At 61.9% G+C, this 57,671-nt stretch carries 44 protein-coding genes and 1 tRNA gene (1 of these 45 running past the window's edge); 19 read left to right on the top strand and 26 right to left on the bottom strand.

Annotation, left to right across the window (positions count from 1 at the left end; genetic code table 11):
* Positions 1-530 carry the 5' portion of a tetratricopeptide repeat protein gene (locus tag LAN70_11035; protein MBZ5511688.1) on the bottom strand. Its footprint begins 298 nt before the window's first position, so the window shows 530 of its 828 coding nt (coding positions 1-530); it begins with the start codon at positions 528-530; the stop codon falls past the left edge of the window.
* Positions 531-858: 328 nt separating this feature from the next.
* On the opposite strand from LAN70_11035, the gene LAN70_11030 reads away from it, so the two are divergent.
* Positions 859-934, top strand: a tRNA-Thr gene (locus LAN70_11030).
* Between the two features lie 473 nt (positions 935-1,407).
* Here LAN70_11030 and LAN70_11025 read toward each other — a convergent pair.
* From LAN70_11025 to LAN70_10985, 9 genes are all read right to left on the bottom strand, one after another.
* Entirely contained in the window at positions 1,408-2,490 is a 1,083-nt protein-coding gene (locus LAN70_11025) for a hypothetical protein (protein ID MBZ5511687.1), read from the bottom strand.
* 137 nt (positions 2,491-2,627) lie between these two features.
* Positions 2,628-4,715, bottom strand: a complete 2,088-nt coding sequence (locus LAN70_11020; protein MBZ5511686.1) for an N-acetylmuramoyl-L-alanine amidase — start codon at positions 4,713-4,715, stop codon at positions 2,628-2,630.
* Between the two features lie 153 nt (positions 4,716-4,868).
* Positions 4,869-5,462, bottom strand: coding sequence for a lytic transglycosylase domain-containing protein (locus LAN70_11015; protein MBZ5511685.1), 594 nt, complete (start codon positions 5,460-5,462; stop codon positions 4,869-4,871).
* Positions 5,463-6,238: 776 nt separating this feature from the next.
* On the bottom strand, positions 6,239-9,076 hold the full coding sequence (gene alaS / locus LAN70_11010) for an alanine--tRNA ligase (GenBank protein ID MBZ5511684.1): 2,838 nt from the start codon (positions 9,074-9,076) through the stop codon (positions 6,239-6,241).
* Between the two features lie 161 nt (positions 9,077-9,237).
* Positions 9,238-9,768 (bottom strand): recombination regulator RecX, encoded by a 531-nt coding sequence (locus LAN70_11005; GenBank protein MBZ5511683.1) that lies wholly within the window; start codon positions 9,766-9,768, stop codon positions 9,238-9,240.
* A 214-nt stretch (positions 9,769-9,982) separates the two neighbouring features.
* Positions 9,983-11,113: a type IV pilus twitching motility protein PilT gene (locus LAN70_11000; GenBank protein ID MBZ5511682.1), complete on the bottom strand. Its 1,131-nt coding sequence runs from the start codon at positions 11,111-11,113 to the stop codon at positions 9,983-9,985.
* A gap of 218 nt (positions 11,114-11,331) precedes the next feature.
* Complete coding sequence (locus LAN70_10995; protein ID MBZ5511681.1) at positions 11,332-11,853, bottom strand: DinB family protein; 522 nt, start codon at positions 11,851-11,853, stop codon at positions 11,332-11,334.
* 176 nt (positions 11,854-12,029) lie between these two features.
* Complete coding sequence (locus LAN70_10990; GenBank protein ID MBZ5511680.1) at positions 12,030-12,983, bottom strand: branched-chain amino acid transaminase; 954 nt, start codon at positions 12,981-12,983, stop codon at positions 12,030-12,032.
* A gap of 315 nt (positions 12,984-13,298) precedes the next feature.
* Complete coding sequence (locus LAN70_10985) at positions 13,299-14,819, bottom strand: putative glycoside hydrolase (protein ID MBZ5511679.1); 1,521 nt, start codon at positions 14,817-14,819, stop codon at positions 13,299-13,301.
* 211 nt (positions 14,820-15,030) lie between these two features.
* Here LAN70_10985 and LAN70_10980 point away from each other — a divergent pair, with 211 nt between their 5' ends.
* Complete coding sequence (locus tag LAN70_10980; protein ID MBZ5511678.1) at positions 15,031-17,697, top strand: hypothetical protein; 2,667 nt, start codon at positions 15,031-15,033, stop codon at positions 17,695-17,697.
* On the opposite strand, the gene LAN70_10975 is transcribed toward LAN70_10980, so the two are convergent.
* Positions 17,694-20,138 carry a hypothetical protein gene (locus LAN70_10975; GenBank protein ID MBZ5511677.1) on the bottom strand — a complete coding sequence of 815 codons (2,445 nt, stop codon included), beginning with the start codon at positions 20,136-20,138 and terminating at the stop codon, positions 17,694-17,696. The genes LAN70_10980 and LAN70_10975 overlap by 4 nt on opposite strands.
* A 319-nt stretch (positions 20,139-20,457) precedes the next feature.
* On the opposite strand from LAN70_10975, the gene LAN70_10970 reads away from it, so the two are divergent.
* The gene (locus LAN70_10970) at positions 20,458-21,909 is read left to right on the top strand and encodes a M48 family metalloprotease (protein ID MBZ5511676.1); all 1,452 of its coding nucleotides are present in this window, start codon (positions 20,458-20,460) and stop codon (positions 21,907-21,909) included.
* An 84-nt stretch (positions 21,910-21,993) separates the two neighbouring features.
* Here the strand turns inward: LAN70_10970 and LAN70_10965 are convergent, their stop codons facing one another.
* Together LAN70_10965 and LAN70_10960 are read right to left on the bottom strand one after the other, a co-directional pair.
* On the bottom strand, positions 21,994-22,578 hold the full coding sequence (locus tag LAN70_10965) for a gliding-motility protein MglA (GenBank protein ID MBZ5511675.1): 585 nt from the start codon (positions 22,576-22,578) through the stop codon (positions 21,994-21,996).
* 122 nt (positions 22,579-22,700) lie between these two features.
* Positions 22,701-24,005, bottom strand: a complete 1,305-nt coding sequence (locus LAN70_10960) for a VWA domain-containing protein (protein ID MBZ5511674.1) — start codon at positions 24,003-24,005, stop codon at positions 22,701-22,703.
* A gap of 55 nt (positions 24,006-24,060) precedes the next feature.
* Between LAN70_10960 and LAN70_10955 the strand changes: the two genes are divergently transcribed.
* Positions 24,061-25,089 (top strand): VWA domain-containing protein, encoded by a 1,029-nt coding sequence (locus LAN70_10955; protein MBZ5511673.1) that lies wholly within the window; start codon positions 24,061-24,063, stop codon positions 25,087-25,089.
* A gap of 139 nt (positions 25,090-25,228) precedes the next feature.
* Complete coding sequence (locus tag LAN70_10950) at positions 25,229-25,570, top strand: antibiotic biosynthesis monooxygenase (GenBank protein ID MBZ5511672.1); 342 nt, start codon at positions 25,229-25,231, stop codon at positions 25,568-25,570.
* Between the two features lie 81 nt (positions 25,571-25,651).
* On the opposite strand, the gene hutH is transcribed toward LAN70_10950, so the two are convergent.
* The 9 genes from hutH to LAN70_10905 form a co-directional block, all read right to left on the bottom strand.
* Positions 25,652-27,241, bottom strand: a complete 1,590-nt coding sequence (gene hutH, locus LAN70_10945; protein ID MBZ5511671.1) for a histidine ammonia-lyase — start codon at positions 27,239-27,241, stop codon at positions 25,652-25,654.
* A gap of 14 nt (positions 27,242-27,255) precedes the next feature.
* Entirely contained in the window at positions 27,256-29,004 is a 1,749-nt protein-coding gene (locus tag LAN70_10940; GenBank protein ID MBZ5511670.1) for an AAA family ATPase, read from the bottom strand.
* A 23-nt stretch (positions 29,005-29,027) separates the two neighbouring features.
* Positions 29,028-29,384 carry an acyl-CoA thioesterase gene (locus LAN70_10935; protein MBZ5511669.1) on the bottom strand — a complete coding sequence of 119 codons (357 nt, stop codon included), beginning with the start codon at positions 29,382-29,384 and terminating at the stop codon, positions 29,028-29,030.
* 134 nt (positions 29,385-29,518) lie between these two features.
* Positions 29,519-30,298: an enoyl-CoA hydratase/isomerase family protein gene (locus tag LAN70_10930; protein MBZ5511668.1), complete on the bottom strand. Its 780-nt coding sequence runs from the start codon at positions 30,296-30,298 to the stop codon at positions 29,519-29,521.
* Positions 30,299-30,381: 83 nt separating this feature from the next.
* Positions 30,382-31,245 carry a hydroxymethylglutaryl-CoA lyase gene (locus LAN70_10925; GenBank protein ID MBZ5511667.1) on the bottom strand — a complete coding sequence of 288 codons (864 nt, stop codon included), beginning with the start codon at positions 31,243-31,245 and terminating at the stop codon, positions 30,382-30,384.
* Positions 31,246-31,465: 220 nt separating this feature from the next.
* A complete protein-coding gene (gene tnpA, locus LAN70_10920) occupies positions 31,466-31,912 on the bottom strand; it encodes an IS200/IS605 family transposase (GenBank protein MBZ5511666.1) in 447 nt (148 codons plus the stop codon).
* A 256-nt stretch (positions 31,913-32,168) separates the two neighbouring features.
* A complete protein-coding gene (locus tag LAN70_10915; protein ID MBZ5511665.1) occupies positions 32,169-33,875 on the bottom strand; it encodes an acyl-CoA carboxylase subunit beta in 1,707 nt (568 codons plus the stop codon).
* Between the two features lie 139 nt (positions 33,876-34,014).
* Positions 34,015-34,812 carry a bacillithiol biosynthesis deacetylase BshB1 gene (gene bshB1 / locus LAN70_10910; protein ID MBZ5511664.1) on the bottom strand — a complete coding sequence of 266 codons (798 nt, stop codon included), beginning with the start codon at positions 34,810-34,812 and terminating at the stop codon, positions 34,015-34,017.
* Between the two features lie 80 nt (positions 34,813-34,892).
* Positions 34,893-35,774 carry a polyprenyl synthetase family protein gene (locus LAN70_10905; protein MBZ5511663.1) on the bottom strand — a complete coding sequence of 294 codons (882 nt, stop codon included), beginning with the start codon at positions 35,772-35,774 and terminating at the stop codon, positions 34,893-34,895.
* Between the two features lie 126 nt (positions 35,775-35,900).
* Between LAN70_10905 and LAN70_10900 the strand changes: the two genes are divergently transcribed.
* Both LAN70_10900 and LAN70_10895 read left to right on the top strand, forming a co-directional pair.
* The gene (locus tag LAN70_10900; protein MBZ5511662.1) at positions 35,901-36,362 is read left to right on the top strand and encodes a pyridoxamine 5'-phosphate oxidase family protein; all 462 of its coding nucleotides are present in this window, start codon (positions 35,901-35,903) and stop codon (positions 36,360-36,362) included.
* A gap of 276 nt (positions 36,363-36,638) precedes the next feature.
* Positions 36,639-38,873, top strand: a complete 2,235-nt coding sequence (locus LAN70_10895) for a M28 family peptidase (protein MBZ5511661.1) — start codon at positions 36,639-36,641, stop codon at positions 38,871-38,873.
* Between the two features lie 160 nt (positions 38,874-39,033).
* Here LAN70_10895 and bfr read toward each other — a convergent pair whose 3' ends face one another.
* From bfr to LAN70_10875, 4 genes are all read right to left on the bottom strand, one after another.
* Positions 39,034-39,510: a bacterioferritin gene (bfr, locus tag LAN70_10890; GenBank protein ID MBZ5511660.1), complete on the bottom strand. Its 477-nt coding sequence runs from the start codon at positions 39,508-39,510 to the stop codon at positions 39,034-39,036.
* Between the two features lie 165 nt (positions 39,511-39,675).
* Positions 39,676-41,784, bottom strand: a complete 2,109-nt coding sequence (locus LAN70_10885) for a S9 family peptidase (GenBank protein MBZ5511659.1) — start codon at positions 41,782-41,784, stop codon at positions 39,676-39,678.
* Positions 41,785-42,045: 261 nt separating this feature from the next.
* On the bottom strand, positions 42,046-42,873 hold the full coding sequence (locus tag LAN70_10880; GenBank protein MBZ5511658.1) for a hypothetical protein: 828 nt from the start codon (positions 42,871-42,873) through the stop codon (positions 42,046-42,048).
* A gap of 241 nt (positions 42,874-43,114) precedes the next feature.
* Complete coding sequence (locus LAN70_10875; protein ID MBZ5511657.1) at positions 43,115-43,603, bottom strand: SRPBCC family protein; 489 nt, start codon at positions 43,601-43,603, stop codon at positions 43,115-43,117.
* A gap of 354 nt (positions 43,604-43,957) precedes the next feature.
* On the opposite strand from LAN70_10875, the gene LAN70_10870 reads away from it, so the two are divergent.
* The 12 genes from LAN70_10870 to LAN70_10815 all read left to right on the top strand — a co-directional run.
* On the top strand, positions 43,958-44,395 hold the full coding sequence (locus LAN70_10870) for a division/cell wall cluster transcriptional repressor MraZ (protein ID MBZ5511656.1): 438 nt from the start codon (positions 43,958-43,960) through the stop codon (positions 44,393-44,395).
* A gap of 2 nt (positions 44,396-44,397) precedes the next feature.
* Positions 44,398-45,372 carry a 16S rRNA (cytosine(1402)-N(4))-methyltransferase RsmH gene (rsmH, locus tag LAN70_10865; GenBank protein ID MBZ5511655.1) on the top strand — a complete coding sequence of 325 codons (975 nt, stop codon included), beginning with the start codon at positions 44,398-44,400 and terminating at the stop codon, positions 45,370-45,372.
* A gap of 151 nt (positions 45,373-45,523) precedes the next feature.
* On the top strand, positions 45,524-45,694 hold the full coding sequence (locus LAN70_10860; protein ID MBZ5511654.1) for a hypothetical protein: 171 nt from the start codon (positions 45,524-45,526) through the stop codon (positions 45,692-45,694).
* Positions 45,694-46,149 carry a cell division protein FtsL gene (locus tag LAN70_10855; protein ID MBZ5511653.1) on the top strand — a complete coding sequence of 152 codons (456 nt, stop codon included), beginning with the start codon at positions 45,694-45,696 and terminating at the stop codon, positions 46,147-46,149. Before LAN70_10860 ends, LAN70_10855 begins: the two co-directional genes overlap by 1 nt.
* Before the next feature lie 170 nt (positions 46,150-46,319).
* Positions 46,320-48,431 carry a transpeptidase family protein gene (locus LAN70_10850; GenBank protein MBZ5511652.1) on the top strand — a complete coding sequence of 704 codons (2,112 nt, stop codon included), beginning with the start codon at positions 46,320-46,322 and terminating at the stop codon, positions 48,429-48,431.
* A 71-nt stretch (positions 48,432-48,502) separates the two neighbouring features.
* Positions 48,503-50,014, top strand: a complete 1,512-nt coding sequence (locus LAN70_10845; GenBank protein ID MBZ5511651.1) for a UDP-N-acetylmuramoyl-L-alanyl-D-glutamate--2,6-diaminopimelate ligase — start codon at positions 48,503-48,505, stop codon at positions 50,012-50,014.
* Entirely contained in the window at positions 50,011-51,402 is a 1,392-nt protein-coding gene (gene murF / locus LAN70_10840; GenBank protein ID MBZ5511650.1) for a UDP-N-acetylmuramoyl-tripeptide--D-alanyl-D-alanine ligase, read from the top strand. Before LAN70_10845 ends, murF begins: the two co-directional genes overlap by 4 nt.
* 115 nt (positions 51,403-51,517) lie before the next feature.
* Positions 51,518-52,651 (top strand): phospho-N-acetylmuramoyl-pentapeptide-transferase, encoded by a 1,134-nt coding sequence (gene mraY, locus LAN70_10835; protein ID MBZ5511649.1) that lies wholly within the window; start codon positions 51,518-51,520, stop codon positions 52,649-52,651.
* Positions 52,652-52,895: 244 nt separating this feature from the next.
* A complete protein-coding gene (gene murD / locus LAN70_10830; protein MBZ5511648.1) occupies positions 52,896-54,281 on the top strand; it encodes a UDP-N-acetylmuramoyl-L-alanine--D-glutamate ligase in 1,386 nt (461 codons plus the stop codon).
* Between the two features lie 154 nt (positions 54,282-54,435).
* Positions 54,436-55,527 (top strand): putative lipid II flippase FtsW, encoded by a 1,092-nt coding sequence (ftsW, locus tag LAN70_10825; protein ID MBZ5511647.1) that lies wholly within the window; start codon positions 54,436-54,438, stop codon positions 55,525-55,527.
* 207 nt (positions 55,528-55,734) lie between these two features.
* Positions 55,735-56,805: an undecaprenyldiphospho-muramoylpentapeptide beta-N-acetylglucosaminyltransferase gene (gene murG, locus LAN70_10820; protein ID MBZ5511646.1), complete on the top strand. Its 1,071-nt coding sequence runs from the start codon at positions 55,735-55,737 to the stop codon at positions 56,803-56,805.
* A 242-nt stretch (positions 56,806-57,047) separates the two neighbouring features.
* Positions 57,048-57,671 (top strand): IS5 family transposase (locus LAN70_10815; protein ID MBZ5511645.1); only part of this gene is annotated, 624 nt, incomplete at its 3' end.

Genomic DNA, 57,671 nt, shown 5'->3' with positions numbered 1-57,671 from the left:
CGCGGGTCCACTTCCACCGCCCTGCGATAGTGGGACTCGGCCTTGGCGTAGTCCTGGCGGTTGTAATACAGGGTCCCGAGATTGATGTAAGCGGCGGCGTGGCCGGGGTCAAGGTCGAGCACTTTCCGGTAAGCGGCGATGGCCTCGGACTGCGAGCGCGGGTCTTCCTCCAGGGCCACGCCGCGGGCGAAGTATTCGCTTGCGGTCTGCGCGGTCCGCATGCTTTTCACGTTGGCGGGCACCACGCGGTCGCTGGGACTGAAATCCATGACGAACTGTCCGCTGGTTGGCTCCAGCGCGTGGCCTTCGTGGCGGAATGCCACCCGCGTTCCGGTGGAGAAGGTGCCCGCTTCCAGCAGCGGGTTTTCCATGCCCGCCACCTGCTTCAGCATGGCCTGCAGCGATTCGCGGATCACGGCCGAGCGCACCCGCTTGGCGCGCAGGTCGCGGATTTTTTTCATTTGCAGGAGGTCGACGAAGGAATAGCTGTCAGCGGCTGCGACCAGTCCGGCTTTCTGCCACTGGACCATCTGTCGCGCCGTTATGCGCAGTATGCGAATTACATCCGCTCGACGGTAACGGTGCACGGGTTCGATTGCGCAAACGGTCTGCTTCGATCCACATTATGAAAATGGTCGCCGGCGAACGCAAGCGGAAAGTTTTCCTCAGTTGTTAATAACCTAGTGTGCCAATGCATCCGTATGCCAGTTCGTCAGTGGTACATGTCCTCTTGGTTTGCCAAGAAATCTCTTGTGTCCATCGCTGCTCCGAGCGACACGGACATACTGACAACCCGACCAACGGAAAAACCGACCAGCCCTTTACGCCCGCAGGGGCTCGCCTTTAAAATCAAATCGGGCCGACGTAGCTCAGTTGGTAGAGCAGTCGATTCGTAATCGACAGGTCATCGGTTCAAGTCCGATCGTCGGCTCCAGAAAACCAGCTCTTGGCTTTTTAGCTTTTTCCGTCGTGCACCACGATCCCTCTCCTGGCCTCGACCCCTGACTGCGGCAACTGATCTCGTACGTGTGTTGAACGCGGCGACGGACCTTCAAACTTTTGCTGGTCCAGCTAAGAGCGAAAAGCTAAGAGCTAAAAGCTGCGAGCGAGCAAAACGAAAAGGCCGCCCGGCAACTCAGGCGGCCTTTTCTTCAAGGGAGAATAGTTCCTCACGGAGGGTTAGCACCGTCAGAAACTTTTTCTGGCGAAATCTTATGAGCGGGGAAAAGGGGTGTCAAGGATTTTTTCCAAATTAAATCCCTGTGTTATCAATAACTTAACCAATGAGTAAAAATACCTCATTGGGGGGTGGAAAACGCCTCCCGCGGAGTCAAATTCCGAAGAAAAGTCTGTGAAATCAGCAGGTTAAGGGAAAGAACCAGGGCTGGAATCCCGCTTTGGGAACTCCTATCTCAGGTGCAACTCGATGATCTCCACATCCCGCGAGCGGTCGAAGAAACGGTCGGGGAAAAGCCGTTTCGCCACAATTCGGATGCCGCCGAACGCGATTCCCGCCACCAGCGCCAAGCCAAGAATGATTCCCGTCAGCAGAATCACGCCCACCAGCAGCGTGCCCACACTATCGCGCGGTGACAACCCGGTGCGCTGGTTCCAGGTGACCTCGGCATCGTAGTTGACCGAGGCGAGCAACGATTTTGCTGCCCGCGTCGAGATGGCGCCGGTCACGATTGCCACCAGCGGTCCGCTCCGCTTGCTGAGGAACAAGGGCGAGGTCGAACCGTCCTGCGATTGAGGATGGGCCCCATCCATGGCGCGCAGGCGCTCGCCCGCGATCTGCGGCGTGGGATACGAAATCAGCGTCAGCGTCGCCGTGCCCTGGCCGGAGTTGTACTGGCCTTGCGCCACCTCAGCGCCGCGTTCGAACTCCACCTGGCTCGCCGGTACGGGAGCGCCGATACTGGCCAGGCCCAGCGGACCGGCCACGTACTTGGCGGTATTCGGAACATAGCCTTGGCGCGGCAGGTAGAGCGGCAGCGTAGGCAGATTGCGCGCGCTGCCGGTGGGCAAAGGGATGTCGGCGGCAAGCTCGCGCAGCTCCGCGGCCGACATCGGCGTGACCCGGTCGAGCACCGCCTGAATCACGACATTGCCGCGATAAAACAGCACGCGTTCGTTGGCCGATGCCGCCTGGTCGCCAATCTTCTCCGTCTGCATCTCCGGAGCTTTGTAGAAGGTAAAGGCGCCGTACGCCCCGCTGGCATCGGCAAAACGGATGGCCTTGACCTCGATGTTGCGGTCGCCCTTGCGATAGGTGGCATCCTCGAAATCCGCGAACCCGTATTCCTTCAGCAAGTCCGGGTTGACCTTATCGGCATCGGCGGGATTGGCGCTGGTGCGCGCCGGCGCGCTCTTCTGCCATCCGGCAAACGCCTCAGGCAGCAGGGACTCCGGCTTGCTCTTTGGACTTGCCGTCAGTGCCGGCAGCAGCGCGGCAAGCCACAACATCAGTATTGGAAGAATGCGCTTCATGGACACACTAAGAGAAAGAGCCTGTATTCATTAGACTACCGGGGCGGCAGTAAAGTTTCCAGCGCGGGGGTTTGCTGAACTGCGGAACTGCCGAATGGCAGAACTCGCATGCCGCGGATTTCCCGATTCGGCAGTCGTCACTGGCTGCTGGCATTCGGAGCCGCCGACGCAGCCGCCGTCGGTACCGGCTTGGTGAGTCTGGATGCCACTTTCATCCCGCTCAGCCCGCTGACGTACTTGGCCGTCCCGCGGTAGAGGGATTCGGCTATCTTCTGCCGGTAATCGGGAGTTCTCAGCCGCTTGGCATCGGCCGGATTGCTGACGAACGATATCTCCGCCAGGATGGACGGCATATTGGCGCCGATCAGCACGATGAACGGAGCTTTCTTGACGCCGCGATTGCGCAGGCCACGGTTCGCCAGTCCGTTGTAGAGCGCCTGCTGCACATCCACCGCGAACTCACGCGATTCCTCGATCTTGTCTTTGAGCGCGATCTTCTTCACCAGGTCCTGCAATTCGTGGATGGATTTTTCCGACACGGCGTTTTCGCGCGCGGCCACTTCCAGCGCGTCCGCCGAGGTGGTGAAGTTCAGGTAGTAGGTCTCGATGCCGCGTGCCGCGGGATCGCTGCTGGAGTTGGCGTGAATCGAGATGAACAGGTCGGCCTCGTTCTGGTTGGCAATCGCAGTCCGCGTCTCCAGCGGGATGAAGCTGTCGTCGTCGCGGGTATAGACCACCTCGGCGCCCATGCGCGCCTCCAGCAGCTTGCCCAGACGCAGCGCCACGTCGAGCACCAGATCTTTTTCCATCAGGCCATTGGGAGCGATCGTGCCGGTGTCGTGGCCGCCGTGGCCGGCATCCACCACGATGCGCCCGATCTTCAGGCCGAGCGCCCGGACCAGGGAGCGCTCGCCCTTCGCCGTGGGCTGCGCTTCATGACCGGCCACGGGCTCGGGTGTCTTCTTCGCCGCCGCCTTCCCACGCTTGCTGGAGGTCGCGGCCGGTTCTCTGGCCGCTGTGACGGCCGGTTTCGCTTCGGGTTCCTTGTTCTTCGGCTGCGGCGCGGCCTCGGGCGGATTCAGTTTGGCAACCGTTTCCGCCAATTCGTCGAGGGTGGCATTAGGCTTCGACTTGTCTGCCGGCGCCGCGCTCGCACCCGCCGCGGTCTCGCGCTTCTTGTCCGCAACCGGCTCGGTGCGCGTCCTCTCGGCCGGAGCGGCTGGTTTCGCAGCGGGCTCCGAGGCAGGCTTGGCAGGCTCCGCCTTCGCCATTTTCTGCGGATGCTTGCCGTGAACATCAATGATCAGCCGGTAGGGATTCGGCAGCAGGAATGCGGAATAGTCGGCGACGTCGTCCAGTTCAAGCACGATGCGCGTTTCGCCCTGCTGATATTGCGCCACCCGCACCCTGTGCAGAAATCCGTCTTCCACATCGAAGGACTTGCCGTTCAGCGTCGAGGAAAGATGGGTATTGTGCAAGTCGAAGTACAGGCGGTCAGGGCCGGGTATACGGCCGGTTTCAAACTGCACTTCGTTCTCGAGATCGATGGCGACGCGCGTGTAATCGGGGGTGGACCAGTGCCGAATCCCGGTCACCAGGGTGGCGCGCTTCGGTTCCGTGGGCGGCGGTGCTTCCTGTTTCGCCGTCTTCGCCGGCGGTTTTGGCTTCTCCGCTGCCTTGGCCTGCTGATCGAGTTCCTTGATGGCGTCGCGCGCCTCCACCACCAGCTCGCTGTGCGGATAGCGCTTCAGGAACTCTTCGAAGGATTCGCGTGCCTGCGCCGCATCATTGAGGTCGTCTTTATAGATCTGCGCGATCGTGTACAGCCCCTGCATGCGGAAGCGGCTGCCGGGATACTCGCGGCGGAGGAATTCATACTGTTCGATGGCCGCGTGCAGCGCCTTCTCGTCGTGGAACTGGCGGCCCACCGCAACCATCAGCTCGGCGACGGCGGCCACGCTGGTATCGGCCTTGCTCGAGGTCGGGGCAGTGAAATAGACCGCGCGATAGGCATCAATGACCCGGTCGTAATCGCGCCGGCTGCGCTCGGAGAGGGCGCGGCCGTTGAGCGCCTCGCGCATGCGCTCCGCTTTGTCGAACTGTATGCGCGCGGCCTGCTTTTTCTGTGCGATGGTGCGCTTGGCGCTCGCAGGCACCCCCAGCGCCGCGCCGATGAGGATCAGCGCGAGAACCCGGGCGGTGCGACCTGCGTTTTTCCTGGTCAAGTTTTCTGGGCCGTCCCTGTGGCGCTGGATGCTGGTTCCACTTCCGCGGCCACATACGACTAAACACCAACTTCTAACCCGCGTTCCGGCAGCTCCGGGCCCGTTACCTTGCCTGCCAACTACCCGCGACCCGCGCTGGGCAAGGAATCGCGGCTACTCCGTGTTCGTCATGCGCAGCACGCCGTCTTCCCCACGGTAAATATGCACCGGCGCGCTGCCCGGACGGAACACGTTTCCATTCTTGTTCCAGTACAGATCGGTGATGCGCTTGACGTAATTCTGCGTTTCGGCAAAGTGCGGCACGCCGCCGTTGCGCTTCACCGCACCTTCACCGGCGTTGTACGCCGCCAGCGACAGCGGCACGTCGCCCCCGAAATTGTTGAGCAGTTGCTTCAGGTGCCGAACCCCGGCGTCCACGTTCTGCTGCGGGTCGAACGGATTACTCACGCTCAGGCCGCTGGCGGTGCGCGGCATCAGTTGCATCAGGCCCATCGCACCCTTGTCGGAAACAGCGTTGGGATTGAAATTCGATTCCACCTTGACGAGAGCGCGCACCAGGTTGGCGTCGACACCCTGCTTGGTCGCCGCCTGCTCAATGGCGGAATCAATCTCGGCGGCGCTGACCCGGTAACCGCGTGCCAACGTCGCGTAATTGGGGTCCGCAACGCCGGGGGAAGCAGCGGAAGTCCGCGGCTGTGCGGCGACGTAGCCCCGCACTTCGGCAGCGGCGTTGCGCGCTGCCCACATGGCGGCGGGACTCGGCGCCGGCACCGGTTTCCACCGGTGCTCGGTGTTGCTCCAGTACACCAGCACGCTGTGGCGGGAACTGGCCCGCGGCCTCGCTGCCGGCGCCGCCGGCGTTTCGTTGTTCACGTACACCTTTTTCCCATTTTCCTCGACTGCGATGATATTGCCCCCCTGCGTGGCCGCGGCTTTTGCCGGCGACGCAGTTTCGTCGGAAGTTGGCGAGGAAAAGGCAGGCAGAACCGTCAGGCTCATTGCCATTGCGGCCAGCAGCACCGTGAAGCGCCGCTGTACGGGCTGGTGCAGGTGTTCAGGCATTTCGTCCTCCGCGCGGAAGCAAACTCCTTCGCGCTACACCTACCACGGTCACCGGCGCACTTGCGCGCGGCGACGCCCTGCGCCCGGCGGAGACAATCACTCCAGAGTGCCGCGATTATGACACGCGCAACCCTGCCATTCAATCCGTTGTTGGAGGGAATCAGGGGGGTGACTAGCGGAGAATTACCGGCAAAATCGGCAAGAAAGTGAGCCCCACCTGCCCCACAAGTGACGAAAGGATGCCCGTCCCACGGCGGCGCTTGACTCATTCTGGGAATCGCCCATAGATTCACCCAATGCCCATCCGAAAACTCAGGCTGATTGCAATCATTCTGCTGGTGTGGACGCGCCCCAGGGCGGGAGGATGGTGGCTGTACAGTAGGGAACAGCAGATTCCTCGCTGCGCTCGGTATGACAATTGCTGAAACTGAAACTGAAACTGAAACTGAAACTGAAACTATCTACTTCAGCAAGGACTCGACCACGGCGTACACGCTGCTGAGCGCTTCATCCAGTGCCGCCGGATCTTTGCCGCCCGCTTCGGCCAGATCAGGCCGGCCGCCGCCTTTGCCGCCGACCCGCTCCGCCACCGGGCCAATCACTTTGCCGGCCTGTACGCGCGAGGTCAGGTCCTTGGTCACTCCGGCCACCAGCGAGACTGTTCCGTCGGACGCCGAGCCCACCACCACAACCCCGGAACCGAGCTTCTGACGCAGGTTGTCTACCAGGGTGCGAAGTTGCGCGCGCTCCAGGTTGTCCACGCGATGCGCCAGCACTTTCACTCCGTTCACCACGCGGACCTTGTCCTCGATGGATGCGGTGGTCGCGGAGGCCGACTTCATCCGCGCCTGCTCCAACTCTTTGCGCAGCTTCTTAATCTCTTCATCGCGGGCGTTAATCTCGTGGCGCAGCGCGGTGGCCAGCGATCCTTCATCCGAGCGCACCAGCGTGCGCGCCACGTGCTCCAGTTCATGGTCGGCGCGGAAGTGCCGCAGCGAACTCTCGCCCGCAACCGCCTCCAGGCGCCGCACCCCCGAGGACACGCTGTCCTCATCGAGTATTTTGATCAGCCCGATCTCGCCCGTCGCCGAGGTGTGTGTGCCGCCGCAAAGCTCGGTGGAGAAATCCCCGACCTTGATCACCCGCACGCGGTCACCGTACTTCTCGCCGAACAGCGCCATCGCTTTGTATTCGTTGATCGCGACGTCAATCGGCACGTCCTCGATCACTTCCACCTTCTGGTTGCGCAGCACTTCCTTGTTGACGATGTCCTCGATGTCCTGCAACTCCTCGTCTTCCACGCCAACAAAATGCGAGAAGTCAAAGCGCAGCCGCCCGGGCGACACCAACGACCCCGCCTGCTTCACGTGCGGCCCCAGTACCTGGCGCAGGCCCGCGTGCAGCAGGTGCGTGGCGGTGTGATGGCGCATGGTGGCCCAGCGTTTTTCGGTGTCCACCACCGCATCGACACGATCGCCGACGCGCAGGTCCTCGCGCGCGACCACCTGATGCGCACGCACGCCCTGCACCGGGTAATAGCAGCCCTCGACCTCGGCGACGACCATGCCGCGCCCCGGCGAGTAGAGCAATCCGCGATCGGCGACCTGCCCGCCGGATTCGGCGTAGAAGGGCGTGTGGTCGAGGATGACCTCGCCCTGCTCGCCGCGCTTGATTTCAAACACCGGAAGCCCATTCTGGACCAAAACTACAATCTCGCAGCCGCTCGCCTGTGTCTGCTTGTAGCCGACAAACTCCGAATGCGGCCCTGCAAATGGATGTAGCCCGCCGGCCGGGAGGGGAGTTAACACCCCTCCGCCGATCAACGATAGGTAAGCGGGGTTCGCACTTTGCTTGGCCGCACCTTTCCACGAAGCCTGCGCGCGAGTGCGCTGCTCCGCCATGGCGCGGTCGAAGCCGTCCTGATCAAATATCAGGCGAGCATCGCGAACAGCATCTTGGATAAAGTCGATGGGCAAGCCAAACGTATCGTAGAGCTTGAAAGCTTTTTCGCCCGAATACACCGGACGGGGGTTCGGTTTGATGCTTCCCCAGTCGTCCCACTTCAGTCCGATGCCGAACATCTGCCGGAGATCGTCAAGGGTCGCATCAGGGTTCAGCGCCAAGGATCTTTCTGCTACGAGCGGTGCAAGGTCCTCCTCAAGGCGTTTCAGTCCGATGTCTAACGTACGCGCAAACCGTGCCTCCTCTGCATCGATAACTTTCGCGACGTTTGGAACCGTATCGATAAGCTCCGGATATGCCGTTGCCATCAAATCCCGAACTGCAAAAGCCATGCCGCTTAAGAAGCTGTAATGCGCACCGAGGATGCGGGCGTGTCGAATCGCGCGGCGGATAATCTTGCGCAAAACATAGCCCCGACCCTCATTTGACGGAATGACCCCATCAGATATCAAAAACGTGGCCGCGCGCGAGTGGTCGGCAATGATCCGTAGGGACGGCAACTGTTTCGGGTTCTTCGCGTTCGAGGCGGTCGCGAGAGCCGCCACTGCAATCAGCGGCCGGAACAGGTCGGTGTCGTAGTTCGAGAGCACGCCCTGCAGCACCGCCGTAATCCGCTCCAGGCCGGCGCCGGTGTCAATCGAGGGCCTGGGCAGCGGGTTCAGCGTGCCGCCGGCGTCGCGGTCGAACTGCATGAACACCAGGTTCCAGATCTCGATGTAGCGCCCGCACTCACAGCCGAACTTGCAGTCGGTGTGTCCCTGGTCGCTCGCGTCGGGGCCCATGTCGTAGTGCAGTTCGCTGCACGGGCCGCAGGGGCCGGTGTCGCCCATCTGCCAGAAATTGTCTTTGAGCCCGAACTCGAATATGCGCTCTTTCGGCACGCCCTGCTCGAGCCAGAAGTTGTACGCCTCCTCGTCGCGCGGGATGCCGTTTTCGCCCTTGAAGATGGTGGCGTAGAGCTTCTCTTTCGGAATCGCGTACCACTCGGGCGAGGTGACCAACTCCCACGCGTAGGCGACGGCCTCGCGCTTGAAGTAATCGCCGAAGGAGAAATTTCCCAGCATCTCGAAAAACGTGTGATGGCGGTTGGTGAACCCGACATTTTCCAGGTCGTTGTGCTTGCCGCCGGCGCGCACGCATTTCTGCGACGTGGTGGCGCGGTTGTAATCGCGCTTCTCCAGCCCGAGAAAAACGTCCTTGAACTGGTTCATGCCCGCGTTGGTGAACAGCAGGGTGGGATCGTTGGCGGGAACCAGCGAGGACGAATGGACCTCCTTGTGGTCGCGCTGGACGAAATAGTCCAGGAACTTGCGCCGGATTTCATTACCGCTGAGCATCTGAGCTGTTCATTTTAGCAGTCTTCACTACCGAGACGCCGAGGGCAGAGATGTCTTCACCACCGAGACACCGAGCGCACCGAGGAACACCGAGGATGAATTCAGGGGACTTTCTCGGTGAATCTCGGCGACCTCGGTGACTCGGTGGTGAATTCGATCGGCTATTGCTCTTCGGTTTCCAGCGCCGTCAGGACCTCGTCGTCCACGTCCCATTTTTTCAGGATCGAAATGATGGTTCTTGTGCCGAAGCCGGCGCGGATCAGGGAGCGAAACACGCGCGCCGCGTGCTTTTCGTCTTCGGGTTTGCGCATGCGCTTGCGGCGGAGATATGCGCGCGCCAGCGCCTCTTCGTTGACGTTCTCGTAGGCGCCGGCAATCGCCTTTTCGATGACCTCGGAATGTACGCCGCGCGATTTCAGTTCGGTGATCACCCGCCGCCGGCCGAATTTCTCATTCTCGCGGCGCAGGCTGGAGTAGGTGGAGGCGTACTGCGCGTCGTTCAAGTAACGCTGCTCTTTCAGCCTGGCAATCACCAACTCGACCAGGGTTTGGCCGAGTTCGTCCGCTTCCACCCGCCGGCGCAGCAGGCGTTTCAATTCCGCCACCGAGCGCATCCGGCGTCCCAGAGCGCCCACGGCATATTCGTAGAGCTCCGCCTCGCTATAAAGTTTCTTCCCGCGCCCGAAAGACATGCGTGCTTACGTTAGCATCAGCTAACAACAAAAGCATTTCCGATTGTCGATTGCCGATTGTCGATTTCATGAAGAGCGATGTCGCTTTGGGAATCGGCAGCGCTGTCGGACCTCAAGCAACAGGCAATGGTCCCCGACCACCATCCGACAAAAACAACGGCCGCCCATTTCTGGACGGCCGGAAGCCTAAAGCCTAAAACCTAAAACCCAAAACCTATCTTCCGAATCCTCCCCTGGCAGCCTGCGACATCTCGTCGCGGGTGGATTCGGCGGTGCCGCTGATGCCCTGCACGCGCAGCTTGAAATCGTCCGGGTTGGATGCGTTCTCCAGCGCCGTTTCATAGGCAATCAGCCCGTGGGTGTAGAGATCGTAGAGCGACTGGTCGAAGGTCTGCATGCCGTATTGCGACGTGCCCTGGGCCAGCGCTTCTTTGATGGTGCGCGTTTTTTCCGGCACGATGATGCACTCGCGCACGTACGCCGTGGAGATCAGCACCTCGACCGCGGGCACGCGGCCGGCGGTGTCGCTGCGGCGCACCAGGCGCTGGCTGATGACCGCCCGCAGCGTGGCCGCCAACTGCAACCGGATCTGCTTCTGTTCCGGCGGCGGGAAGACGGAGATGATGCGGTTGATGGTCTCCACCGCGTCCAGGGTGTGCAGGGTGGAGAACACCATGTGGCCGGTTTCGGCGGCGTGCAGGGCGGTGGCGATGGTTTCCAGGTCGCGCATTTCGCCCACCAGGATCACGTCCGGGTCCTGGCGCAAGCTGGCGCGCAGCGCCGAGGAGAACGACGGCGTGTCCACCTCGACCTCGCGCTGGTTGACGAAGCCTTTCTTGTCGCGGTGCAGGAACTCGATCGGGTCCTCGATGGTGATGATGTGCTCCGGCCGGGTGGAATTGATCTTGTCGATCATGGCCGCCAGCGTGGTCGACTTGCCGGAACCGGTCACGCCCGTCACCAGCACCAGGCCGCGCGGCATGTCGCAGATCTGCTCCACGATCTTCGGCATGTAGAGCTCGTCCAGCGGGCGGATCTTGGTGGGAATCACGCGCAGCACCAGGCCGACGTTGCCGCGCTGCTGGAAGACGTTCACGCGGAAGCGTCCGAGGCCGGCGACGCCGTAGGCCATGTCGAGCTCGGCATTCTCTTTGAATTTTTGTTTCTGCCGGTTGGACATCATGCTGAACGCCATGCCCAGCATGTCCTCGGCGGAAACGCGCGGCTGATCGATGACCGGGACCAGTTCGCCGTCGATTCGCACGTGCGGGTAGTTGCCAACCTTCAGGTGCAAGTCCGACGCCTTCCGGTCCATGGCAATGCGCAACAGTTCGTCAATTTGCATGGCGGCTTCCCAGCATCGCTGCAAGTGCGGCCAGAACGTATCACGGAACGGGCGCAAGGCTCAAGACCAGGCTTCAGGCTTCAGGCTTCGGGCTTCAGGCTTCAGGATTTAGGCTCAAGGCGGAACGCTAGCCGCATCAGTCGAAATTTGTCTTAACAATGCAACGACTTCGAGGGCTAGGGCTTCTTGTCCGAAGCCTGCAGCCTGAAGCCCGAAGCCTACCCCTTAAACGGCTCGTCGGCGCTGCCGCCGTAGATGCTCGGGACCTTCGACCGCATGGGGCGCAGGTAGGTGGAAAGCTGGCCGCGATGGTGCACGCTGTGGTTGTTCACCATCAGCAGGTATTGATACACCGGCTGGTTCATCACGCCGAAGAAGCTCACCGGCGTCAGCAGTTGTTCCGCGGTCATGTCCAGCACCCGCTTGATCGCCTTGGGCAGGTTCTCTTCGTAATATTTCAGGATTTCCGCGATGGTGCCGGGCGCCGGCAGTGGCTCGGTCATCGCGATCTTCATGTCGGCAATCTTGTTCAGGAATGCGACATCGTCGCTGGCGATGTGCCACGCCAGCTCATGCGCGTTCTTCGACTTCGCGTCCGGCCTGTAGCCCTTGGCGGATTCCGGGATGGCGCCGATCACTTTCTTGGTGGTCTGCATCTCCGCCGCCATGGTGGACAGGATGAGTTCGCGATAGGCGACGACGAAGTCGGGTGTGACGGCGCTCCGGGTAGCGGTTGCCATGATTGCCTCCTGAAAGAAATGAAGTTGCCATTGTGCGCGGCGCAGCGCACCAAATCAAGGAACATCCCCACCAGCGGGAGCGACACGGGTGGAGCGACCGGCACAAGAGTGAAGGGCGCCGAACCGGCGCCCTTCGTTTCCCGCCTGCAGCCTGAAGCCTGGAGCCTGGATGGAGCCTACACTGTCACCGGCTGTTGCGTATTCTTCTTCACCGGCACCGGGGTCAGCCAGTGATAGCGGTCGGGTTCGGTGCCGTTGATGATCCCGTAGAAGTCTTTCTTGATCGCCGTGGTCACCGGCCCGATCACGCCCTTGCCGACGGTGATTTTGTCCACCGAGCGGATGGAGGTAATCTCGGCCGCCGTCCCGGAGAAGAACACCTCGTCCGCGATGTACAGCATCTCGCGCGGGATGGGCTGCTCGACCACCGTGATCCGCAGGTCATTGGCAATGCGGATCACCGAATCGCGCGTGATCCCCGGCAGCACCGAGTTGCCCAGCGGCGCGGTGTGCAGGTTTCCCTGGCGCACCACGAACAGGTTTTCGCCCGAGCCTTCGCTGACGTAGCCGTTGGCGTCCAGCGCGATGCCCTCGACATAGCCGTTGAGGATGGCTTCCATCTTGATGAGCTGCGAGTTCATGTAGTTGGCGCCGCTCTTCGACATCGCCGGCAGCGTGTTGGGCGCAATCCGCGTCCACGAGGAGACGCAGACGTCCACGCCCTCGTCCGATCCCTGGCCGAGATACTTTCCCCACGGGTAATTGACGATGAAAACCTCGATGGGCGAACTAAGCGGGTTGACGCCCGCCTCTCCGTAGCCGCGCAGAACCAGCGGGCGGATGTAGCACGGGAAAACATTGTTGATGCCGATCACTTCGACCATCGCGTTGACCAGCTCATCGCGGCTGTAGGCGACGTCCATGCGGTAGATCTTTGCCGAATCCAGCAGCCGCTGCATGTGTTCCTGCGCGCGGAAAATCGCCGGCCCCTTCGGCTGAGCGTAACAGCGGATCCCCTCAAACACCGACGACCCATAGTTCACCACGTGCGACATCACGTGGATGTTGGCTTCTTCCCAGGGAATCAGCTTTCCGTTATGCCAGATTTTGTCGGTCTTCTGAATGGCCATGTCGGCCTCCTTCACGGGACATACTGCCGCCTGCTGACTGCTTGAACCCAACAGATGCTCGTCCTGCCGAGAGTCGTTTACCGGGCGCAGGTCCGCCTGCCGGCAGACAGGCGAAATCGGCATTCGAGTGCGTGAAGCACGTGCGGTGTTACAGCTCATTATAGCCGAGGTGTTTCCCCTAGGCCGCAGGGAAAGAGACCGTCACAGGGACAAGTGAGGAACGGACTTGCGGGAAGCGGTAGTTGGTCGCAGGTAGTTCGTAGCTGGGCAAAAAACCGGGACCACGCATGGCCGGCTACCAGCTGCCAACGGTCCCTAGCTCTTCGCCGCTGCTGCCGCCGCCGGCTTCTCTTGCCCGCTCGCCGTCTTCATTTTGGGCAATTCGTCGCCCCGGAAGAACTGCGGGTTGCGGCGCATGTCGGGCATCGCCGTGAAAGGCTTGCTGTAGTCGTTGCGGGCGTTCCAGAACAGGAACCCGATGCCCCCATTCTGCTTGGCCACCTTGACCTGCGTCTCGACATACTGCGGCGAATAGCTCGGCGTCTTCCAGCCGAAGGCCTGCAGCCAGGGTCGCAGTATCACGCCGCTGCCGGCCGTGACCTTCTTGAAACGCTCCATGGATTCCGAGATGAAGTGCTCCGGCGCGTCGCCCGGCACCTTGTAGCCGTCCATGCCGAAGAAGTGCGAGGGATAGATCATCGGCGAGAGCACGTCGCAATACTTGGCCATCAGCGAGATGTCCTGCCCGGTGTGCGCCAGGTCAATCGGGCGCTGCCACGCCATCACGCCGAAAACGTCGAGGGAGAACAGCACCTTCATCGGGTGCAGCTCGGCATACGCCTTCGACAGGAAGTCGGCAACCACGTCGCCGCGCTGCGTGGGCGGGGCCGGGATATCCTTGCCGTCGGGACCCTTGCCCGGCCGGTGCAGAGGATGCGAATCGAAGTAGAAGCCGGCGTCCTTCTGGTCGCCCTCGGCAGGGAAGCGGACATAGTCGAACTGCACCTCGTCCACGCCGTCCAGGGCCGCCTGTCGCGCCAGCGCGATGTTGTACTGCTGCACCTCGGGCTTGGACGGGTCGGTCCACACCAGCTTGCCGTTTTCGCGCCACGCCCCGCCGCGCGCGCGCGATTGCACCGCCAGCTCGGGATGCTGGGTCACCAGCTTCTCGTCGCGAAAGATCGCGATGCGAGCGATGACGTGCATGCCCTGCTGGTGCAGCCAGCGCGTCAATTTCGGCAGGTTCGGAACATAGGGATGCGGCCCGCCGGTATTCAGCGGGTGCTGGAACGGAATATTGACGATGCCGTCGCTGTCCTTGACGTCAAACACCACGGCGTTGCCGCCGGCGGCGCGCCAGCGCTGGATCAGGTTCATTCCATTCACGCTGCCCGCCATGACGCCGGTCAGGTAAATGGCCCGGACCTCGTAATCGCGCGCCACCGGGACCGGTTGCTGCGTGATTGGCCCTTCCATCCCGGGGACAATCAGGGTTTCCCCCGGCTTGAGCGCGATTCCCTTGATCCCGCTGTTGCGCTGCCGCAACGCGGCTTCCATCTCGGAGTGCGACATGTACGAACTCGCAGCCCAGTATTTCCGAATAACGTGGGGCAGAAGCTCACCCTTGGCGACCACGTGCAGCACGGTTCCTGGCGGCGCCATGGGCAAGGAGACGGCACTGGGCGCCGGCGTCGTAACCGCCGACGCTGCGGCGAAGCTGGTTTTCGGCTGATGGTGGGCGCTGGTGAGCGTCCATGCGCTCGCGGAAAATATCATTGCGGCAAGCAGGACAAGGCTGGCGACGGCGACTACAACGGGGCCGACTGACCTGGACATTGTTTTCGGTTCCAGTGATGCTGGAGGTGCGAAAAAATCGTAGCACAGGATTTTCCCTGCGCCGTCGCTCCGCTATGTACTCCTGGGGTTACGGATGGCCATGTCCTGTGGAAACCCAGCACCTCACTATTGAGATGGCTCTTCCGCGCCGAAGGATGCCGCCCACGGCCGCTCGCGCCGCCTCCGCGGGTTGTGATTTACAATCCGCGGCATGGAACCGCTGCCAGCCAGCGAAATTCGCGACTTCCGGGTGCGCGGCAACTACTTCAACCAGCACAGCCGGCGCTTTCGTAAGGAGCAGAGCTCTACGACCAGGGTATCCGATCGTCCCGGATACTGCCCGCCGGTGGTCGAGTTCGATCTTGCCGATGGCGCAAGCAGCAGCGTGGTGGCCATGGAGGTCGACATTCCGTTGCTTTGCCAAGGCGATTTTGAACAGGGACGGGCCCACCTTGCCCGCATCATCAATGCACGCCGAGGCTTTGCGCAGGCGGCCGCTGACCTCACGGCCGCGTTCGGGCAATATCCCTGGCTGACCATGTCGGCGGAGCAGCCGGCGCCGGCTGAAACCCGGTTCGTCGTTCCTTGTACCAGCTCGTTCGAGGCGCACTCGGCGCGCGACATCAGCCAAAAAGGATTCATCCTCCTCAAACTCACGCAACAGGGCTATCCCGTACCCGATTTCGTCGTGCTGACGGCCGACGCTTACGCTGACGCCGCCAACCTCGAGCGTCACCTGGGCGACGCCATCGGCCAACTGGAAGTTCTGACCATGCAGTCGCTGCGCGCCGGCAAACCTCTGGTATTCGCCCTGCGCTGCGCTACGCCGCGCTACATCCCAGGCGTGATGGACACTTACCTCAACGTCGGGATCACCGAGCGCGCCTTGCCCAGCCTGGAAATCATGTACGGCTCCGTCGGCGCGCACCGGATGTTCCTGAACACCTTGCGGAACCTATGCGACGCTCTCGAACAAGGCACAGAACTGGTCCATGCCGTCACTCCGACCCTGCCACCCGAACAGGTCGTGCGGCTCATTGCCCAGATGTTGGAAGTCATCCGGCATACCGACCGCAGTCTCATCGAGGACCCCGCGTATCAAGCGCTCTTCTTCGCCCGGCAGGCCTACAAGCATTTTGAAGAGAACCACGACTTGGTGGCTGCGCTCTGCCGCGGCAGTGACCTTGCCCCCAGCCTCATCCTGCAGAAGATGGTCTGCACCGTGCGCCACGAGACCGCCTGCGCCGGTGTCTTATCCAGCCGCGATACCCGCTCGGGCGTGGGAAGGGAGCTGCAAACGGCGCGCAATATCTTTGGCGAAGAGATGATGACCGGCACGGCGGAATTCAAAACCACGAAGTTCGAAAATGACCAGGCGGTGAAGGACACCTTCCCGGCCGTGTACCACTTCCTGCCCCACCTCCCTGAGCTGGAGCGTGAATTCGAGTCGCCGGTCACCATCGAATTCGCGGTGGAAGCCACCAGCCGCTACCAGTGGTTCGCACTACTGCAACTGAACGAAACCGGATTGGCCGGACGGGCGGCGCTCATCGCCGTGGTTGACATGCATAAGTCGGGCGCCATCTCGCGCAAGCGCGTCACCGAGCTGATTCGTCCCTACCACCTCAAGCAGCTCACCAGCGACACCATTGACCAGGACAACTTCAGCACGCTCAGCACATTCTCGCCCGGGGTAGCGGTGCTGCCTCGGTCTGCGGTTTCGGCCCGCGTCTATTTCACCGGCGACGCCGCCTTGCGCGCCAAGACCCAGGACGAGAAGGTCTGTCTTTGCAAGAAAACATTTGTCCCCACCGACACGGTGGTCATGGGTGAAGTGGACGCCGTCCTCAGCCTGACCTCCGCCGCGGTGCACGTCGTCACCATCTGCCAGAGCCTCGGTATTCCCGCCCTCCTCAACCTGGAGAAGTACGGCGTCACGCTGCACCCCGACGGCCGCCTGCGGAATTCCTCCGGCAGCGAGATTCGCGAAGGCGACTGGATCACGATTTCCTCCCGTCGTAACGCCGTGTATCTGGGCAAGGCGAAGTTCACTCCGGCCCGGCTGCTGCGCTACATGAAAGGCGAGCGCATCGCCGAGGAGGGAAGCGAGGAAGACAAGGAATTCGCCACCGTTGCCTATGCCTATCGCTATTACCAGCAACTGGTCCGCGGCCTCACCGTGGACAAAATCTCCAGCCTCAGCGAGGTCATGCGGTTGGTGAATTTTGAACTTCGCAGCGAGTCCGACGAGGCCCGCCAGCTCGTCAACGGCTGGTTCGACGAGCGCGAAACCGTCTACATGGAAGAAGTGCTCAAGAGCGACATCGGCGACCATCTCGGGCAGAACAACGTCTTCGAAATGCTGACCCTCGACCGCAAGGTGCGCTTCTTCAAGGCGGCTCTGGCCAAATGCTTTCGCGATCGCATTTCCGGCTACGAAGCCGGCGCCTTCATGCTCGGGCGCTTTCTCGCCCTGCGTTATCCGGTCGGCTTCTGGAAGTGCTTTACTCCGCTGGAAGTCGCGCTGCTGGTGAACGAGTGGGTGCTGTTTGAAAAATACCTGCACCTTCTCCACACGGTGGGCGAGAGAAAAGTTCTGCGCGCGCGCAAGCAAATCTTAAAAGAGGGGCTCGACCAGCTTTCGCTCCATCCCGGCTTAGTGCATTCCCTGATTACGCTGAAACTCAGCGGCGCACGCCTGGACGAAGCCTGCGCGGCACTGCCCAAGTGGTGCGACCCGCAAGCGGCGCGCGTGCTGGAGTTGCTTCACCAGCCGTATCATGCATTCTACGATTTCCACGCCGAATGGTCGGTGGGCGAACTCAAGAAAATCTGCCAGGCCGAGGGCCTGCCGCTGCCTGCGCCCGATGACGTTTAGACGCGCACTCCGTTCGGCACGGTCGCTGCCGCCGCTTGCTTGACCCCGTACAGATAGTCGCGATCAATCGTCATCTCCATGCCGCGCAGCACCTCGGGCAGTTCCATGCCGTCGCGCGCCGCCACCAGCCGGCCCAGCGCCAGCGACAGCGACAGCACCGCGTTCATCCCGAGGTTGGCCTTGCGCTGCATGATCTGGATCTTCTCCTCGGCGGGAGCGTCGGCGGCGATCTTCCCGCGCTTCACCGCCAGGTCCAATTCCATCAGCAGCAGCTCGCGGTCAATATCACCCAGCGAACCTATCGCGGAAATTTTCTGCCCGAGAAAACGCGGCGCGACCACTTCAATGACATTCGCCACCGCATTCAGGCAGCCCTTGCCGCCGTAACGCTTCGACCGCATCCACAGCTCGGCCAGTTCGGCATTCTCCTTGGCCACCGCCTCCGCCTTGACGTTGGGGGCAAACCTGTACGTCTTCTCTTTTTCGTTGTACACGAAATAATTCGAGTACTTCCGCGTCAGCGGGTTGGCCTCGATAATGCTGTCCACCAGGTGGATGGCTTCGTCGGTTCCCGCCGAAGTCCCCAGCGGCACCGCGGCGGTGAATTTCATGCCGTTGTCCAGCATGATGGTGACGCCGACGGTCGGGATGCCGGCGTTGGTGGGTTCTTCGTGCGCCGCAATATCGGCGATCCTGGAATCGGGATCGAGCTTGCGCGTGGCCTTCACGCCCTTCTTCGCCATTTCCATCAGTTCCACGATCCTGCCGTACTTCACCAGCCTTTCCGTGTTGGCGCCGCCGCCGCACTTCAGCCCGAGCGCGCCCACCGCGAAGGCGATGTCGGCTTCCATCACCTCGTTGGGCGACTTGGACCGGTGCGAGACCACCAACGCCAGTCCCAACTCCTTCGCCACGCGCGTGGCCAGCAGGGTTTCGCTCATAGTACCGATCTGGTTTGCTTTGATGAGCGCCGTGTTGATCAGCCCCTCTTCGGCGCAGCGGCGGATGGTGGAATCCTTGGTGGTGACCAGGTCGTCGCCAATGATCAGGATCTCCGCGTCCAGCGCCTTCATCAGTTTCTTCCAGCCCTCGTAATCGTCCTCGGCGAAGGCGTCTTCCAGCGACACGATCGGATACTTCTTCACCCAGGCGATGTACAACTCCACCAGTTCGTCGGTGGTCATCACCCTGGGATCTTCCGCCCGCCAGAACAGGTACTGGCCGACGGAATCTTTCTCCCCGGTCTTCTCCCGGTAGGCATTGCTCAGCTCACTGGCCGCCGGATCGATCGCCAGCACAACATCGCGATCGGGCACGAAGCCGCACTCCTCGATCGCCTGCACCGCCACCCGCAGCGCCCGCTCCTCCGGCAGGATGTCGCCCGCCTGCTTGGCGTAGGAGGCGACGATACCGCCCTCCAGCCCGATGCCCACGAAATTCAGCCCTTCCGAGTCCTGGATGATCTGGATGGCGCGGCTCTGCAGCATGTTGGTGACGCGCTGCGCCTCGATGTAGTCGCGCGCCGTCAGCGGCAGGAACATGAATTCCTGGAAGCTGAGGTTGCCGCCCATTTCTTCCGTGTGCCGCCCGCCCATGATCGAGTTTCTGAACTCCCACGGTGCGAATACGATGGTTCCGTCGGCCAACTCGACTTCCTGCAGCCGGTGCAACCGCAGCTTGCGCCGCAACTCCGACGGCTTGCCCGAACGCCCTTCCATGGCGGCCGGTTCCGCCGCTTTGACCTCCGCCGCGCGCGCCGCCGCCTCGCGCTCGCGTGCGCGGAACGCTTTGTATTTGCCTGGGTCAGAGAGCAGGAAATCGAACGTCGCCACCGCGCCGACGGTGAACAACAGCCGGCCCGCGTACACCGCGTATCCGCCCAAGGAGCCGCCAACCCACAGTCCGAGCGCGACCAGAATGAATCCCGGGGGCAGCGTCCACTGGCTCAGCACCATGCTGGCCCGCGGTCCAGCCGCCGACACTGCCAGGTTCTGCGTCTTGACGCTGGGATGGAAGCTCCCGGCCTCCTTATGCACGCCTTGAAACGTTCCATACGGGATCTTCGCGAACATCCCCAGGTACCACATCCAGCGCCCCAACCCGCCCTGACTCAACTTTTCCTGCGCCGGACCCGCCAGCTCCGGCCGGAGATTGTTCGTTCTCACCGCCGCCAGGTAGTGCCCGATCTCGTGGATGGCGATGTTGGTATGCCATGCCGCGTACCAGATCGCGGCCGAGATCAGCACTTCCGCGCTCAGGAACATCTGGCGCACCACATCGAAGCGCGACGCCACGCTGGTCGAAATGCTGAGCAGCGATGTCAGGAAGGCCGCGTGAAACGAAACCAGCTTGTGGTTGGCGATGATCCACCCGCGGTCCAGCCGGGGTATTTCTCGCGGTTGGGGAAGGATTCTGCGCAGCACAGTTTTCAACAAGTCCATAGACGTTCTCGCAATCCTGGAAACACGATGACCAGGCGAATTAATTCTCGACTCGAATCCCGAATTCGACCCTTCCCGCTCCGGCAAATCAAAGCAGAGGGTTTGGTCGAAAGAGGCCGAAATTATAGCCCCCTTCGCCGGAATTCATTTGTGACGCAAATCACCGTTCGAATGACGAGCCCCCGAGCCCCTAAACGGGCCACCCGCCGGCCGCGCGCTTTTTGCAAACGCGCGCAACTACTTGGCATCTAAATTGTTTAGTTACTCTAGGGAATGTTTTGTCCGCCGGCGGCGCCGGGCTGCCGGCTGTGAGGAGCTTGTGAGACATACCTCGGGCTGCACCCGTGCTGTCGCGGTCCTGCTCGTTTTCCTGATCGCCTGTCCGGCGTGGATGCTGGCGGGAGTGGGCAACGACCCTGTCCTGCCCGATCCCGGCCTGGCAGCCCCCAGGGATCAGCAAATCCAACTCGGCCAGCGAGCCCTCGCCGAGGTTGCCAGGCAGATGCCGATCCTGCCGGACAACAGCCCGCTCAGCCGCTACGTCCAGTCGCTCGGCCAGAGGCTCGACTCCGTCATTCCGCAGCAATACAACTGGCCGTATCAGTTCCATGTCGTGCAGCAAAAAGAGATCAATGCCTTCGCCCTGCCCGGCGGACCCGTGTTCGTCAATGTCGGCACCATCCTGGCCGCCGAAAACGAAGCCGAACTTGCGGGCGTAATCGCCCACGAGATGTCGCACGTCTATATGCAGCACTCCATCAAGGGCATGCGCAAGCAGGGCACAACGCAGGCGGCAGGACAGATTCTGGGCGGCGTGCTTGGCGCCGTGCTCGGTGGCCCCGCCGGAGCGCTGGCCAATATGGGCGCCCAACTCGGCGCCGGCGTCATCAGCATGAGGTACTCGCGCGCCGATGAAGCCCAGGCCGACGCGGTTGGCGCCATCATCATGTACAAAGCCGGTTACAATCCCATCCGGCTGGCGCAATTCTTCCTCAGGCTGGAACAGAAGGCAAGAAGTGGCGGGCCGCAGTTCCTCAGCGACCACCCCGATCCCGGCAACCGCGTCCAGGCCGTGCAGGACGAAATCAGGAACTGGCCGGCGCGCCAGTACCACGACAGCAGCCCGGAATTCGCGCAGGCCAAGCAGGACGCGAGCAGCATTCGCGCCTATTCCGCGCAGCAGATTCATCAGATGGCGCAGAGCGGCCAGATCCACGACGTCAGCGGCCCTGACGACGACCAGACCGCGCCTGCTTGCTCGCGCAACCGATCGTCGTCGGAGGTCATGCCCAGCGGCGGCTTCGAGCGCTTCCAGGGACCGTTCTCCCTGGAATATCCCAGCAACTGGCAGCCCCTACAGGGCCAGCAGTCCGGCTCAGTCACTTTCGCGCCGCAGTCCGGCGTTGCACAAAACGGAATTTCTCATGGCGCGGTGGTTTCACCGTTCCAGCCGCAGAACACCAATGACTTCGACGGCGCCACCCAGCAGTTGATCGCCAGTCTCCAGCAGCAGAATCCTGGCATGCGCCAGGCCGGCAATATTCAGAAAATCCGCGTCAACGGCGTGTTGGGGAGGTCGGTAGACCTGCTGGGCCAATCGCCCCTCGCCGGTCGCGATGGGCAGCCGCTGCAGGAGCGCGATTGGCTGGTCACGCTGCCCGGCAACGACGGCGCCGGGGTCTCGCTGATCTTTGTCGCTCCGGAGAATGACTTCTCCCGCCTGCGCCCCACCTTCGAGCAGATGCTGAAGAGCTTCCACCTGAATCAGTAGGCTTCAGTCGTCAGCAAGAAACCAAAAGCCCGGTCACATGACCGGGCTTGTCGCTTTTGGCCGTCGACCGTCGACTGCCGACCGTCACCCCTTCTTCAACTCAATCAGCACCTGCTTCGCGACGTCCTTGAGCGTCTCGAACACGCCGACGCCCTGGACCGCCACTGACTCAAACACCGGTTCGGAGCGTTTTGCCAGTTCTTTCTTCAAACTGTCCACCGGCAAGGCATTGGGCAGGTCGCGCTTGTTCAACTGGAGCACGTACGGGATCTTGGTGAAGTCGTACCCGTGCTCCTTCATGTTGTCGCGCAGGTTCTCCAGGGCTTCCACGTTGGCGTCCATGCGCTCATCCTGGGAGTCGGCGACGAACACCACGCCATCCACTCCGCGCAGGATCAGCTTGCGGCTGGCGTCATAGAACACCTGCCCCGGTACGGTGTAGAGGTGGAACCGGGTCTTGAAGCCGCGCACCGTCCCCAGGTCCAGCGGCAGGAAGTCGAAAAACAGGGTGCGATCGGTTTCCGTGGCAAGGGAAATCATCTTCCCTTTCTGTTTTTCGGAAGTCTTGTCGAAAATGTATTGCAGATTGGTGGTCTTGCCGCCCAGGCCGGCGCCGTAGTAGACGATCTTGCAGTTGATCTCGCGCGCTGCGAAATTGATGAAACTCAAGACAGTCCTCAAGTCCGGCGCAGCGCGGGCCTGTGGCGGCCTGCGACGCACCGCAAATTCCTATCTACTCCACAGCTGGAGAAAAACTGTTTATATCACAGCGCCCGCAGCGTACAAGTGACTCAAGGGGTCGGACGCTGCGGCGGCAACGGGTAATATCCCTGCCTCGAGTTGACCCTCAATCCCGGCTGGTCCACCCTGACCTCGACATCCCGGTACTTGCTCGAGGGCGTGGCCCGCGTCGTGTAGCCGATGGTGTACTGGTTGCGGGCTTCTTCCGTCAGGCGGCTGTAGGCCTGTTCGATGGCGGACGGGCTGAACTCGCTGAACACCGCGCCGCCGGTGGCGGAGGCGTATTTCGGCAAGACGTCGCCGTAGCCCATCTTCGGGAGGTGAATCTTCTGTGCTTGCCCGTAGCCCGGAATCGCCGCTCCCCCCACACCCACCGCGTACACCGAAATCTGATTCGTCAGCAGGACCTTCAGCACCTCGCCGTACGTCGCCGACGAGTGGAACTCCGTTCCGTCACTGACCACGAAAATCACCTTGCGCCGCGTCGGGCTTCCCCGCGCCAGGTCCAGCGCCGCCTGCAGCACGGCGTCGTTCAGCACCTTGGCTTCGCGTTGCCCCGTATAACTGGGCGTCGGGTTCTGCCCGGGATCAACCGGCCGGCCGTTCACCGAAGGCGGATAGCCAAACGGGCCGCCCACCACCGGCGCTCCACCCGAGCGCGCCGTCGCTTTCTTGCGGATCCGGTCCATCGCCTGGCTGACCTTGTTGCTGCTGGTCGGCGTGAACTCCTGGACCTTCTGCACCGTCGTGCCGAAGGTGTACAGTCCGACCTCATCGAACTGCCCGAACGCCCCCACCAGCGCCGGTAGCGAATCGCGCACCTTGCGGAATTCCACCTCCTGGATGCCCAGGTCAATGACCACCGCCGCGGTCAGCGGAAACGGATCGCTGGTGAAGAAAGTCATCCGCTGCTCCACCCCATCTTCCAGCACGCGAAAATTCTGCCGCGACAATCCTTCCACCAGGTGTCCCGACCCGTCTTTCACCGTCACCGGCACCACCACGAAGTTCACGTTCTTGGTCAGGGTGAAGAGTTCGTCGCGGCCGCTGCCCGGGATCAGCCCGGCGCCGCCCGGCGGCACGGTGGTGATTTCCGCCGGCGGCGGCGGCGTGACGGTTTCGTTGGCGGCGGGAAACTTCTCCACCGGACGGCTGGCCGACGGCGCATCGGGAATGTTCGACTGGCCGGTGGGAGGCGTACCGGGCGGTTGTTGTGCCAGGGCAGGACCGGAGGCCAGCGCCAACAGCAGCGCCGCCACAGCCGTGCCACGCGTCTGGTTGCGACGTTTCGCTTCCTTCATCATCTTATTTCCCATGCTGACAGCAACATTCTTGTCCAGCGGCACTCTTATCATAGGGAGCACTAGTTTAGAATAGACCCAAGCGAGCCGGAAAGACTCAGAGAAGTGTATGGCCCACTCCTTCCCGAAAACTGCGGTTCTGATTGCGGTCCTGTTCGGCGTGGCCGCAACCGCGCTCGCCCAGGAATCGTCCCCCCAGCGCGAGACTGACGACACCGTCCAGACCTTCAAGGTGGACGTGAACGTCGTCAACGTGTATTTCAACGTCAAGGACAAGCACGGCCTGCTGATCTCCACCCTTGCCAAGGACCAGTTCGAAATCTACGAGGACGGCAAGCCGCAGACCATCAAGTACTTTTCCGCCGAATCCAATCAGCCCCTCACCCTCGGCATGCTCATTGACAGCAGCGTGAGCCAGGAGCGCGTGCTCCCCATCGAGAAGGAAGTGGGCGCGGCGTTCCTGCGCGAAGTCCTGCGCGAAAAGGACCTGGCGTTCGTCATCGGCTTCGACGTAAACGTTGACCTGTTGCAGGACTTCACCAACGACCCGCGCGACCTGCGCGCCGGCATGAATCGCGCGCGCATCAACGGCGGCGGTGGCGGAGGAGGCCTGCCCGGCCTGGGCGGCGGTCCCATCCCCATCAGCAACCCGAAAGGCACCTTGCTCTACGACGCCGTCTATCTTGCCTCCAATGAAAAGCTGGGGCGCGAGGTCGGCCGCAAGGCCATGATCCTGCTCACCGACGGCGAGGACCAGGGCAGCAGCTTGAAGATCCGCGACGCCATCGAGGCTGCCCAGAGGGCGGATGCCATGGTGTACGTGCTGCTCATCGCCGACCGCGGCTTCTACGGCGGGTTTGGCTACTCCGGTGACAAGGACATGAAGAAGCTCTGCCAGGAGACCGGCGGCCGCGTCATCGAGGTTGGCAACAAGCAGGACAAGCTCAAGCAGGCGTTCGACCAGGTGGCGGCCGAACTCCGCAGCCAGTACAGCATCGGCTACACGCCCACCAACAACAAGCGCGACGGTACCTATCGCAAGGTGGAAGTGAAGGCCAAAGGCAGCGATTACCGCGTGCAGGCGCGCGCCGGCTACTACGCGCCTTCGTCCCGGGACCGCGCCGGCGGCGAGCCGTAGATTGGGGCCGCCAATCCCGTTTCGGTCCTGCTTTTCCGGCCGGGCAGCCAGTCCTGCGTGCCGGCGGAGGGCGATTGTGCGACCATACGATGTTTGATCCGAAGTGCGGCCATGTTCATCCTCGCAAAGGAGACCCGCTATGATCACTCGCGTTGTCGAGATCAAAACCAAGCCCGGCAAGGCCAAGGAACTTTGCCGCAAGCTGCACAATGACGTGCTTGGCATTCTGCAGTCCCATCCCGGCTTTGTTGACGAAATCGTTCTCATCGCCGACCACGACGCCGACCAGGTGCTCGCCATGAGCTTTTGGAAGACCAAGGCTGACGCCGCGGACTTTCACCACCTGGAGTTCAAGCGCATCAATGAAATGATCCAGCACCTGGCGCACACCGCGGCCAAGGTGCACATCTATGACGTCGAGACCTCGACCGTGCACCACGTCGCCAAGGGAAAGGCCACGCCGGCGGCGGTGGCCTTGTAACCACGGATCGCCAGGGATTTCGCGGATAAGAGCACAACGCGGAGACTGCACCCGGTCTCCGCGTCATTTTTTGGTCAATGGCTAGCGCAGTACCGCCGCCAGGTCGCCGCGCTTGAGGACTTCGGCGACCCGCGCGAAATCCGCAGCGAGGCTGCGATCGTGCTCCAAAGGCGGGCAGACGGCACGAATCGCTGCCATGGCCTGCTGCGCGCGCTTGCCGGGCTTGAGCGGCGCCAGAAAGTCCAACGCTTGCGCCGCGGCGATGGCTTCGATGGCGAGCACGTGGAGCGCATTGGCAAGAATCTTCTTCAACTTGATGGCCCCGGTCATTCCCATGGATACGTAATCTTCCTTGTTGCCGGAGGTGGTGATGGAATCCACCGAGGCGGGGTGCGCCAGCACCTTGTTCTCGCTGACCAGCGCCGCGGCGGTGACCTGCGCCATCATGAATCCCGAGTTCAGTCCGGCGGCGCTCGCCAGAAACGGCGGCAGCCCCTCGTTGAGCGAGGGGTTCACCAGGCGCTCGATGCGGCGCTCGGAAATTCCGGCCAGCGCGCTGAGCGCAATGGCGAGAAAGTCGAGCGCGAAGGCCACCGGTTCGCCGTGGAAGTTTCCGCCGGAGAGGACGTCGCCGTGCGGCTCGGCCGGTTGCCGCGCACCGACCTGCTTGGGCGCGACGAAGACCAGCGGGTTGTCCACCGCGGAGTTCATCTCGATTTCCAGCACTTGCGCGCAGTAGTTGAGCGCGTCGTAGACGGCGCCGTGCACCTGCGGCATGCAGCGCAGCGAATAGGCGTCCTGCACGCGCCCGCACTGGCGGTGCGACTCGCGGATGGCGCTGCCTTCCAGCATGCGGCGCAGATTGGCGGCGCTGCGCATCTGCCCGGTATGCGGGCGAACGTGCTGGATGCGCTCGTCGAAGGCGACATCGGTGCCGCGCAGCGCGTCGGCCGACATGGCGCCGATCACGTCGGCGGAATCCGCCATGTTCTGCGCCGTCAGCAGCGCCAGGGCGCCCACCGCGACCATCGCCTGGGTGCCGTTGATCAGGGAGATGGCTTCCTTGGCTTCCAGCTTCAGCGGCTTGATGTCGGCGCGCTTGAGAGCCTCGCTGCCGGGATGGCGGCGGGCGTGCGGATCGCCGAGGCGCCGCGGCCGCCGCAATTTCGGGTCGGAATGCCAGGCTTCGCCTTCGCCGATCAGCACCAGCGCGAGATGAGCCAGGGGCGCGAGGTCGCCGCTGGCGCCCACGCTGCCTTGCGACGGAACCACGGGATGCACGCCGCGGTTGAGCATCTCGCAGAGCGTGTCAATCACCTCGGTGCGAACTCCGGAATATCCCTTGGCGAGGGAATTGGCGCGCAGCAGCATCATGGCGCGGACTTCCGCCTCGCTGAGCGGCTCGCCGACTCCGACCGCGTGCGAGCGCAGCAGGTTTACCTGGAGTTCGCGGATCTGTTCGGGCGCGATGCGGACGTCGGAGAGTTTGCCGACGCCGGTGGTGACCGCGTAGGCGACTTCGTTCCGTTCGACGATGTCGTCCACCACGCTGCGCGCCGCCTGCACGCGCAGGCGCGCGTCCGGGTCGAGCAGCACGGGACGCCGCTCGTACACCGCCTCGCGCAGCTCGTCGAGCGTGAGTTCGGAGCCGTTGATGTGGAGCACTTTCATGTGGCGTCTTGACTTTAGGACGGCATCGGTTTGGAGGTCGCAGATTTTGCTACCGCCGCAATCGCGTCCAGCTTTTCACGTACTTCTACGTCCAATCTATCCGCTGGCACTAGCAATGCGAGTTCTTGGAAGTTCTTCTTTGCCATTACGTTTGGTAGGCCGAGTTTCTTGAAGTAATTTTCGAACAACGGGGTGAGAAAATCGTCGCTCACCTTCATGTTTCCGTCCCAGGGTGATCCACGTCCCAGAGTGCGCAGAGCATCTTCCAATTCCTTTATGGATTCTCTCATCACAGCTAAGCGCCGGTTTGCCTCGGAATCGGCAAACAGCGGCCCGCCAGACCCCGCTATGCCGGTCTGCGTCGCATATGCTTCCAAAGTCTCTGGGTAGCAGAAATAATTCTCAATCTCTTTCTTCTGCCAAGTAAATCCTAATGCGCCTAGGTTTGCAGGCAAGTCCCGCTCTAGGCGATCAAATATAGCGATACCCTTAAGTTCTTGCACCGCCTCCCGCAGGCCGAAGAAGTGCCTCGCGACATCCGCTGGCTGATTTCCAACGTAATGCACGAACGGCGTTTCGAGAGTATCTAAACCTGCCTTGTGCCCAAGCCGTCGTGCAAATGCCCGGAGAATGGCTAGGTCGGTCGATCCTTCCAGGTAGAGTACCCAGCCTGTCTGTTCAGCTTGGTAATACTGGTCGAAACCAATTTCCTCAAGAGCCTTCATCAGTTGACTGCCACGGTCGTTGATTCGGTGTGGTTTGCCGACAAATGCGATTACGACATCCCTCCCTGCAGCTTCATTGAGTAGCACTTCTGAGTGGCTGGCGGCGATGACCTGGTTTGCGTTCTCCACCGCAACATCAGAGAGGATTTGGTAGATTTCGCGTTGTCTCAAAATCTCTAAATGCGCATCCGGCTCGTCTAACAAGAGAACTGCATTGGGATTGGCGTACATGTATGCCAATAGTAAGAGTGTCTGTTGCAGTCCTCGACCAGAAGACGATAAATCAAGTTGCACATCGTTTTCACGATATGTCATCTCGAGTTCGCCGCGTTCTGGTATGTATTTCGGACTATCCAATCGAGAACCGAACAGCGACTCTATCTGCGTTACCAGTTTTTCCCACAGTCCGTGATCGGTGCTTGCAATGACATAGCAGAGGTTTCTGAGGACTTCTGCTGTCTTGCCCTCGCCAATACGGACGTTGATTGCTCCTTGATCTAACCGGGTCTCATTAGCCGCAAGACCGGACATAGGCGGCAGAAATGCTACTTGCACCTCGCCTGCTTCTTCCGGTATCGGCATTCGATTTGCTCCCTCGTCTTCGGACATGCGCAATGGCCTACAGTAAAAAGACTCCTCATTGGCATAATCGAATTCGAGACCGCATTGCCACGCTTTATCCCTGGTGACGCCCTCAATTACAATATCGACTCTCACGTTTTGCGTTTTGGTTACCTGCCCCTTCTCCGTCTTCTGGACGTCACGGACGTGCAGATTTCTCCAAAGAAGGTTTGCAGACGGGATCGGTATGGACACTAAGTCTCGACGGTTGATCGTGACTCCTGGTCTCTTCTCTGGCGTGCCCTTGCCCCGTCGCCGTTCATTCCATCGGCTCACGCCCGCCTGCCACAAGGCGAGAGCCTGCAAAGCCGATGTTTTGCCAGAGTTATTTGGACCGATGAAGACTACAGGATTGCCGAGGTCTACAACGACCTCGCCGAACCGCTTGAAATTCTTGATGCGAAGTTTTGTGAGCATGTGCGTTCTTTCAACAGTTAGGATCAAATAGCTCGTCTGAAAACCGTCAGATACTTTTCCGGCAGCGGGCGCTTGTTCATATCCGCATCGGTCACGATGTGCGTGGTTTCGCCTTCCGCCAACAGCGTACCGTCGCTCTCACGCACCGCTTCGTACGCAAAATGGATCAGCGATTCGCGCGCGTTCTTCAGGCGCGTGCGGATGGTGATCTGATCATCGTACCGCGCCGGAGCCTTGAAGCGGCAACGCGCGTCCACCACCGCGATGAAGCACTGGTCTTGGCGTTCCATTTCCTTGTAGGTAAAACCGAGCTGGCGCAGCAGTTCCACGCGACCGACCTCGAACCAGATGAAATAGTTCGAGTGGTAGACCACGCCCATCTGGTCGGTCTCGGCGTAGCGGACGCGGATTGTCGTGATGTTGGTCACCGTCGCTATATTTGCGGGTCTATCGGTCTATCAGTCTCTCGGTCGGTCAGTCCGACGGGCCACGGACGACCGACAGACCGATAGACTTAGCTGCTCCATTTTGGCTTCCGCTTTTCCAGGAAGCTGGTGACTCCTTCGCGAAAATCTTCGGTGGTGCGAATGCGGGCGTTGTCCTCCACCGCCTGCGCGATCTGCTCGTCGAGCGAGCGCGCGAGAAATCCGTTGATCAGTTTCTTGGTCAGGCGCACCGACGACGGCGAATTCTCCAGCAACTGCGCCGCCAGTTCGCGGGCGCGCGGCATCAGGCGGTCAGGCGCGACGACCTCGTTCACCAGCCCGTAGCGATGCGCCTCGGCGGCGTCGAAGAGCCGTCCGGTGAGCAGCAGGTCGCGCGCGATCTTGTGGCCGACTTGCCAGACCAGAATCGAGGAGACGATTGCCGGGACAAATCCGATCTTTACCTCGGTGTAGCCGAACTTCGCTTCCGGCACCGCCAGCGTGAAGTCGCACATGGTGGCGATGCCCGTTCCGCCGGCGATAGCCGCGCCGTTCACGGCGGCGATGGTGGGAAGAGGAAATTCGTAGATGCGGCGGAAAATCTGCGCCATGCGCGCGGAATCTTTGAGATTTTCTTCGTGCGTCTTGCCCAGAAGAGCCTTGAGTTCGTCCAGGTCCAAACCAGCGCAGAACGCCTTGCCCGCTCCGGTGATGATGAGAACCTGCGCAGGGGAGCGTTCTGCCTCATCGAGCGCGCTCATCAATTCCGCAAGCAATTCAAAGCTGACAGCATTGCGCTTCTCGGGACGATTCAGGGTGATGAGCGCGATGCGGTCTTCGTGGGCGAGCGTGAGCGTCTTGTAGGACATAGAAGCGAACCACGGATTTTCACGGATTCACACGGATAAAGCAAACCAACTATCGATCCGCGAAAATCCGTGGAGATCCGTGGTTAGGTTTTGTGCTTCGCCGCAATATCGGCGTTTATGCGGATGACACTGTCGAGTGGCTTGCGGATGGGCACTTCGGCGCCGTGCTGCGCCAGCGCTTCCAGAACTTTTTCGGTCGGGATATTGCCCACGAGTTCGTCCTGCGCGAAGGGACAGCCGCCTAGGCCGCCGATGGCGGAATCGAAGCGTCGAATGCCGGCATCATAAGCGGCGAGAATCTTGTCCACCGCTTCGGCGGGACGGCTGTGCAGGTGGACGCCGATATCGAGATAGTCGTACCGGGCAAGCACCGCGGCAACGAGGGCGCGAATCTGATCGGGCGTGGCCAGGCCCACGGTGTCGGCAAGCGAAATGGAACGAGTGCCGGTCTTTTCGATCAGGTCCACGGCTTCGAGAACTTCGTCGGCGCTCCACGGATCGTTGTAGGGATTGCCGAACGCCATCGAGATGTACACCACGACATCGAGACCGGCGCTGTCGGCCTTCTCCTTGATTTTCTCCAGCGTGTCGTAGGCGTCCTCCAACGTCTGGTTCTGGTTTTTCTGCAGGAATGTGGGCGAGACCGAATAGGGAAAACCGAGGGTGTGCACGGCCTCGGTGGCGACGGCGCGCTCGGCGCCTTTTTCGTTGACCACGATGCCGATGATTTCGACGTCGTCGGGCGGATCAATCTGCTTCAGCACCTCTTCCGAGTCGGCCATCTGGGGCACGGCCTTGGGCGAAACGAACGACACGGCGTCAATGTGCTTGAACCCCGCCCCGATCAGCGCGCGCAGGTAAGCAGCCTTGACCTCGGTAGGGATCTGGCCCTTGAGGCCTTGCCAGGCGTCGCGGGGGCATTCGATGAGTTTCAGGTTGTCGGTCATCGGTTATCGGTTGTCGGTGAAACCAATTTGCCGCTGCAGAACGCGGATGAACGCGGATCGTCTCTTGTTCCATCAACTCCGAGCAAAGCCCGAAGGGCGATTGATGGCAGCCCAGCGATTCACCACCCCAAGCCCGGAGGGCGATTGAAGGCAGCCCAGCGATTCATCGCTGGGTAATGATGCACCAGTCGCGAAAGAGTCCGGCAGGACGATTGAGAACTCATCCGAACACGTCATTGGGATCAAAATCGATTCCGCTCTTCTTTAGCAACTGAAGCAGTTCTTCCTCAAACGTGTGTTTTGCATGGTGTTCCTTTTGGTTGCAAATGTAACGCACGACAACGTCCTTTTGGGACGCGCTCACGCTCAACGCGGCGTAACCTTCCTGCCAGGCAAAGCGGCATTGAAGATTCTCGTTGCACCACTTGGAGGAGCCGCCCTTGATCAGTTGAACGGCTTTGGCCAAAGGCATCGTGGCAGGAATCGCCAGTAATGCGTGGGCATGATCGTACGTACCGCCGACGGCCACTGCCGTGGAACCATTTTTTCGGGCGATTCCGCCCATGAACGCCCATAAGCGGGGCTGAGTATCTTCCGGGATGAGCTTCTGCCGTCCCTTGGTGCTGAAGATCACGTGCACGCGATTGTTGACGAGAGCATGCGGCATTGCTTTTCAACCGTCCTGCCGGACTGACCGGGTTTTGGGATGCGCGTACCCAGCGATAAATCGCTGGGCTGCCATCAAGCGTCCCCGGGGGACGCGTGATCAAGCTCCGGCCACCGCCGCGCGGACGATGCCGAGTTTCCCCAATCTGCCGCGAACGCTTGGTCATTTGATAAGTGGTTGATCTGCGTGCATCTGCGTTCATCAGCGGCCAATTGTTTTTTAGATCGCCCGATCACCCGATCACCGGATCACCCGATCAGGTTTGTAAAACTCCCACCTTGAACTCCGGCACCTCCGGGTTCAGCGCGGCGGCTTCCAGCGCGCGGGTGATGGCGTCGCGGGTCTCCAGCGGGTCAATAATCTTGTCAATCCACAAGCGGGCGGCGCCGTAGCGCGGGTCGATCTGTTCGTCGTAGGTCTTCTTCACCGAGTCGAACAGCTCTTTCTTTTCCTCGTCGCTCAGCTTCTTGCCGCCGCGTTCCAGTTGCTTGATCTTGATTTCGGCCAGCGTGCCCGCCGCCGAATCACCGCTCATGACGGCGTATCGCGCGGTTGGCCAGGCGAACAGGAAGCGCGGATCGTAAGCCTTGCCGCACATCGCATAATGTCCCGCGCCGAACGAGCCGCCGATAATCACGGTAATCTTCGGCACCACGGAATTCGACACGGCATTCACCATCTTCGCGCCTGCCTTGATGATCCCGCTCCACTCGGCGTCGCGCCCGACCATGAATCCATTGACGTCGTGCAGGAAGACGAGCGGCACCAGGTTCTGGTTGCAGTCCATGATGAAGCGCGCGGCCTTTTCCGCCGACTCGGTGTAGATGACGCCGCCGAACTCGATGCGCTTGTGGCCCGACTCGTCAATCTGCTGCTGGTGCTGCTTCTGGTTGGCGACGATACCGACGGCGAAGCCGCCAATGCGCGCGTAACCGCAGAGCACCGTCTTGCCGTACTCGGCCTTGTACTCGTCGAAGCGGCTGCCGTCCACGATGCGCGCGATGATTTCCTTCATGTCGTAGGGACGCGCGGGATCGGATTCGTAGATGCCGTAAATTTCCTCGGCGGCGTAGAGCGGCGCCTCCGGTTTCTTGCGATCAAACGGGGAGAGGCGGCGGTAGCCCATCTTCTCCACCAGCGAGCGGATGCGCGCCAGGCAGGCTTCGTCGTTAGGCTCGTGAAAATCAATCGTGCCGCTGATTGCGGAATGCATGGCGGCGCCGCCGAGTTCTTCCGCGGAATACGTCGCCCCGATGGCCGCTTGTACCAGGGCGGGCCCGGCGAGGAAGAGTCCGCTGCCGTCGGTCATCAGGACGTTGTCACACATCACCGGCAGGTAGCCGCCGCCGGCGACGCACATCCCCATGATGGCGGCGATCTGCGGAATGCCCATGGCGGTCATGACGGCATTGTTGCGGAAGACGCGGCCGAAATCGTCGGTGTCGGGGAAAACGTCTTCCTGCAAAGGAAGGAAGACGCCGGCGGAGTCCACCAGGTAGATGGTCGGGATGCGGTTATCAATCGCGATGTTCTGCGCCCGGATCACCTTCTTCGAGGTCATGGGGAAGAAGGCGCCCGCTTTCACGGTGGCATCGTTGACGATCAGCATGACCAGCCGGCTGTGAATGCGGCCGAGGCCGGTGACGACGCCCGCCGCCGGCGCGCCGCCCCACTCTTCGTACATGCCGAAGGCGGTGTAAGCGCCGATCTCGAAGAACTCGCTGCCGGAATCGAGCAGCAGGGCAAGCCGCTCGCGCGCGGTGAGGCGGCCCTTCTTGTGCTGCGCCTCGATCGCATTCGCGCCGCCGCCCTGGCGGATTTCTTCTTCCTCGTTGTGGATACTGGCGACCAGGTCGGCCATGGCGCGCATGTTCTTCTCGAAGCGCGCCGAAGTGGCGTCCACGCGGGATTCGATGACGCTGTTAGCGGCCGAAGATGCGGTCTGCTGGGTACGGTCTGCCATCAAGGGATCACCGGAAACTGGTTACGGTATAACAGCGTGGCGCGTGGGCGCAAACCTACCCTTTGTATCAGGGCACGACTTAAGTCGTGCCGCTACCTGAAGCCGCGCCCTGATACACAATCGTACCCGCGTTCACCATTCAGATTGAGGCGACCGGAATTGCCGTCACGTCCTCCACCAGCCCGACTTCCTTTTGCAGGAACGGCTCGGCGTAGGTGACGCCGGCGAGCAAGCCGTAGAAGCGCGCCATGGTTTCCAGGCGCGTCCGGATTTCCGCGTGCTGTGGAAACAGCCCGCTCCCGGCCTGCTGGTCGGTGTATTGCGACTTGTAGGCCATCAGCGCCTCCAAGCGCGCTTCGAACTGGTCGGTGATGTCGACGACGAACGTGGGGCGGATGTCGTAATAGAGAGTCGCGTAAACAATCTTGAACGGGCGGTGCGGGGAGTGGCCAGTGGTCAAGGGGTCAGCCGGGCCGACGTTGATGGCGAGCGAGTCGGCGCGCACCGGCGACACATCGAGCTTGGTCAGGCCGGCGAGAAAGCACGCTTCGTAGCCCAGGGTGGAGCAGGTGTAGTGATCGGGATGGCGGCCCTGCCAGTAGGGAAGAATGACGACGCGCGGGCGCAACGCACGAATGACGGAGGCGACTTTCAGCTTGTTGTCGAACGTGTTTTCGACGCGGCCGTCGGGAATGTCGAGAGCGCCGCGCCAGGAGACTTTCAGGATGCGGGCGGCTTCGGCGGCTTCGCGCTCGCGGTCCTGGGCGGTGCCGCGCGTGCCCATCTCGCCGCGGGTGAGGTCGAGGATGCCGGTGCGATGGCCGAGCGCCGCCATCTTCCGCAGCGTGCCGCCGCAGGTCTGCTCGGCGTCGTCGCGGTGAGCGGCAATACTAAGAATGTCAACCACAGGGGGCACAGAGGTTGGTGAATTGTTCATTTCGCTTCAGCTTGTTCGCGTTTCCTGAAAGATGCGCGGCGGAGAAGATATGAATCAGAAAACCTCCGTGTCCTCTGTGGTTATTTTTTTCTCTGCACCAGGAACCGCGCCAGCGACTTGAGCGTGTTGGCGCGGTCGCCGAAGGGATCCAACTGCAAGCACGCGGAGATGACCAGGTCATCCGCCTTCCGTGATGACGCTTCAATTCCGAACAGCGCCGGGTAGGTGGCCTTCTCGGCCGCCATGTCCTTGCCGGCGGTTTTGCCCAACTGCTCGGAAGATTGCGTGACGTCGAGAATATCGTCGGCGATCTGGAATGCGAGGCCGGCTTTCAAACCGAAGGAGCGCAATTTCGCGACCTCGGTTTCGGTGGCGCCGGCGTAAATCCCGCCGCTCACCACGCTGGCGGTGATCAGCGCCGCCGTCTTGGAGCGGTGAATATATTCCAGGGTTTCCGCGTCGGGCTTCTTGTGCTCGGCCTCCAGGTCCATGACCTGGCCGCCGATCATGCCGGCGATGGTGCCGGTGGCGTGGGCGATCTGCTCGATGATGCGGATGCGCGCCTCGGCGGGGCACGACATCCGCGCCAGAACTTCATACGCGTAAGTCTGCAGCGCGTCGCCGGCGAGGATGGCAATCGCGTCGCCGAATACTTTATGGCAGGTGGGACGGCCGCGGCGCAGGTCGTCATTGTCGAGCGCGGGAAGATCGTCGTGGATGAGCGAATAGGTGTGCAGCATTTCCAGCGCGGCGCCGAGTTCTTCGATGCCGAGGGGCAGCACCTTGCCGACCATGCGAGCCGCCTCGATGCAGAGGATCGGCCGCAGCCGCTTTCCCCCGGCGAAGACGCTGTGCCGCATCGCCTGGTGGATGGAGGCGGGGTACTGCGTCGCCGCAGGCAGCAGCCGCTCCAGCGCTTCATCGGTGATCGCACGTCCTTTTTCCAGAATGTCGGCAAGCATAAACGCGTCAGTATAGCAGTCAGATTACGACCCGCTAGTGCGCTTGTCACGGCGCGGATGTTCGTGAATAGTACGAGCGCTATGGGAAACAGGCGGGGACAGAAACCGAAACGCAGCCGTCCACGGATGCCAAAAGGCTACGGCATGCCGAAGGGAAGCAAGGGCATGCTGGCGTGGGCGGAGGTCGAGAAAAAGATCGCCAACGCGCATAACTACTGGGTCTGCACCACGTGCCCCGACGGGCGCCCGCACACCGTGCCGGTTTGGGCGGTGTGGGTGGACGGGGCGGTGTACTTCGGGACCGACCGTAGTTCGCGCAAGGCGCGCAACATCCTGGCAAATCCGGCGATGGTGATTCACCTCGAGCTGCAAAAAGAAGCGGTGATCCTGGAAGGGATGGCGGAAGAGGTGACCAATCGCGCGATGATGAAGCCGATTGATGAGGCCTACGCCAGGAAATACAAAATGCGGCTGAGCGACGCGCCGGGCGAGATGTTGCTGGTCAGGCTGCGGCCGCGAGTCGTGCTGGCATGGACGGAAAAGGAATTTGCCAGCAGCCCGACGCGCTGGGAGCTTCCGCGCGAGTAGCGGACGCGCTCGGCGTCTCCGTGTCTCCGTGGTAAGTCGATGTTCTATAATTCGCGGTTCTGCACGCCCGCGGCTTGGGGTAAGTCGTGGCGCGACCTTTTTCTTCATGGTGGAGGATGGATGCGGCGTCTTGGAGCGGTATTGGTTTTTTGCGCTTTCTTGTTTGTGATGACAGCCAAGTCGCAGGCGCCGCAGCAGCCGAATGTTCCGGCGGCCACGCTGCAAGCGCCGGGGCCGAATACCGAACCGGACGAGCCGCAGGGACCGGGCCGGCGCATGCGCGGCTATTCGGACGCGGACGCGCGCACCGAGCGCGACTGGGAGTCGAAGTTCCGCGCCCTCCCCGAGCCGGGCCGCGCGCGCGATTACATGCAGCGGTTGTCGGCGCGTCCCCACCACGTGGGCTCGCCTTACGACCAGGAAAACGCGCAGTGGCTGTTGAGCACGTTCAAGTCGTGGGGACTGGACGCGCACATCGAAACCTTTGAAGTCCTGTTCCCGACGCCGAAGCAGCGGGTTGTTGAACTGCTCGAACCGGTGAAGTTTACGGCCAGGCTGCAGGAGCCGACGGTGCCCGGCGATGCCACGAGCAATCAGCACGCCGAGCAGCTTCCCACCTACAACGCGTACTCCGCGGATGGCGACGTGACTGCGCCGCTGGTGTACGTCAACTACGGCGTGCCCGCGGATTATGAGCAGCTTGAGCGGCTGGGCATTTCGGTGAAAGGCGCGATCGTGATCGCGCGCTACGGGCAGTCGTGGCGCGGCATCAAGCCCAAGGTTGCGGCCGAGCACGGCGCGGTCGGGTGCATCATTTATTCCGACCCTCGCGAGGACGGCTACTTCGAAGGCGAAGTATTTCCCAAGGGGCCGTTCCGTCCCAAGGACGGCGTGCAGCGCGGCAGCGTCATGGACATGCCGATCTATCCCGGCGATCCGCTCACGCCGGGCGTGGGCGCAACCCCGGAGGCGAAACGCCTGCCGCTGAACCAGGTCAAGACGCTCACCAAAATTCCGGTGCTGCCGATCTCCTACGCCGACGCGACGCCACTGCTGGAAAATCTATCCGGGCCGGTCGCGCCGGAGAACTGGCGTGGCGCGTTGCCCTTCACCTACCACGTGGGGCCGGGCGCGTCGAAGGTGCACCTGGCGGTGAAATCGAATTGGGACCGCAAGCCGGTGAACGACGTCATCGTGCGCATCCCCGGCTCGAAGTATCCGGACGAATGGGTGCTCCGCGGCAACCATCACGACGGTTGGGTCAACGGCGCCGAGGACCCGATTTCCGGCCTGGTGGGTGAGATGGAAGAGCTGCGCGGAATCAGCGAACTTCTGAAGCAGGGCTGGAAGCCGAAGCGGACCATGATTTACGCCGCGTGGGACGGCGAAGAGCCAGGACTGCTCGGCTCCACCGAGTGGGCCGAGGCGCACGCGCCGGAGTTGCAGCAGCACGCCGTCGCCTACATCAATTCCGACGGCAACGGGCGCGGCTATCTCAGCCTGATCGGTTCGCACACGCTGGAGCAGTTTCTCAACGATGTGGCGCGCGACATCACCGACCCGGAGAAGAACATTTCGGTGTGGAAGCGGCTGCAATTGCTGCGAATCAAGCGTGCGACGGAGCGGCAGCAGGAGCCGACGCAGCGCCGCAGCGGCCGGCCGCGGTCATCCGACCAGTCGGTCGAAGAACTCCGCACGAAGGGCGTATTGCACCTGGACGCGCTGGGCTCGGGGTCGGACTACACCGTGTTCCTCGACCACCTCGGCATCGCTTCGCTGAACATCGGCTACGACGGCGAAGACGATGGCGGGATTTATCACTCCGTCTACGACGACTTCTACTGGTACACGCATTTCTCCGACACCGACTTCGTGTACGCACGCGCGTTAGCCCAGACTGGCGGCACGGCGATGATGCGGCTGGCGGATGCCGAGCTGCTGCCCTTCAACTTCGCCAATTTTGCGACCGCGATCAAGACCTACGTTGACGAATTGCAGAAGCTCGCCACCGACGAGCGCAACCAGATCGTGGAGCGCAACCGCGAGCTTGACGAGGGAATGTTCGCGGCGACGTCGGACCCGCGCAAGCCGTACGTTCCACCGTCGAAAGAAGCGGTGCCGCCGTTCCTGAACTTTGCCCCGCTGCAAAACGGGCTGGACGCGTTGCAACGCAGCACCGAACGCTATGGCGCCGCCCTGCGCAAAGCGCAACCGAATGGCGGCGCAGCGCGGACTTCGCTGGCAAGCGTGAACGCGAAAATCATCCAGAGCGAGCGCGCCATGACGTTGCCCGACGGACTGCCGAACCGCCCGTGGTTCCGCCACCAGATCTACGCGCCGGGGTTGTACACCGGATACGGCGTCAAGACCATCCCCGGCGTGCGCGAGGCGATCGAGCAGAAGCAGTGGAAGCAGGCGGAGGAGCAGATGGTGCGCGCCGGCCAGGTCTTACAGAGCGAAGCCAAGGTGATTGACGAGGCTGCGGCGGCGCTGGAGAGCGCGGGGAAATAGGAAACTAACCGCGGATTTTCGCGGATCGACGCGGATCAGAAGCGATAATTCTCCATTTCCGGTCCGTGAGAGCCCGGTAAATCCGCGGTTCTCTTTCGGCAGCGCACACGCGCGGCCGCCCGCGCGGCCGAAAGCTGATCTGAGACGCGGAATTCTTGGACTACTTGCCCGACTTGAGCTGCTGCGTGAGCCAGTTCTCCAGGCCCATCTGGCCGATGGCCTCGAGTTGGCCTTCCAGATGGTCGGTGTGGCCCTCTTCGTCCTTGACCATCCGCTCGAAGAGCTCGCGCGAGCCGTTGTCGCCGGCGGTCACGCACACCTTGGCGGCCGCGTTGTATTGGTGAACGGCGTCCCTCTCATCCTTCAGATTGTCTTCGAGGATTGCCTGCACCTTCATGGAGATCTTTGGCTTGAGCGCCACCTTGACAGCGGGCTGGCCGTCGAGAAAAAGTATGCGTTCGATGAGGCCTTCGGCGTGGTGCATTTCGCCGATGGCTTGCTGCTTGATCTCGTCCCCCAGCCGGGCGTAACCCCAGTTGTGGCACATCTCGGCCTGCACCATGTATTGAACGATCGCGGTTAATTCGGCGCTGAGAGCAGCGTTCAGCTGCTCGATGACTTGTTCATTGCCGCGCATGTCTTCCTCCGGAAACGGACAATGTTCAACGAGAGTTCTGCGGGCCTGCGGTGACGCAGGACACAGGGCTATGGTTGTGGCGGGGGCGGCGCCCGCGCTCCATCAAGGTGGCGGTATTTCAGGCGCAGCCCCGGCGAAGCGCCGGGGCCCACCTCGGAATAAGCTCTATTTTCCCGCCTGCGTTGCCGCCGGTTTTTCCAGTCCCAACTGCGACAGCACAAACGCGTAATCGAAGGCGATCTCCTTCAAGTAGTCGTACCGTCCCGAAGAGCCGCCGTGCCCCGCCGCCATGTTGGTCTTCAGCACCAGGGGATTGCTGTCCGTCTTCAGCGTGCGCAGCCGCGCCACGTACTTGGCCGGCTCGTGATACATCACCTGGCTGTCGTTGAACGAGGTCTTCACCAGCATGGTCGGGTACGCCTTCTTTTCCAGGTTGTCGTAGGGCGAGTAGCTGCGGATGTACTTGTACTCGTCCGGCTTGTTCGGGTTTCCCCACTCCTCGTATTCGGAAACGGTGAGGGGCAGGGAAGCGTCGAGCATGGTGTTCACTACGTCCACGAACGGCACCTTGGCGATCACGATGCGGAACAGGTCGGGACGCAGGTTGGTGATGGCGCCCATCAGCAGGCCGCCGGCGCTGCCGCCCTGCACCACCAGGTTTGCCTTCGACGTGTACTTATTGGCGATCAGGTACTCGGCGGAATCAATGAAGTCGGTGAACGTGTTTTTCTTGTTGAACATCCTGCCGGCATCGTGCCAGGGCTTGCCCATGTCGCCGCCGCCGCGAATGTGCGCGACCGCATAGGAGAAGCCGCGATCCAGCAGCGGCAGCATGTTCGAGCTGAAAGTCACCGGGTAGGAGAACCCGTAAGAGCCGTACCCGGTGAGGAACATCGGATGCGCGCCGTTGGTCTGAAAATCCTTGCGGTACACGATCGAGATCGGAATGCGGGTGCCATCCCGGGCCGTGGCCCACAGCCGCTCCGATTTGTACTTGGCCGGATCGTAGCCCGGCACCTCCACCTGCTTGAGCAGCTTCGAGGTGCGCTTCTCCACATCGTAGTCGAACACGGAGCTCGGCGTGACCATGGATTGATAGCTGTAGCGATAGAGCCTGGCGTCGTACTCGCGATTGTTGTTCGGCGACGCGAAATAGACCGGCTCGGGCATTGCGATGCGATGCGTCGCGCCACTTTTGAAGTCCACCAGCGTCAGGTGCGGCAGCGCATTTTCGCGCTCAATCCGCACGTAGAAATCCTTGAAGACGTCGACGTTGCTCAGCATCACCGCCGGCCGGTGCGGCACCAGTTCTTTCCAGTTCTTCTCGCCCGGGTCGCTGACCGGCGCCGTGACCAGCCGGAAGTTGCGGCCCTGGTCGTTGGTGCGGATCAGGAACTGGTCGCCGTGATCGTCCACGTAATACTCGTGGTCCTGGCGGCGCGGGTTGATCAGCTTGAACTCGCCCGTGGGCTGGTCGGAGCGGAGGAAGCGCATTTCCGACGTGGTGTGACTGCCGATTTCCATCAGGATGTACTGGCGGCTGCGCGTGCGATGCACACCGACATTGAAGCGCTCGTCCTGCTCCTCGTAGACCAGGTCGTCGGGCTTGCCGGAACCGAGCGCGTGACGGTAGACGCGATAGTGCCGCTTGGCGTGATCTTCCACCGTGTAGAAGAGCGTCTTGTTGTCGGCGGCCCAGGCCACCGAGCCGGTTTTCTCCGCGACATCTTCCACCAGCGCCCCGGTGCGCAGGTCCTTCACATGCAGCTTGTATTGCCGGAAGCCGGTGTTGTCGGTGGAATAGGCCAGCAGGTTGGCGTCGTCGCTGACCATGAACGCGCCCAGCGACATGAACTTCTGTCCCTTGGCGAGTTCATTCACGTCGAGCGTGATCTGCTCGGGCGCTTCCAGCGTTCCGGCCTTGCGGCAGTGGATCGGGTACTGCTTGCCTTCCTCGGTGCGGGAGTAGTACCAGAAACCGCCTTCGCGGTAGGGAACCTGCACGTCGGTCTGCTTGATGTGTCCGAGCAGTTCCTGGTAGAGCGAATCCTGGAAAGCTTCGGTGCCGTGCATGACCGCGTCGGCGTAGGCGTTCTCGGCGTTGAGATAGGCGGCCACGTCGGGATTCTGCTTTTCGCGCAGCCAGAAATAGTTGTCAATGCGCTGATCGCCGTGGACGGTGACGTCCTTGGGAATGATCTTGGCGACGGGCGGCTTGGGGTTGCCGGTCTTGTCGGCGGCGACCGCGAGTGTGCTGATCAGAGAGGCGGTCATGAATGCCAGAAACAGAAAGATTGCGGTGCTCTTCATTGGATTCGTGCGCTCCTGGGCAGGATTCTAGCGTTAGCGGAACTCGCCAGTATAACGGGCAGGGAAGCCGGGTCAAGCGCTCGTGGTTGGTAGCTGGTGGCTCGGACCAGGCGCCCAGCTGCCAACTACCAGCTACACGCGTCCCACGGCACTCCAAGAGAACGGTGGGCCCGGAAATCGTGGATCGCAGCCGAAGGGCGTAGCGGCTCGGTTGCCCCGCGCTGGCTAGGGATGATGCTGGGCGACGCACGCAGTCCAGTTGATTCTTGGGTCCCACTGGCCGGTACACGCGTTATACATCTGGTAATGCGTGCAGCCGTCGTTCCACTGGCGATAGAACGGAGCCCAACATCCAGATGCAGGGCCCCACCAGGACCGGAATGGCCCAGGATGCGGATTGAGACAGCCGGCTTGAACGCGGAGCAGCCTCGGTTGTCGATCCTCGGTGGACACGTATCGCAGGCGGCCCGTCTCTTTTGATTGGGAAAGTACGTTGGGCAGTTCGATCGCTGGCAATTCGCTTCTGTTCAACGCGCTTTGGTCCAGCACTGGGGGATTCAGAGGCGGTTTCTTCGCCGGTCCGAGTGACCACTCGACAATTGACTGGGGCGGCATATATGCCAATTCAGGTCCGGGCCGCGCGATGGCAATGCAACCGTCTGAAGCAAAGTATGTAGCGACGATTTCGCCACGGCCATCGCTGTGGAGTACGACTCGATGTCCGCTTCCGTCGTGTTCGTGGGTGGCCTTCTCCTTGGTCACGGCGTCGGTGTACACACTCGTGTCCTTATTAATTCGAGTTGCCTTGTCGTTGGAGCGAGCAATCTCGCTTTTCTGCTGCTTTGTTGCAACCAACTCGCTGCGCACCTGGGCGAGCTCACCATAAAGCTTTACGGTGAAGTGAGCGGCGGTGTAGCAAACCACTATGAACGAAACGGCGAAGATTGCCCATCCTTTCAGCGGTATGCCAAGGAAATTTGCCGGCTGACCTGTCTTGTTGGCAGAATTCGTGTTGTCGGGGCCAGGATCGACCGCAGTTCCATCGTCATTCATCACCCACCTCGTTTCGCACTCCTACCATGCCTGGTGCCATTGAGGATACGAATTTGGCGGGCAAAGGCAGCAGGAATCTGAAGTCTGTTCTATTTTCGGAACAAGGCTGTGCTTCGTGGAGTACTTGGCGGACGTCCATCCTCCCGGAGGGCGCGCGTTTGAAAGCTCCTTCCAAGAAAGTCATGGGGTGGGACAGTCTGGAACAAAGGTACGGGCGTTAAACACCCTTCCAAGAGGTCCTTCAACCGTTCGGAATCAGCATCCGCTCGGTGGCGCGATGGCGGTAACTGAACATCTTGTTTAGTGCCTTGCGTACGAATAGCGCATTCGCCGCGTTGCCCAACTTCCCCCATCCGACGTCATATTCGACGATGTCGTTGATGAGGGTTCCCGCCCCGCTCTCCTGAAACGAGTGCGTGTGGTCCCAGTGCGCGAATGGACCACGGACCTGCGTGTCGCGGAAGTAAGCTCCGTATTCGAATTCGACGATGCGCGCCCGCCATCGCCGTCGCAACGGAAACTGCGGAAACAGCCGTACCGACATCTCGATCTCGGAACCCTCGCCGGCCAACCCGGGGTGGTCCGTGGGCGCCACCAGGTCCAGGCGAACGATGCGCGCGCCGGATTCCGGCGGGCTGATGAGCGGCAGGTTCTTGGGATCGGCAAAGAAACGGAAGGCGCGCTCCGCCTCAACCGATACGAACTGCGAGGTTTCGAAAAACTCGACCATAGGGCGACCACGGGGCCTGTCCGGGATGAACCAAGATAGTAAACCCTAGAGCTTGTAGGTACTCCCGCGGAAACTCCAAGCGCTGGGACTTTTCACAGGCTGCCTTAAGCCAAGCCAACCACCTAAAAAATACATATTGACAAGCAACAACTTAGGCGTAGGATGTGGTCAAAAGTGGTCGAAAGTGGTTTGAAGTTGGCTCGTTATGGGTAGCCGGCGCCGGACTGAGGGGCGCCAGTGGAATGATCGAGAACCTCCCCCAACTCGACGCCATCGAACCCGAATTTGAGCAGTTTTCGACCGCTTTGACCTCCATGGCTGTGGCAATTGCAGCCTGGAAACGGAATCAACCGAATGTTTCGCGGCAATCACCCAACCCGCGTCGACGAAAAAGGACGGCTCAAGGTCCCCGCGGAATTCAAGCGCGTGATCGACGAGAAATATGCCGTTCGATTCTACATCACGTCGCTGAATGGGAAGGTTGCCCAGATATATCCCTTCGAGGAATGGGAACGGATCGAGCAGAAGCTGGCCGCGCTCTCCAATTTCAATCCCACCAAGAAGAGGTTCCTGACGCGCACCAATTATTGGGGCCAGGCAGTGGAGATGGATGCCCAGGGACGCCTGTTGTTGCCGCAACTGCTGCGCGACGCGGCGGAGCTGAAGGGCGACGTAGCGGTGTTGGGATATCTGAACCATTTGGAAGTCCAGAGCATGGAAGCGGTCAGCAAGGATGTGGCAGAACCCTTTACGGCCGATGACGAAAAGAACCTGGACGACTTGGGCATTTAGCAGTGCATGGCAGCGGGGAACACGCCCCCAGGGGCGGACATGGCAGTCGGGAACAGCAAGTTGGCCATGTCTCCGTTCTTTTAAAAGAAGCGATCGAATTTCTGGCGGTCAAACCTGGCGGGACCTATATCGACGCCACCGTGGGGCTGGGCGGGCACAGTTTCGAGCTCGCAAGACGCCTCGGCCCACGGGGTCGTTTGATTGGGCTCGATAAGGACCCGAAGGCGCTGGCTATCGCGCGCGAGCGGCTGCAGCCGCCGGCTGGGATGGAAAACAACTGGCCGGTGGTGGAGCTGATCAACGCATCGTTTGCCCGGGTCGCGGAGTTCGTCGGCGAACAACAAGCTGACGGGCTGCTGGCGGACCTGGGATTGAGCTCGTTGCAGCTTGCGGACGCGGCGCGGGGCTTCAGCTTCCAGGCGGAGGGCGCACTCGACATGCGGATGGACCCGGGCGCCCCCATGACTGCCGAACAAGCGGTAAACCAGCTCAGCGAGCGCGAGCTTGCTGATTTGATTTACGAATTCGGTGAGGAAAGGAGGTCGCGGAGAATCGCCAGAGCCATTGTCCGGTCGCGGCCGATACGAACCTCGAAGCAGTTGGCGGAGGTGGTAGCGGCCGCGGCCGGGCCAATGAAACCCGGGCCCATTCATCCTGCGACGCGCACCTTTCAGGCTCTCCGAATTTTCGTAAACCGCGAATTGGACGAACTGCGGGCGCTGCTCTTGAGCGCGCCCGAGGTACTCCGAAAAGGCGGGCGGCTGGTGACCATCAGCTTCCACTCGCTGGAAGACCGGATCGTGAAGGACGCGTTCCGGGACGGCGCGCAAGCCGGCTGCTACCGGCTGCTGACGAAAAAGCCGGTGACCGCGAGCGGGGAAGAGGTCGAGCAGAATCCGCGGTCGCGCAGCGCGAAGCTGCGGGCGGTGGAAAAAGTTGTGGGAGATGTGCAAAACATCGTACCACGACATAATTAGCGGAAGAAATTGTGAGAATGGTTAATAAAAAGTTTCCGGGGCGGCATCGCCTCTCTGACTAGGGCGAATGAGTAGTTCCACAAAACAAAATCCTTCCTTTCGATGCCGTCCCGGGAAGGATTCTAGAAGTCGGCGGACCCGGAGGTGCAGGATGTATACGGGCACAGTGATCAACGATCTGTTGGAAATGGTGGCGCGGGCGGAAGGCCACGCGGAGGATCGGCGCACGGCAGTCGAACTGGAGCACGAAGACCGGCTCCTGGCGTCGCACTTCGGCTATCGCCTGGCGGATGCGCAACCGATGATGAACGGGGTGGCGTAATGGCAGCCGGGGCCACCACGCGTCCGCAGGTGTGGGCCAGCCGCCGCGGTTGGAACGGCACGCCCGAGGTTTACTTCACCAAGGCCATCGACAACTCACGCCTGGTGCGCGTCGCCGATACCAAGCGCAGCCGCGAAATGACGCAGTTCGCCTGCGCGCTGGCGCTCCTGTTCCTGCTGGTCATGATCTATGCCTGGCAGCATTTCAGCGCCATCGAGTATGGCTACCGCATCGAGGCGATGAAATCGCAGCGCGAGAGCATGGTGGAAACCAACCGCGCCCTGCGCCTGGAGGAGGCCTCCTTAAAAGACCCGCAGCGCATTGACATGCTGGCGCGAGAGATGGGCCTGCAGACCCCGAAGGCCGGACAAGTGGTCCGCGTCGAGCCCAGCGCCAAGGACCCCGGAGTGCCGGTGATGGCGCGCGCCGACGTGGCGGTGATTTCGACGCCGTAACAAGGTTTCACGTTTCAAGTTTCACGTTGTGCGTTCCACCGTTTGGCGAACCTGCCTCGATAACGTGAAACGTGAAACGTGAAACTTTTTGCTTTGAGCCCTCGATCATTAGTCAGGTGAAGACCGTGGCGGGAAATAGCCTGCTGAAGGACCCGAAGTGGCGGCTGTACCTGCTCGGCGGCGTCCTGTTTCTGTGGTGTGGATTCATCGGCCTCCGCCTGGTTCAACTGCAAATCCTCCGTTACGGCGACTGGCTGCAACGCGCGCAACGCCAGCAGCAGCGCACTATCCCGGTGGCGCCCCGCCGCGGCATCATTTACGACCGCAACGGCCACGAGCTGGCCATGTCCATTTCGGTGGACTCGGTGTTTGCCGTGCCGAGTGAAATTCCCGACCCGGAGAACACTGCCAACCTGCTGGCGCGCGTTCTGAACAGCGACCCGCGGGAGATGGTGGCGCGGCTCAAGGCGTCGCACTCCTTCGCCTGGATCGCGCGCAAGGTGGACGCCGATGCCGGCCAGCGCATCCGCGCCCTGAACCTGCGCGGCGTCTACTTTCAGAAGGAGCCGAAGCGTTTCTATCCCAAGCGCGAACTGGCCGCGCAGACCATCGGCTACGTCGGGCTGGACGACGAGGGCCTGGGCGGCATTGAGCACGCCTTCGACGCGCGCCTGCACGGCACGCCCGGCAAGATGCTGATCACCATGGACGCGCGCCGCAAATGGTTCGGCCGCGTCGAGCGCCAGCCCGACCCCGGCGACAACGTGGTCCTCACCATTGACGAAAAAATCCAGTACATCGTCGAGAAGGAACTCGAGCAGGCCATGCACGACACCCGCGCCGAAGCGGGCACGGTGGTGGTGCAGAACCCGCGCACCGGCGAGATCCTGGCGCTCGCCAACCGCCCCACCTTCAATCCCAACATCTACAAGGACGCGCCGCTCCCCGCGCTGAAAAACCGGGCGGTCAGCGACATCTACGAGCCCGGCTCGGTGTTCAAGATCGTCACGTATTCTTCCGCCGTGGAAGAGAAAGTGGTGCAGCCCGAGGACCCCATTGATTGCCAGGGCGGCGTGATCAACGTCGGCGGCATTCGCATCCACGACCTGCACAAGATGGGCGTGGTGCCGATCAAGGACGCGCTGGCGCACTCCAGCGACGTGGCCGCGGTCAAGGTCGGCATGCGCGTGGGCGATCAGCGTTTGTACAACTACATCCGGGGCTTCGGCTTCGGACAGCAGACCGGCATCGAACTGCCCGGCGAAACCAAGGGCATGGCCAAGCCGGTGAACCGCTGGTCGAAGGTTTCCATCGGCGCCATGTCGATCGGCCAGGAAATCGGCGTGACCGCGCTGCAACTGGCGTCCATGGTATCGACGGTCGCCAACGACGGCGTCTATACGCCGCCGCGCATCGTCGCCGGCGTGCTGCCGCCGCGCAAGACTCCTCAAACCGTCACCTTCCAGCGCCCGCCGCAGCACCGCGTCATTTCCACCTTGGCCGCGGCGCAGATGAAGAAGATGCTGGAAGGCGTGGTCCTGTTTGGCACCGGGCGGCGGGCCATCCTCGACGGCTACACCTCCGCCGGCAAGACCGGAACCGGGCAGAAGGTTGACCCCAGCACCGGCACGTATTCGCGGACCAAGTACGTGGCGACATTTGCTGGTTTCGCGCCGGTGAACAATCCCGCGCTGACCATCATGGTTAGCCTGGATTCGCCGGTCGGCCTCCACCAGGGCGGGCAGGTTTCAGCGCCGGTGTTCACGCGCATCGCGCAGCAGGTGTTGTCTTACATGAACGTGCCGCACGATGCCGAAATCAAGAATGCCAAGCGCCTGCAAATGCGCGCGGCGGTGAAGGACGAAGAGTTAAATGAAGGCTCGCCCGATCGCCTGGGCGGCGGTCTTGAAGTGGCGGAGAATGCCGCACCCGAGCCGCAGCAGCCGAAGTCTGCGCCGGTGATCGCGGCTACGCCCGCGGCGAAAGTTACGCCGGCGGCGCTAACCTCGAAGACTGCGGCGCCGCCACCGGTGCCGGTCGTTCCGGGGCCGCAGCCCGCGACCGAAGAGCGTCCCGGCGGCGGGACCGTTGTCCTCGATGTAGGCGGCGCCGTCAACGTCCCATCGTTTGCCGGAAAAACTCTGCGCTCCGCCATCGAGGCGGCGCAGGACGCGGGGCTGGAGATCGAAGCCATGGGCAGCGGCATCGCCCGCGAACAATCTCCGGCGGCAGGGACGCGCGTGCCCAGCGGAACCAGAATCTCGGTTCGCTTCAGCCGCTAACTAAAGCTGATACTGAAACTGAAACCGAAACTGAAACTGAAACTCTCCCGTCCTGTGGTTAAATCATGCCAATGAAGTTCCAACAACTGCTCGACGGCGCGGAGTTCCTCTTCCAGCGCGGCAATCCCGAGATCGCCGGGCTCGACTATGATTCCCGTCGCGTGCAGCCCGGCTGGTGCTTTGTCGCCATGAAAGGCGAAACCACCGACGGCAATCGCTACATCGAGGCTGCGCTTGCCGCCGGCGCGGTCGCGGTGGTCAGCGACGATGCAAAAGTCGAGCCCAAGGGCGACGTCGCCTGGGCGCAGGTCCCGCACGGACGCCGCGCGCTCGCCCGCCTGAGCGCAAATTTCTACAAGCGGCCCGCCGAAAAGCTGGCCGGCAGCGGCATCACCGGCACCAACGGCAAGACCACAACCTCATTCTTGCTGGAATCAATTCTGCAGGCGGCAGGGCGGAAGACCGCGCTCATCGGCACCGTCGAATACCACGTGGCGGGCAATGTTCTGCCTGCGCCGCACACCACGCCCGAGCCGCTCGAACTCAATCAAATGCTGGCCGAGGCGCTGCGCAACGGCGCAACAGAAGCGGTGATGGAGGTCTCCTCCCACGCCCTGGCGCAGCAGCGCGTCTTCGGGATTCCCTACGATGTCGCGATTTTTACCAATCTCACGCGCGACCATCTCGACTACCACCGCGATTTCGACTCCTACTTCGCCGCCAAGCGCGCGCTGTTCGAGGGCGTCGGCACCGATCCGCCGCGCATCGCCATCATCAATATTGAAGACGAGTACGGAAAGAAGCTGGCGAAGTTCAGCAAGTCGCGCTCGCAGGTGCTGACGTACGGCGTCACTCAAGGCGACTTCTACGCCGACAAAGTCGACGTCGGCATGAACGGCACGCGCTTTGACCTGGTGACACCCACAGGCACGGTTCCGCTCTGGTCGCCGCTCATCGGTCGCGTCAACGTCTGCAACGTCCTTGCCGCATCGGCCGCCGCCTTCGCGCGCAACTGCCCGCCGGAAGCCATTTCCCGGGGTGTTGAGCGGCTGACCTGCGTGCCCGGGCGCTTCCAGCGCGTGGACGCCGGCCAGCCCTTCACCGTCGTGGTGGATTACGCCCACACCGACGACGCGCTGCGCAATCTCACCGCGCTTGCCCGCGAATTCGTTGCCCGCGGCGGCGGCAAGGTGATCACCGTCTTCGGCTGCGGCGGCGATCGCGATCGCGCCAAGCGCCCGCTGATGGGAGAAGCCGCCGGGCGCGGCAGCGACTACGTCATCCTCACCTCCGACAATCCGCGCAGCGAGGAGCCGATGGCGATCATCAACGACGCTCTGCCCGGATTGGAGCGCACCAAGACGCCGTTCACCGTCGAGTCCGATCGCGCCAAGGCGATTGCGCTCGCGGTCAAGACAGCCGGGCCGGGTGATATCGTCCTCATCGCCGGCAAGGGGCACGAAAAAATGCAGATCACCCGCGAAGGCGCGCATCCGTTCGACGATGTCGAAGTCGCGCGCGCGGCGCTGCAGGCTGCCGGCTACCACCAGAAAGAATCCGCGCCGGTTGGAGGAACGCGATGAGATTGCCGCTGGCACGCATTGCCGAGATCATCGGCGGGATGGCAGACGCGATTCATCGCGACGCCGTCGCCACCGGCTACTCCATTGACTCGCGCACGCTGCAGCCCGGCGACTTGTTTTTTGCCATTCGCGGCGAAAATTTCGATGGCCACGATTACGTGAACGCGGCCCTGGAACGGGGCGCGGTCGCGGCCGTGGTGCGCGTCAGCCAGGCGGCGCGCTTCGGCGACCAGCGCCGCATCATCGCCGTTCCCGACACTCTCGCGGCCCTGCAAACCCTAGGCCGCGCTGTGCGCCGGATGTGGAACAAGCAAGTAATCGCCATCACCGGCTCGGCGGGCAAGACCACCACCAAGGAATCGGCGGGGCGCCTGCTGTCGGCGAAATACCGTGTGCTCAAGTCCGAGGGCAATCTCAACAATCACTACGGACTGCCGCTGCAATTGCTGCGGCTGGAGCCGGAACATCAGCTCGCGGTAGTTGAACTCGGCATGAACCACGCCGGCGAAATCCGCGCGCTGGCCGCGCTTTGCGAGCCCAATGCCGGCGTCGTGACCTGCGTCGCCCCGGTACATCTTGGCTTCTTCAATTCCGTCGCCGACATCGCCCGCGCGAAGTACGAGCTGATCCAGTCGCTCCCCGCCACCGGCACCGCGGTGCTGAACGCGGATGACGAATACGTCTCGCAGTTTGGCCGCGATTTTTCCGGACGCGTCATCACCTTCGGCATCCATCATCCCGCCGATGTCCGCGCGGAAGCGATCCGCGAAATGGGGCCGGACGGCTCCGAGTTCGATGTGGTTGCCGGCGCGGCGCGCGCGCACGCCCGGTTACCGCTCATCGGCCGCCACAACATCTACAACGCGCTCGGCGCGATTGCCGTGGCGCTGTTCGGCGGGCTCACCCTGGAGGAAGCAACCTCGGGAGTCGCGCTGTTCACTCCGGCGGACAAACGCGGCCAGGTCCTGACCGTGGGCGGCGCCACCGTCATCAACGACTGCTACAACTCCAACCCGCGCGCGCTCGATTATGTGGTGGACGCGCTGGCCGGCATGGCTGTCCCTGACGGCGGCCGCCGGGTCGTGGTGGCCGGCGAAATGCTCGAACTCGGCCCCACTACCGACGACCTCCACCGCCGCTCTGGCGCCCACATGGCCGACAAGAAGATTGACATCGTGCTCGGCGTCCGCGGCGCCGCCCGTAAGATCGCGGACGCCGCGGCCGAAGCCGGCGTCCGCGCCGAATTTGTCGATTCGCCTGAACTGGCGGGCGAGTGGCTGGCGCGCGAGGTCCGCCCCGGTGACATCGTCCTGCTCAAGGCTTCCCGGGGCGTGAAACTGGAGGGTGCGCTGGAAACCTGGACGGCGAAGGGCGTCGCTGGCACTTAGTTTGTGGTGCGCGGTGTCCGCCTAGCTACTAGCCGCTGACCCCTAGCCCCTACAAACATTTCACTCCACTGCTGTATTCTTAGCCCAGCATCCCCACACTGGAAGGGAGAGCTGTTTGCTCTACTGGCTTCTTTATCAGGTGCTGTTCCGCTATTTTTCTCCCTTCCGCATTTTCCGGTACCTGACTTTTCGCACCGCGTTTGCCAGCCTGACGGCGCTCTTCATGGGCCTGATCGTCGGTCCCGCCATCGTTCGCAAGCTGCGCGAATTCCAGATCTCGCAGTACATTCGCGAAGAAGGCCCCAAGGCGCACCAGAAGAAAGCCGGCACGCCGACCATGGGCGGGCTGCTGATCGCTGTCGCCATCATCGTTCCCACGCTCCTGTGGGCCGACCTGACCAACAAGTACGTCTGGATCGCCGTCATGGCCACGGCGGCTTTCGGCGGGATTGGTTTTGCCGACGACTACATGAAGGTCGTGAACCAGCGCAATCTCGGCCTAACCGGAAAAACCAAGCTGATGCTGCAAGTCCTGGTCAGCGTCATCATTGCCGTCTCGCTCATCCTCTTGCAGGCGAAGGGGCAGTACTCGACGCACCTGATGGTGCCGTTTTTCAAGAACGTCCGCCCCGACCTGGTGATCTCCGCGTTGGTCGCCAAGCCGCATCTCTGGCCGATCGCATTCCTTCCGTTTATCGGCTTCGTGGTGCTGGTGATCGTCGGCTCCAGCAACGCCGTGAACCTCACCGACGGCCTCGACGGCCTCGCCATCGGCTGCACCGTGATTGCCGCCGGCGCGCTCACGGTTCTTACTTACGTCAGCGGCCACGCCACATTTTCCGACTACCTCGAACTGCAGCGCATGCCGCAGGTGGGCGAACTGACCATCTTCTGCGGCGCCATGGTCGGTTCCGCCATCGGCTTTCTCTGGTATAACGCCCATCCCGCCGAGGTCTTCATGGGCGACGTCGGCTCGCTCGCGCTCGGCGGCGCCATCGGCACGGTCGCGGTCATCATCAAGCAGGAACTGCTGCTGCCGTTCATCGGCGGCGTTTTCGTGATTGAAGCGGTGTCGGTGATTCTGCAGGTGGGCTCGTACAAGCTGCGCAAAAAGCGCATCTTCAAGATGGCGCCGCTGCACCATCATTTCGAGTTGCTGGGATGGTCGGAGTCGAAAATCATCGTCCGCTTCTGGATTGCCTCGCTCGTCTTCGCCCTGTTCGCCCTGACCACCTTGAAACTGCGCTAGCCGCGTGTGCGACAATCAGGGGTTCGAATCCAGGGTAGTGGACCCGCAAATCGTTTAGGCAGGGAGGAGCACGACCTTGAAAGTCGTGCTTGGGGGAGGTAAGAGCCCGATGGGCACGACGAATGTCGTGCAATTTTGACCGTGTTACGCAGGACTGGACACGATACATCCGTGCTGATCGGGGAGAAACGTTACCTCATCAGATTCCCCCCAGGACGCCCGGGTTGTAAGAAAAATTTGAGCCATGGCAGAACCTTTTGACGTAAAAGGCAAGCGCGTGCTGGTGGTCGGGCTGGGCAAGTCCGGCGTTGCTTCCGCCCAGTTTTTGCAGCAGCGCGGCGCCCGCGTCACCGCCTCCGACGCCAAGGCCGAGGACGACCTGCGTGCCGACATCCGCACCCTCCTCGATCTCGGTGTCGCCGTCGAAACCGGCGGCCACGGCGAGCGTACTTTTCGGCAGCAGGACCTCATCGTGGTCAGCCCGGGCGTGCCCACCGATGTTCCACAACTGGCGCAGGCGCGCGCCATGGGCATTCCCGTCATCGGCGAAATCGAACTGGCCTCGCGTTTTCTGAAGGGCCACATCGTCGCCATCACCGGCTCCAATGGCAAGACCACCACCACCGCGCTGGCCGGCGACGTCATCGCCTGGGGCGGCTACGAGTCGCAGGTCGGCGGCAACATCGGGACGGCCGCCATTTCGCTGGTCGCCGACGCCACCGACGACACCTACAACGTCCTCGAGGTCTCCAGTTTTCAGTTGGAGACCATCCAGACGTTTCATCCGGAAATCGCGGTCGTGCTCAACGTCACGCCCGACCACCTCGACCGCCACGGCAGCTTCGACCAGTACCTTGCCGCCAAGAAGCGCGTTTTCGAAAACCAGATTTCCTCGGATTACGCCATCCTCAACGCCGACGACAAACAAGCAGCGCGTATGGCCGACGGCCTCAAGGTCCAGGTCCGCTGGTTCAGCCGCAAGAAGGAGGTCGAGCGCGGCGCCTTCGTGCGCGACAGCCGTATCCTCCACCGCGACGACTCCGGCGAGCACGAGATCATGCCGGCCGCCGAGATTTCGCTCCAGGGCGCGCACAACCTGGAAAACGTACTGGCGGCGGTCTGTATCGGCATGATCGTTCCCTGCGAGCCGCACCGCATCCGCGCCGCCGTCAAGGATTTCAAGGCGGTCGAGCACCGCCTCGAGTTCGTCACCACCATCAATGGCGTGCAGTTCTACAACGATTCCAAGGCCACCAACGTGGACGCCACCATCAAGGCGCTGGAATCGTTTCCCCGCAATATCCACATCATTCTTGGCGGCAAGGACAAGGGCTCACCCTACACCGTGCTCAATCCGCTGCTGCAGGAGCGGGTCAAACGCGTCTACACCATCGGCGCCGCCGCTGCCAAGATCGAAAAAGAAATCGCCGGCGCCGCCGAAATCGTCCACGCCGAAACGCTTGATGTCGCTGTCCGCCGCGCCTTTGAGGCCGCCACTCCCGGCGACATCGTCCTGCTCGCCCCGGCCTGCGCCAGCTTTGACCAGTTCCAAAGCTACGAACACCGCGGCCGCGCTTTCAAGGACCTGGTCCACGCCCTGGCGGAGAAAAAGCAAGCGATCAGCTCTTAGCTATTAGCTTTTAGCTCTTAGCTTCTGCCGTTTGATATCCACACTGTCGCGTACCCGCCGAGTTACCCCAGACCCGTTACCGTGAGTGTTACAACTGATCTGATCCGAGCGATACACAAGCTAAAAGCTAAGAGCTAATAGCTAAAAGCTCCCCATGGCCAAACGCGTCAGCGTCGACAAAACTCTCTTCACCGTCACGCTGATCCTGGTTTTCATCGGCCTCGTCATGGTGTTCAGCGCCTCGGCGGTGATTGCCAAGGACAAGTTCGGCTCCCCCTATCACTTCGTGGTGCGCCAGTTCGGTTGGGCATTGGCCGGGCTCGCGGCAATGTTGGGCGCCATGCGCCTCGACTACCGCCGCTACAAGCATCCGGCGGTTGTCTTCTCGCTGATGGCCGTGACCACCTTGCTGCTGATCTCGGTTTTCTTCCTTGACCGGACGCACAACACGCATCGCTGGATCAAGCTCGGCCCGCTTTCCTTCCAGCCTTCCGAACTCGCCAAGCCCACGCTCATCCTCTTTCTCGCGTATTTCCTCGAAACGCGTACCAAGTCCATGGACGATTGGCGCGGCACCCTCATGCCGGCCATTGCGCCCGCGGTGGTGATGTCGGCGCTCATCCTGGTTCAGCCCGACCTTGGCACCGCGCTCGCCTGCGCCGCTATCAGCGCCGTCATCCTGTTCGTCGCCGGCATGAACCTGAAGTATTACGCCTACGCGCTCGCGCCCCTGCCGCTCTTCTTTTATGTCTTCATCGTGCGCGTTCCCTGGCGTTACCAGCGCATTCTGGCCTTTCTCGACCCGTACTCCGACCCGCAGGGACGCGGCTTCCACATCATTCAGTCGCTGATCGCCGTCGGCACCGGCGGCCTCACCGGCCTCGGCCTGATGGAAGGCAAGCAGAAGTTGTTCTACCTGCCCGAGCCCCACACCGACTTCATCTTTGCCGTCACCGCCGAGGAGCTTGGTTTGCTGGGTGCGACCGTGGTGGTCGCGCTGTTCGCCATTTTTCTCTATCGCGCCATCCGTGCCGCGGTTATCACCGACGACGTCTTTGCGCGCTACCTCGCCACCGGCATCGGCGCCATGGTCGGGGTGCAGGCGCTGTTCAACATCAGCGTGGTCCTCGGCCTGGCCCCCACCAAAGGCATCCCGCTGCCCTTCATCTCCTACGGCGGATCGTCGCTGTTCATCACCCTCGCCAGCGTCGGCGTGCTGCTCAACATCACCCAACACACGGACTGAACCGCAACCTCTGCCAGTGCCCACACTGTAGGGGATGTCATCCCGAGTGCAGCGAGGGATCTAGGTTTCCGCTTGCATCACTACTGTTCTCCTGAGCAAGACTGACTTTCACAAATCGGCAATCGACAATCGGCAATCGGAAATGACTTTCGGCTTCGGTACCTCTGTGCCCTCTGTGGCGAGATGCCGATGATGTAATCTGACTCCATGCGCGCACTCCTGGCAGGCGGCGGAACCGGCGGACACGTCATTCCCGCGCTGGCCATCGCCCGGGAACTGCATGACAAGTTCGGCGCGGAGATCATTTTCGTCGGCACCGCGCGCGGCATCGAAACCCGCCTCGTCCCCGCCGCCGGCTTTCCGCTGAAGCTGATTGACGTCGGCCAGCTCAAGAACGTCAGCGCCATTACGCGCCTGAAGACCTTGTTCGCCCTGCCGCGCGCCATTTTCGCCGCGTCGCAAATCCTGCGCGAGTTCCATCCCGACGTCGTCATCGGCGTCGGTGGGTACGCCTCCGGCCCGGCGATGCTAGCCGCCGCGCTCAGCAGCGTGCCGGCGGTGGCGTTCGAACCTAACTTCGTTCCCGGCTTCGCCAACCGCGTGGTCGCTCCCATGATCGCGGTAGCGGCGGTGCAGTTTCCCGAGACCCGCCACTGGTTTCGCCGCTCGGTTGTGACCGGCGTTCCGGTGCGCCACGCTTTTTTCGAGATTCCGCCGCGCCCGCCCGGCGCAGATCCGACGCTGTTATTGTTCGGCGGCAGCCAGGGCGCGCACGCCCTCAATCGCGCGCTCATCGAGGCGCTGCCCACGCTCATCGAGCGCGTGCCGGGCCTGCGCGTCATTCATCAGACCGGCGAGCGCGATTACAACGAGGCGCAGGCCGATTACCTGAGTGCCGGAATTCCCGCCGAGGTTTCTCCGTTCATTCACGACATGCCCGGCGCCTTCGCGCGCGCCGACCTGGTGATTTGCCGTTCCGGCGCCAGCACCGTCGCCGAGATCGCGGCGGCAGGGAAGCCGGCCATTTTCGTGCCCTTCCCGCGCGCCGCCGACGATCACCAGCGCCGTAACGCCGAGGCGCTCTCGACGAAAAACGCGGCCATACTCATCCCGGAATCGGAACTTACGCCGCAAAGGCTGGCCGACACGGCGGCGCAACTGCTCAACGATCCCGCGCACCTGCGAGCGATGGGTGCGGCAGCGCATCGGCTCGCCCATCCCGATGCCGCCGGCGAAATCGCCGGTTTGGCCGCGAAATTGGCGGGTGTGCCGGACTAGAATCGAACCAAGGTAAGCTCTTAGCTGTTAGCTCTTAGCTTTTAGCCAAACCGGGACAAGATAAGAGCTGTGTTCAGAACCATGGGTTCACACGGATGGATTTCTCTTATCCGTGTTCATCCGTGTAAATCCGTGGTTAAGTATTTGTTTGCGGCTTACGCTACCCTTCAGCAGCTAAGAGCTAAGGAGACTCTGATTAAGCTCTCCACTTTCCACAGGCATTGTAGTTAAAGTGCAGCCAGATGAACTCTCACCACCAACAGAGGACACTGGCGATGATGACGGGCTTTGAGCGGTACACGAAGAAGACGCGACGGGCGCAGTTTCTGGAGGAGATGGAGCAGGTGGTGCCGTGGGCGAAGCTGGGTGCGCTGCTCGAACCGCATTACCCCAAGGCGGGCGGTGGACGGCCGCCGGTGGGGGTGGAGCGGATGCTGCGGATTTATTTTCTGCAGCAGTGGTTCAACTTATCGGACCCGGCGGTGGAAGAAGCGCTGTACGACTCGATGGTGATGCGCGATTTCGTGGGCATTGACCTGGGGCGGGAGCCGGCGCCGGACGAGACCACGGTGTGCAAGTTCCGCCATCTTTTGGAAGCGCACGGGTTGGGCGGGGAGATGCTGGAGGCGGTGAACCTGCATTTGCAAAGTAAGGGGGTGCGGATCACGAAGGGCACGATCGTGGACGCGACCATCATTCATGCGCCCAGCTCGACGAAGAATCAGTTGCAGCAACGCGATCCGGAGATGAAGCAGACCAAGAAGGGCGGGCAGTGGTATTTCGGGATGAAGGCGCACGTGGGCGTAGACAGCAAGACGAAGATGATCCACAGCGTGGTGGCCACGGCCGCGAACCAGGCGGACGCG

The sequence above is a fragment of the Terriglobia bacterium genome, assembly GCA_020072845.1.
Taxonomy (GTDB): Bacteria; Acidobacteriota; Terriglobia; order Terriglobales; family Acidobacteriaceae; genus JAIQGF01.
This window is presented reverse-complemented; position numbering and strand designations above follow the sequence as displayed.

What these genes read in the sequence shown, in the direction of transcription:
- LAN70_11025 (MBZ5511687.1), bottom strand. Translation starts at nt 2,490, where the DNA reads ATGAAGCGCATTCTTCCAATACTGATGTTGTGGCTTGCCGCGCTGCTG.
- LAN70_11015 (MBZ5511685.1), bottom strand. Translation starts at nt 5,462, where the DNA reads ATGTGGGCAGCGCGCAACGCCGCTGCCGAAGTGCGGGGCTACGTCGCC.
- alaS (MBZ5511684.1), bottom strand. Translation starts at nt 9,076, where the DNA reads ATGCTCAGCGGTAATGAAATCCGGCGCAAGTTCCTGGACTATTTCGTC.
- LAN70_11005 (MBZ5511683.1), bottom strand. Translation starts at nt 9,768, where the DNA reads ATGTCTTTCGGGCGCGGGAAGAAACTTTATAGCGAGGCGGAGCTCTAC.
- LAN70_11000 (MBZ5511682.1), bottom strand. Translation starts at nt 11,113, where the DNA reads ATGCAAATTGACGAACTGTTGCGCATTGCCATGGACCGGAAGGCGTCG.
- LAN70_10995 (MBZ5511681.1), bottom strand. Translation starts at nt 11,853, where the DNA reads ATGGCAACCGCTACCCGGAGCGCCGTCACACCCGACTTCGTCGTCGCC.
- LAN70_10990 (MBZ5511680.1), bottom strand. Translation starts at nt 12,983, where the DNA reads ATGGCCATTCAGAAGACCGACAAAATCTGGCATAACGGAAAGCTGATT.
- LAN70_10985 (MBZ5511679.1), bottom strand. Translation starts at nt 14,819, where the DNA reads ATGTCCAGGTCAGTCGGCCCCGTTGTAGTCGCCGTCGCCAGCCTTGTC.
- LAN70_10980 (MBZ5511678.1), top strand. Translation starts at nt 15,031, where the DNA reads ATGGAACCGCTGCCAGCCAGCGAAATTCGCGACTTCCGGGTGCGCGGC.
- LAN70_10975 (MBZ5511677.1), bottom strand. Translation starts at nt 20,138, where the DNA reads ATGGACTTGTTGAAAACTGTGCTGCGCAGAATCCTTCCCCAACCGCGA.
- LAN70_10960 (MBZ5511674.1), bottom strand. Translation starts at nt 24,005, where the DNA reads ATGATAAGAGTGCCGCTGGACAAGAATGTTGCTGTCAGCATGGGAAAT.
- LAN70_10955 (MBZ5511673.1), top strand. Translation starts at nt 24,061, where the DNA reads ATGGCCCACTCCTTCCCGAAAACTGCGGTTCTGATTGCGGTCCTGTTC.
- LAN70_10950 (MBZ5511672.1), top strand. Translation starts at nt 25,229, where the DNA reads ATGATCACTCGCGTTGTCGAGATCAAAACCAAGCCCGGCAAGGCCAAG.
- hutH (MBZ5511671.1), bottom strand. Translation starts at nt 27,241, where the DNA reads ATGAAAGTGCTCCACATCAACGGCTCCGAACTCACGCTCGACGAGCTG.
- LAN70_10940 (MBZ5511670.1), bottom strand. Translation starts at nt 29,004, where the DNA reads ATGCTCACAAAACTTCGCATCAAGAATTTCAAGCGGTTCGGCGAGGTC.
- LAN70_10935 (MBZ5511669.1), bottom strand. Translation starts at nt 29,384, where the DNA reads ATGGGCGTGGTCTACCACTCGAACTATTTCATCTGGTTCGAGGTCGGT.
- LAN70_10930 (MBZ5511668.1), bottom strand. Translation starts at nt 30,298, where the DNA reads ATGTCCTACAAGACGCTCACGCTCGCCCACGAAGACCGCATCGCGCTC.
- LAN70_10925 (MBZ5511667.1), bottom strand. Translation starts at nt 31,245, where the DNA reads ATGACCGACAACCTGAAACTCATCGAATGCCCCCGCGACGCCTGGCAA.
- tnpA (MBZ5511666.1), bottom strand. Translation starts at nt 31,912, where the DNA reads ATGCCGCATGCTCTCGTCAACAATCGCGTGCACGTGATCTTCAGCACC.
- LAN70_10915 (MBZ5511665.1), bottom strand. Translation starts at nt 33,875, where the DNA reads ATGGCAGACCGTACCCAGCAGACCGCATCTTCGGCCGCTAACAGCGTC.
- bshB1 (MBZ5511664.1), bottom strand. Translation starts at nt 34,812, where the DNA reads ATGAACAATTCACCAACCTCTGTGCCCCCTGTGGTTGACATTCTTAGT.
- LAN70_10905 (MBZ5511663.1), bottom strand. Translation starts at nt 35,774, where the DNA reads ATGCTTGCCGACATTCTGGAAAAAGGACGTGCGATCACCGATGAAGCG.
- LAN70_10900 (MBZ5511662.1), top strand. Translation starts at nt 35,901, where the DNA reads ATGCCAAAAGGCTACGGCATGCCGAAGGGAAGCAAGGGCATGCTGGCG.
- LAN70_10895 (MBZ5511661.1), top strand. Translation starts at nt 36,639, where the DNA reads ATGCGCGGCTATTCGGACGCGGACGCGCGCACCGAGCGCGACTGGGAG.
- bfr (MBZ5511660.1), bottom strand. Translation starts at nt 39,510, where the DNA reads ATGCGCGGCAATGAACAAGTCATCGAGCAGCTGAACGCTGCTCTCAGC.
- LAN70_10885 (MBZ5511659.1), bottom strand. Translation starts at nt 41,784, where the DNA reads ATGACCGCCTCTCTGATCAGCACACTCGCGGTCGCCGCCGACAAGACC.
- LAN70_10880 (MBZ5511658.1), bottom strand. Translation starts at nt 42,873, where the DNA reads ATGAATGACGATGGAACTGCGGTCGATCCTGGCCCCGACAACACGAAT.
- LAN70_10875 (MBZ5511657.1), bottom strand. Translation starts at nt 43,603, where the DNA reads ATGGTCGAGTTTTTCGAAACCTCGCAGTTCGTATCGGTTGAGGCGGAG.
- LAN70_10870 (MBZ5511656.1), top strand. Translation starts at nt 43,958, where the DNA reads ATGTTTCGCGGCAATCACCCAACCCGCGTCGACGAAAAAGGACGGCTC.
- LAN70_10860 (MBZ5511654.1), top strand. Translation starts at nt 45,524, where the DNA reads ATGTATACGGGCACAGTGATCAACGATCTGTTGGAAATGGTGGCGCGG.
- LAN70_10855 (MBZ5511653.1), top strand. Translation starts at nt 45,694, where the DNA reads ATGGCAGCCGGGGCCACCACGCGTCCGCAGGTGTGGGCCAGCCGCCGC.
- LAN70_10845 (MBZ5511651.1), top strand. Translation starts at nt 48,503, where the DNA reads ATGAAGTTCCAACAACTGCTCGACGGCGCGGAGTTCCTCTTCCAGCGC.
- murF (MBZ5511650.1), top strand. Translation starts at nt 50,011, where the DNA reads ATGAGATTGCCGCTGGCACGCATTGCCGAGATCATCGGCGGGATGGCA.
- murD (MBZ5511648.1), top strand. Translation starts at nt 52,896, where the DNA reads ATGGCAGAACCTTTTGACGTAAAAGGCAAGCGCGTGCTGGTGGTCGGG.
- ftsW (MBZ5511647.1), top strand. Translation starts at nt 54,436, where the DNA reads ATGGCCAAACGCGTCAGCGTCGACAAAACTCTCTTCACCGTCACGCTG.
- murG (MBZ5511646.1), top strand. Translation starts at nt 55,735, where the DNA reads ATGCGCGCACTCCTGGCAGGCGGCGGAACCGGCGGACACGTCATTCCC.